This window comes from Mycobacterium sp. E2479, assembly GCF_001667925.1.
Lineage (GTDB): Bacteria > Actinomycetota > Actinomycetes > Mycobacteriales > Mycobacteriaceae > Mycobacterium.
The window spans coordinates 1-56,151 of the sequence record NZ_LZJR01000006.1; the positions used below are offsets into that span (position 1 = coordinate 1).

60 protein-coding genes, 4 tRNA genes and 2 pseudogenes (1 of these 66 only partly in view) are annotated in these 56,151 nt (G+C 65.8%); 32 read left to right on the forward strand and 34 right to left on the reverse strand.

Features of this window, described 5'->3' with window-relative positions:
• Positions 1-87, forward strand: an 87-nt coding sequence (locus A5686_RS27720) for a hypothetical protein (RefSeq protein WP_231986244.1), incomplete at its 5' end; no start/stop codon positions are given.
• A 224-nt stretch (positions 88-311) separates the two neighbouring features.
• Here the strand turns inward: A5686_RS27720 and meaB are convergent.
• Together meaB and A5686_RS00495 are read right to left on the reverse strand one after the other, a co-directional pair.
• Positions 312-1,199: a methylmalonyl Co-A mutase-associated GTPase MeaB gene (meaB, locus tag A5686_RS00490; protein WP_067929816.1), complete on the reverse strand. Its 888-nt coding sequence runs from the start codon at positions 1,197-1,199 to the stop codon at positions 312-314.
• Positions 1,200-1,206: 7 nt separating this feature from the next.
• Positions 1,207-2,346 (reverse strand): thiolase family protein, encoded by a 1,140-nt coding sequence (locus tag A5686_RS00495; protein ID WP_067929817.1) that lies wholly within the window; start codon positions 2,344-2,346, stop codon positions 1,207-1,209.
• A 167-nt stretch (positions 2,347-2,513) separates the two neighbouring features.
• On the opposite strand from A5686_RS00495, the gene A5686_RS00500 reads away from it, so the two are divergent.
• A complete protein-coding gene (locus A5686_RS00500; RefSeq protein ID WP_067929818.1) occupies positions 2,514-3,383 on the forward strand; it encodes a proline iminopeptidase-family hydrolase in 870 nt (289 codons plus the stop codon).
• 21 nt (positions 3,384-3,404) lie between these two features.
• On the opposite strand, the gene A5686_RS00505 is transcribed toward A5686_RS00500, so the two are convergent.
• Genes A5686_RS00505 through A5686_RS00520 form a run of 4 tightly spaced genes read right to left on the reverse strand, consistent with a single transcriptional unit; the run spans position 3,405 to position 7,538 of the window.
• A complete protein-coding gene (locus A5686_RS00505) occupies positions 3,405-4,175 on the reverse strand; it encodes an enoyl-CoA hydratase/isomerase family protein (RefSeq protein WP_067929819.1) in 771 nt (256 codons plus the stop codon).
• Position 4,176: 1 nt separating this feature from the next.
• Positions 4,177-5,265, reverse strand: a complete 1,089-nt coding sequence (locus A5686_RS00510) for an acyl-CoA dehydrogenase family protein (RefSeq protein WP_067929820.1) — start codon at positions 5,263-5,265, stop codon at positions 4,177-4,179.
• On the reverse strand, positions 5,252-6,157 hold the full coding sequence (locus tag A5686_RS00515; RefSeq protein ID WP_067929821.1) for an acyl-CoA dehydrogenase family protein: 906 nt from the start codon (positions 6,155-6,157) through the stop codon (positions 5,252-5,254). Before A5686_RS00515 ends, A5686_RS00510 begins: the two co-directional genes overlap by 14 nt.
• On the reverse strand, positions 6,135-7,538 hold the full coding sequence (locus tag A5686_RS00520; RefSeq protein ID WP_067929822.1) for a class I adenylate-forming enzyme family protein: 1,404 nt from the start codon (positions 7,536-7,538) through the stop codon (positions 6,135-6,137). Before A5686_RS00520 ends, A5686_RS00515 begins: the two co-directional genes overlap by 23 nt.
• Before the next feature lie 91 nt (positions 7,539-7,629).
• Between A5686_RS00520 and A5686_RS00525 the strand changes: the two genes are divergently transcribed.
• The 3 genes from A5686_RS00525 to A5686_RS00535 are packed head-to-tail and all read left to right on the forward strand — an operon-like array spanning position 7,630 to position 9,571.
• Complete coding sequence (locus tag A5686_RS00525; RefSeq protein ID WP_067929823.1) at positions 7,630-7,968, forward strand: 2Fe-2S iron-sulfur cluster-binding protein; 339 nt, start codon at positions 7,630-7,632, stop codon at positions 7,966-7,968.
• A gap of 19 nt (positions 7,969-7,987) precedes the next feature.
• Entirely contained in the window at positions 7,988-8,302 is a 315-nt protein-coding gene (locus tag A5686_RS00530) for a DUF4286 family protein (protein ID WP_067929824.1), read from the forward strand.
• Between the two features lie 3 nt (positions 8,303-8,305).
• Positions 8,306-9,571: an amidohydrolase family protein gene (locus tag A5686_RS00535; RefSeq protein WP_067929825.1), complete on the forward strand. Its 1,266-nt coding sequence runs from the start codon at positions 8,306-8,308 to the stop codon at positions 9,569-9,571.
• Positions 9,572-9,664: 93 nt separating this feature from the next.
• On the opposite strand, the gene A5686_RS00540 is transcribed toward A5686_RS00535, so the two are convergent.
• From A5686_RS00540 to A5686_RS00555, 4 genes are read right to left on the reverse strand one after another with little or no spacing between them, the layout of a single operon-like run.
• Positions 9,665-10,702 (reverse strand): CaiB/BaiF CoA-transferase family protein, encoded by a 1,038-nt coding sequence (locus A5686_RS00540; RefSeq protein ID WP_067929826.1) that lies wholly within the window; start codon positions 10,700-10,702, stop codon positions 9,665-9,667.
• On the reverse strand, positions 10,699-11,655 hold the full coding sequence (locus tag A5686_RS00545; protein WP_067929827.1) for an LLM class F420-dependent oxidoreductase: 957 nt from the start codon (positions 11,653-11,655) through the stop codon (positions 10,699-10,701). The genes A5686_RS00540 and A5686_RS00545 overlap by 4 nt, the downstream gene beginning before the upstream one ends.
• Positions 11,640-12,080, reverse strand: a complete 441-nt coding sequence (locus A5686_RS00550) for a cobalamin B12-binding domain-containing protein (RefSeq protein WP_067929828.1) — start codon at positions 12,078-12,080, stop codon at positions 11,640-11,642. Before A5686_RS00550 ends, A5686_RS00545 begins: the two co-directional genes overlap by 16 nt.
• The gene (locus tag A5686_RS00555) at positions 12,081-13,658 is read right to left on the reverse strand and encodes a methylmalonyl-CoA mutase family protein (RefSeq protein WP_067929829.1); all 1,578 of its coding nucleotides are present in this window, start codon (positions 13,656-13,658) and stop codon (positions 12,081-12,083) included.
• Positions 13,659-13,784: 126 nt separating this feature from the next.
• Here A5686_RS00555 and A5686_RS00560 point away from each other — a divergent pair.
• Positions 13,785-14,186: pseudogene (locus A5686_RS00560) on the forward strand (SDR family NAD(P)-dependent oxidoreductase); the annotation flags it as partial.
• On the opposite strand, the gene A5686_RS00565 reads toward A5686_RS00560, so the two are convergent.
• The 4 genes from A5686_RS00565 to A5686_RS00580 form a co-directional block, all read right to left on the reverse strand.
• The gene (locus tag A5686_RS00565) at positions 14,123-14,935 is read right to left on the reverse strand and encodes a methyltransferase domain-containing protein (protein WP_067929830.1); all 813 of its coding nucleotides are present in this window, start codon (positions 14,933-14,935) and stop codon (positions 14,123-14,125) included. The pseudogene A5686_RS00560 and the gene A5686_RS00565 overlap by 64 nt on opposite strands.
• An 84-nt stretch (positions 14,936-15,019) precedes the next feature.
• Positions 15,020-15,718 (reverse strand): M15 family metallopeptidase, encoded by a 699-nt coding sequence (locus A5686_RS00570; RefSeq protein WP_067929831.1) that lies wholly within the window; start codon positions 15,716-15,718, stop codon positions 15,020-15,022.
• Positions 15,719-15,847: 129 nt separating this feature from the next.
• On the reverse strand, positions 15,848-16,051 hold the full coding sequence (locus A5686_RS00575; RefSeq protein WP_067929832.1) for a cold-shock protein: 204 nt from the start codon (positions 16,049-16,051) through the stop codon (positions 15,848-15,850).
• 548 nt (positions 16,052-16,599) lie between these two features.
• The gene (locus tag A5686_RS00580; RefSeq protein ID WP_067929833.1) at positions 16,600-16,833 is read right to left on the reverse strand and encodes a hypothetical protein; all 234 of its coding nucleotides are present in this window, start codon (positions 16,831-16,833) and stop codon (positions 16,600-16,602) included.
• A gap of 469 nt (positions 16,834-17,302) precedes the next feature.
• Here A5686_RS00580 and A5686_RS00585 point away from each other — a divergent pair, with 469 nt between their 5' ends.
• Together A5686_RS00585 and A5686_RS00590 are read left to right on the forward strand one after the other, a co-directional pair.
• Positions 17,303-17,752, forward strand: a complete 450-nt coding sequence (locus A5686_RS00585; protein WP_067929834.1) for a DUF5994 family protein — start codon at positions 17,303-17,305, stop codon at positions 17,750-17,752.
• Between the two features lie 288 nt (positions 17,753-18,040).
• Complete coding sequence (locus A5686_RS00590) at positions 18,041-18,844, forward strand: transglutaminase family protein (RefSeq protein WP_067929835.1); 804 nt, start codon at positions 18,041-18,043, stop codon at positions 18,842-18,844.
• A gap of 293 nt (positions 18,845-19,137) precedes the next feature.
• Here the strand turns inward: A5686_RS00590 and A5686_RS00595 are convergent.
• The 3 genes from A5686_RS00595 to A5686_RS00605 all read right to left on the reverse strand — a co-directional run bounded on the left by A5686_RS00595 (position 19,138) and on the right by A5686_RS00605 (position 19,420).
• Positions 19,138-19,214, reverse strand: a tRNA-Phe gene (locus tag A5686_RS00595).
• 27 nt (positions 19,215-19,241) lie between these two features.
• Positions 19,242-19,318 (reverse strand) — tRNA-Asp (locus A5686_RS00600).
• 29 nt (positions 19,319-19,347) lie between these two features.
• A tRNA-Glu gene (locus tag A5686_RS00605) sits at positions 19,348-19,420 on the reverse strand.
• Between the two features lie 124 nt (positions 19,421-19,544).
• Between A5686_RS00605 and A5686_RS00610 the strand changes: the two genes are divergently transcribed.
• Positions 19,545-19,617, forward strand: a tRNA-Lys gene (locus tag A5686_RS00610).
• Positions 19,618-19,649: 32 nt separating this feature from the next.
• Here the strand turns inward: A5686_RS00610 and A5686_RS00615 are convergent.
• Complete coding sequence (locus A5686_RS00615; RefSeq protein WP_067929897.1) at positions 19,650-20,549, reverse strand: class I SAM-dependent methyltransferase; 900 nt, start codon at positions 20,547-20,549, stop codon at positions 19,650-19,652.
• A 119-nt stretch (positions 20,550-20,668) separates the two neighbouring features.
• Here A5686_RS00615 and A5686_RS00620 point away from each other — a divergent pair, with 119 nt between their 5' ends.
• Genes A5686_RS00620 through A5686_RS26250 form a run of 3 tightly spaced genes read left to right on the forward strand, consistent with a single transcriptional unit; the run spans position 20,669 to position 21,854 of the window.
• Positions 20,669-21,166, forward strand: coding sequence for a nucleoside deaminase (locus A5686_RS00620; protein ID WP_067929836.1), 498 nt, complete (start codon positions 20,669-20,671; stop codon positions 21,164-21,166).
• Positions 21,167-21,206: 40 nt separating this feature from the next.
• Complete coding sequence (locus A5686_RS00625) at positions 21,207-21,620, forward strand: metalloregulator ArsR/SmtB family transcription factor (protein ID WP_156749879.1); 414 nt, start codon at positions 21,207-21,209, stop codon at positions 21,618-21,620.
• Between the two features lie 30 nt (positions 21,621-21,650).
• The gene (locus tag A5686_RS26250) at positions 21,651-21,854 is read left to right on the forward strand and encodes a zinc transporter Slc39a7 (RefSeq protein WP_082947399.1); all 204 of its coding nucleotides are present in this window, start codon (positions 21,651-21,653) and stop codon (positions 21,852-21,854) included.
• 21 nt (positions 21,855-21,875) lie between these two features.
• On the opposite strand, the gene A5686_RS00635 is transcribed toward A5686_RS26250, so the two are convergent.
• A complete protein-coding gene (locus A5686_RS00635; protein ID WP_067929837.1) occupies positions 21,876-22,949 on the reverse strand; it encodes an oxygenase MpaB family protein in 1,074 nt (357 codons plus the stop codon).
• A gap of 68 nt (positions 22,950-23,017) precedes the next feature.
• Here A5686_RS00635 and A5686_RS00640 point away from each other — a divergent pair, with 68 nt between their 5' ends.
• The 5 genes from A5686_RS00640 to phoU all read left to right on the forward strand — a co-directional run bounded on the left by A5686_RS00640 (position 23,018) and on the right by phoU (position 28,942).
• Entirely contained in the window at positions 23,018-23,632 is a 615-nt protein-coding gene (locus A5686_RS00640) for a TetR/AcrR family transcriptional regulator (protein ID WP_156749880.1), read from the forward strand.
• A gap of 150 nt (positions 23,633-23,782) precedes the next feature.
• Positions 23,783-24,805 (forward strand): acyl-ACP desaturase, encoded by a 1,023-nt coding sequence (locus A5686_RS00645; RefSeq protein ID WP_067929838.1) that lies wholly within the window; start codon positions 23,783-23,785, stop codon positions 24,803-24,805.
• A gap of 7 nt (positions 24,806-24,812) precedes the next feature.
• On the forward strand, positions 24,813-25,946 hold the full coding sequence (gene dusB / locus A5686_RS00650; RefSeq protein WP_067929839.1) for a tRNA dihydrouridine synthase DusB: 1,134 nt from the start codon (positions 24,813-24,815) through the stop codon (positions 25,944-25,946).
• Positions 25,947-26,155: 209 nt separating this feature from the next.
• A complete protein-coding gene (locus tag A5686_RS00655; RefSeq protein WP_067929840.1) occupies positions 26,156-28,216 on the forward strand; it encodes an LCP family protein in 2,061 nt (686 codons plus the stop codon).
• 57 nt (positions 28,217-28,273) lie between these two features.
• Positions 28,274-28,942, forward strand: a complete 669-nt coding sequence (gene phoU, locus A5686_RS00660) for a phosphate signaling complex protein PhoU (protein ID WP_067929841.1) — start codon at positions 28,274-28,276, stop codon at positions 28,940-28,942.
• Between the two features lie 72 nt (positions 28,943-29,014).
• Here the strand turns inward: phoU and pstB are convergent, their stop codons facing one another.
• From pstB to A5686_RS00690, 6 genes are all read right to left on the reverse strand, one after another.
• Complete coding sequence (gene pstB, locus A5686_RS00665) at positions 29,015-29,791, reverse strand: phosphate ABC transporter ATP-binding protein PstB (RefSeq protein WP_067929842.1); 777 nt, start codon at positions 29,789-29,791, stop codon at positions 29,015-29,017.
• A gap of 13 nt (positions 29,792-29,804) precedes the next feature.
• A complete protein-coding gene (gene pstA, locus A5686_RS00670) occupies positions 29,805-30,719 on the reverse strand; it encodes a phosphate ABC transporter permease PstA (protein WP_067929843.1) in 915 nt (304 codons plus the stop codon).
• Positions 30,716-31,750: a phosphate ABC transporter permease subunit PstC gene (pstC, locus tag A5686_RS00675; protein ID WP_369829659.1), complete on the reverse strand. Its 1,035-nt coding sequence runs from the start codon at positions 31,748-31,750 to the stop codon at positions 30,716-30,718. The genes pstA and pstC overlap by 4 nt, the downstream gene beginning before the upstream one ends.
• Positions 31,751-31,801: 51 nt before the next feature.
• Positions 31,802-32,923, reverse strand: a complete 1,122-nt coding sequence (gene pstS / locus A5686_RS00680; protein WP_067929845.1) for a phosphate ABC transporter substrate-binding protein PstS — start codon at positions 32,921-32,923, stop codon at positions 31,802-31,804.
• 153 nt (positions 32,924-33,076) lie between these two features.
• Positions 33,077-34,024: a mycothiol synthase gene (mshD, locus tag A5686_RS00685; protein WP_067929846.1), complete on the reverse strand. Its 948-nt coding sequence runs from the start codon at positions 34,022-34,024 to the stop codon at positions 33,077-33,079.
• Complete coding sequence (locus A5686_RS00690) at positions 34,021-34,788, reverse strand: response regulator transcription factor (protein WP_067929847.1); 768 nt, start codon at positions 34,786-34,788, stop codon at positions 34,021-34,023. Before A5686_RS00690 ends, mshD begins: the two co-directional genes overlap by 4 nt.
• Before the next feature lie 178 nt (positions 34,789-34,966).
• Here A5686_RS00690 and lmeA point away from each other — a divergent pair, with 178 nt between their 5' ends.
• From lmeA to A5686_RS00720, 7 genes are all read left to right on the forward strand, one after another.
• Positions 34,967-35,779, forward strand: a complete 813-nt coding sequence (lmeA, locus tag A5686_RS00695) for a mannan chain length control protein LmeA (protein WP_067929848.1) — start codon at positions 34,967-34,969, stop codon at positions 35,777-35,779.
• A gap of 49 nt (positions 35,780-35,828) precedes the next feature.
• A complete protein-coding gene (locus A5686_RS00700) occupies positions 35,829-36,248 on the forward strand; it encodes a thioredoxin family protein (protein ID WP_082947402.1) in 420 nt (139 codons plus the stop codon).
• Between the two features lie 29 nt (positions 36,249-36,277).
• Positions 36,278-36,367 (forward strand): Ms5788A family Cys-rich leader peptide, encoded by a 90-nt coding sequence (locus A5686_RS28290; protein WP_369332967.1) that lies wholly within the window; start codon positions 36,278-36,280, stop codon positions 36,365-36,367.
• Positions 36,368-36,471: 104 nt separating this feature from the next.
• Positions 36,472-36,942, forward strand: coding sequence for a DUF4395 domain-containing protein (locus tag A5686_RS00705; protein WP_067929849.1), 471 nt, complete (start codon positions 36,472-36,474; stop codon positions 36,940-36,942).
• A 36-nt stretch (positions 36,943-36,978) separates the two neighbouring features.
• Positions 36,979-37,812 (forward strand): sulfurtransferase, encoded by an 834-nt coding sequence (locus tag A5686_RS00710; RefSeq protein ID WP_067929850.1) that lies wholly within the window; start codon positions 36,979-36,981, stop codon positions 37,810-37,812.
• Between the two features lies 1 nt (position 37,813).
• Entirely contained in the window at positions 37,814-38,116 is a 303-nt protein-coding gene (locus A5686_RS00715) for a DUF1416 domain-containing protein (RefSeq protein WP_007777644.1), read from the forward strand.
• Positions 38,117-38,262: 146 nt separating this feature from the next.
• The gene (locus A5686_RS00720) at positions 38,263-38,967 is read left to right on the forward strand and encodes an FABP family protein (RefSeq protein WP_369829660.1); all 705 of its coding nucleotides are present in this window, start codon (positions 38,263-38,265) and stop codon (positions 38,965-38,967) included.
• A gap of 247 nt (positions 38,968-39,214) precedes the next feature.
• On the opposite strand, the gene A5686_RS00725 is transcribed toward A5686_RS00720, so the two are convergent.
• The gene (locus tag A5686_RS00725; protein ID WP_156749883.1) at positions 39,215-40,084 is read right to left on the reverse strand and encodes an aminodeoxychorismate lyase; all 870 of its coding nucleotides are present in this window, start codon (positions 40,082-40,084) and stop codon (positions 39,215-39,217) included.
• 160 nt (positions 40,085-40,244) lie between these two features.
• Between A5686_RS00725 and A5686_RS00730 the strand changes: the two genes are divergently transcribed.
• On the forward strand, positions 40,245-41,339 hold the full coding sequence (locus A5686_RS00730; RefSeq protein WP_067929852.1) for a folate-binding protein YgfZ: 1,095 nt from the start codon (positions 40,245-40,247) through the stop codon (positions 41,337-41,339).
• A 146-nt stretch (positions 41,340-41,485) separates the two neighbouring features.
• A complete protein-coding gene (locus A5686_RS00735; protein ID WP_067929853.1) occupies positions 41,486-41,671 on the forward strand; it encodes a DUF3073 domain-containing protein in 186 nt (61 codons plus the stop codon).
• 45 nt (positions 41,672-41,716) lie between these two features.
• Here the strand turns inward: A5686_RS00735 and purM are convergent, their stop codons facing one another.
• The 6 genes from purM to A5686_RS00765 form a co-directional block, all read right to left on the reverse strand.
• Positions 41,717-42,811, reverse strand: coding sequence for a phosphoribosylformylglycinamidine cyclo-ligase (gene purM / locus A5686_RS00740; protein WP_067929854.1), 1,095 nt, complete (start codon positions 42,809-42,811; stop codon positions 41,717-41,719).
• Positions 42,812-42,882: 71 nt separating this feature from the next.
• Positions 42,883-44,409, reverse strand: coding sequence for an amidophosphoribosyltransferase (purF, locus tag A5686_RS00745; protein WP_067929855.1), 1,527 nt, complete (start codon positions 44,407-44,409; stop codon positions 42,883-42,885).
• A 137-nt stretch (positions 44,410-44,546) separates the two neighbouring features.
• Positions 44,547-44,936 carry a sterol carrier family protein gene (locus A5686_RS00750; protein WP_067929856.1) on the reverse strand — a complete coding sequence of 130 codons (390 nt, stop codon included), beginning with the start codon at positions 44,934-44,936 and terminating at the stop codon, positions 44,547-44,549.
• Positions 44,937-44,983: 47 nt separating this feature from the next.
• On the reverse strand, positions 44,984-45,607 hold the full coding sequence (locus A5686_RS00755; RefSeq protein ID WP_231986246.1) for a CPBP family intramembrane glutamic endopeptidase: 624 nt from the start codon (positions 45,605-45,607) through the stop codon (positions 44,984-44,986).
• 34 nt (positions 45,608-45,641) lie between these two features.
• Entirely contained in the window at positions 45,642-47,939 is a 2,298-nt protein-coding gene (gene purL / locus A5686_RS00760; RefSeq protein WP_067929858.1) for a phosphoribosylformylglycinamidine synthase subunit PurL, read from the reverse strand.
• Between the two features lie 50 nt (positions 47,940-47,989).
• Positions 47,990-48,337, reverse strand: a complete 348-nt coding sequence (locus tag A5686_RS00765; protein ID WP_067929859.1) for a VOC family protein — start codon at positions 48,335-48,337, stop codon at positions 47,990-47,992.
• Between the two features lie 352 nt (positions 48,338-48,689).
• Between A5686_RS00765 and A5686_RS00770 the strand changes: the two are divergent.
• Together A5686_RS00770 and A5686_RS00775 are read left to right on the forward strand one after the other, a co-directional pair.
• Positions 48,690-49,138, forward strand: a pseudogene (locus A5686_RS00770) (nitroreductase/quinone reductase family protein).
• A gap of 45 nt (positions 49,139-49,183) precedes the next feature.
• On the forward strand, positions 49,184-49,543 hold the full coding sequence (locus A5686_RS00775; protein ID WP_067929860.1) for a DoxX family protein: 360 nt from the start codon (positions 49,184-49,186) through the stop codon (positions 49,541-49,543).
• Positions 49,544-49,553: 10 nt separating this feature from the next.
• Here the strand turns inward: A5686_RS00775 and A5686_RS00780 are convergent, their stop codons facing one another.
• The gene (locus A5686_RS00780; RefSeq protein WP_067929903.1) at positions 49,554-50,816 is read right to left on the reverse strand and encodes a M18 family aminopeptidase; all 1,263 of its coding nucleotides are present in this window, start codon (positions 50,814-50,816) and stop codon (positions 49,554-49,556) included.
• A 145-nt stretch (positions 50,817-50,961) separates the two neighbouring features.
• Here A5686_RS00780 and A5686_RS00785 point away from each other — a divergent pair, with 145 nt between their 5' ends.
• From A5686_RS00785 to A5686_RS00795, 3 genes are all read left to right on the forward strand, one after another.
• Entirely contained in the window at positions 50,962-51,969 is a 1,008-nt protein-coding gene (locus A5686_RS00785; protein WP_067929861.1) for a Dyp-type peroxidase, read from the forward strand.
• On the forward strand, positions 51,969-52,766 hold the full coding sequence (locus A5686_RS00790) for a family 1 encapsulin nanocompartment shell protein (protein ID WP_067929862.1): 798 nt from the start codon (positions 51,969-51,971) through the stop codon (positions 52,764-52,766). The genes A5686_RS00785 and A5686_RS00790 overlap by 1 nt, the downstream gene beginning before the upstream one ends.
• 69 nt (positions 52,767-52,835) lie before the next feature.
• A complete protein-coding gene (locus tag A5686_RS00795; RefSeq protein WP_067929863.1) occupies positions 52,836-53,576 on the forward strand; it encodes an SDR family NAD(P)-dependent oxidoreductase in 741 nt (246 codons plus the stop codon).
• 3 nt (positions 53,577-53,579) lie between these two features.
• Here A5686_RS00795 and A5686_RS00800 read toward each other — a convergent pair whose 3' ends face one another.
• Positions 53,580-55,292 carry an MOSC and FAD-binding oxidoreductase domain-containing protein gene (locus A5686_RS00800; protein WP_067929904.1) on the reverse strand — a complete coding sequence of 571 codons (1,713 nt, stop codon included), beginning with the start codon at positions 55,290-55,292 and terminating at the stop codon, positions 53,580-53,582.
• A gap of 230 nt (positions 55,293-55,522) precedes the next feature.
• Between A5686_RS00800 and A5686_RS00805 the strand changes: the two genes are divergently transcribed.
• Positions 55,523-56,151 carry the 5' portion of an alpha/beta fold hydrolase gene (locus tag A5686_RS00805; RefSeq protein WP_067929864.1) on the forward strand. It continues 241 nt past the right edge of the window, so the window shows 629 of its 870 coding nt (coding positions 1-629); the start codon lies at positions 55,523-55,525; its stop codon lies off the right edge, out of view.

Here is a 56,151-nt window from a genome sequence, read left to right on the forward strand (position 1 = left end):
GTGGCGCCCTACCCCGCACCCACCGGCGAACGCGCCAACTGGTGGTGGTATGAACCCTTCCAACCCCAACCACCACCGACCAACTAGGGAATTCACCGCCGCCGGTAATCGTCAGCACCGGATCAAAGCCCAAATGAGTTGATGCGCTGAAAGATTCGAACACGACACGCATAGCAACACCGGCGCGCACGCTAACCCGAACCAAAGTGATCTGTTTGAACCTCAACTCAGGGCGATAGCACGCGACGCACGTCCGCCGATCGGCCGCAAAGATGATGAAGGCCGTCCCCCAATCGCGGACAAACGCGCCGTCAGTCCGTTAGCGGTGAAGAAGGTGAAATCAGCTGATCGGCTGCGGTGTATGGGTCCTGGTCGCCGTCGACCACCGCCTCGGCGAGCCGGTCCAGATCGGGTTGGCTACGCAGCCGGGTGTGCGCCAGCGAGAGAATCTGCGCTCGCGCGCGGGCGAGCCTGCGGGCGCGGCTGTCGGTGCGGCGGTGGTCCTCGATGGCCGCCATCAGGTCTTTGATGCCCTCACCGCGGTGGGCGATCAGCGAAACGATGGGCGCGCTGGTTTCGGCCCGGAGATCCCGAACCGTCTGTTCGGCTCCGTCCCGGTCCGCCTTGTTGACCGCCACGATGTCGGCGACTTCGAGCACGCCCGCCTTGGCGGCCTGAACCGCATCGCCCGCGCCGGGATTGAGGATGACGACGGTCGGGTCGGCGACGGCAGCAATCTCGATCTCGGACTGTCCCACCCCCACCGTCTCCAGCAGGACCACGTCGTATCCGATCGCCCCCAGCAACCGGATGGCCGCAGGAACCGCGGCCGCAAGGCCGCCCAGATGCCCACGGGTGGCCACCGAACGGATGAGTACGTCGGAGTCGTTGATATGCGCGGCCATTCGGATTCGATCGCCCAGCAGCGCGCCCCCACTGAACGGGGACGATGGGTCTACTGCCAACACCGCCACCCGGCAGCCCCGTTCTCGGTACGCGGCGACCAGAGCGGCGACCGTCGTCGACTTCCCCGCGCCCGGCGGGCCCGTGATGCCGACGACCGGCCCCATGCCCTGCGGCGCGGGGCCGATGGCCGCCAGGACCTCGTCGCGCTGCTCGCCCTCGACGAGGCTGAGAAGCCTACCGGCCGCGCGGGGAGATCCGTTGCGCGCGCGGGCAATCAGATCGGCAATGATCATGTACGCATTATGGAGCCGGCACCTCGATTACCGTCGCAGAACCCATTCCACCGCCCGCACACATCGCCGCGACGCCGATGCCACCCCCGCGGCGGCGCAACTCGTGCACCAGGGTGACCAGCATCCGGGCTCCGGTCGCCGCGACGGGGTGGCCCAACGAGCAGCCACTGCCGCTGACATTGACCTTGTCGGGGTCAAGCTCGAGCAGTTTGACGGTGGCCACGCACATCGCGGCGAAGGCTTCGTTGATCTCGAAAAGATCCACGTCCGAGGCCGAAAGTCCCGCTCGGTCAAGGGCTTTCGGTATCACCTCCACCGGTGCCAGCCCGGTGATCGCCGGGTCGACCCCGACCGATGCCCACGACCGGATGGTGGCCAGCGCGGGCAGCCCCAGCCGGTTGCTGGCGATCACCAGCGCGGCCGCACCGTCGTTGGCCCCGCACGCGTTGCCGGCGGTGATCGAAAATCCCTCGATTTCAGGGTGCAGCGGCTTGAGCGCGGCTAGCTTTGCCATGGTGGTGTCCCGCCGCGGATGCTCATCGACCGCGAACAGGCCGTGCGGCGTCTCGATCGGGACGATCTCCTGCTTGAAGCGGCCCTCGTCGATGGCGGCGATGGCATTGCGGTGTGACCGCAGCGCCCAGGCGTCCATCTCCTCCCGACTCACGCCGGCCTTGACCGCGGCGTTCCAGCCAACGGTGATCGACATGTCCATGTTCGGCGCGTCGAGCCGGTTCGGATGGGTCGGCGGGAACCAGTCGACCCACTCACCGTCCACCTGCAGGCGGCTGCGCGGAGACGTCGACGCCGCATTCACACCGCCAGCGATGATCAACTCGTCCATCCCGGCGCGCACGCTTGCCGCCGCGCTCTGCACCGCCGCCTGCCCGGCCGCGCAGTGCCGGTTGTTGGCCAGGCCGGGGACGTGGGACAGTCCGGCCGTGATAGCCGCGTGGCGGGCGATCACGCCGCCCCCGTAGAGCCCTTCGCCCAGGATCACATCGTCGACCTGCGCTGGGTCCAGATCTCTTGCCGTTTCGGTAACCACATGGTGCGCCAGATCGAAAGCGCTGGTATCACGCAAAGTCCCCTTGCGAGCGGTGCCGATGGGGGTGCGCAGTGCGGACACGATGACGGCTTCAGGCACGGGGCTTCTCCAGTCCAACGAGCAAGTGCGGAACTCCGAGAGAGATCCGCACATTCATGAGAACATTATTCTCTCAACTCGAGAGTATGAGTTGCAAGGAGGGCGCCCGGGCGCGCATGCCTACACTCCATAGGAGCATCGTCCGCAACGGTTTGCCAGGAGGGTGAATGACTCAACCGCAAGGGACGATCGCGGTCCCCGGCGGGAATGTGTGGTTCAAACGGGTTGGCGCCGGGCCGGGTCTTCCGCTTCTGGTTGTGCACGGCGGCCCCGGTCTACCCCACACTTACCTGAACTCCCTGCAACGGTTGGCTGACGAACGAGAGGTCGTCTTCTGGGATCAGCTCGGCTGTGGGAACTCCGAGCGCCCGTCGAACGCCGAACTCTGGACCATGGACCGGTCCATCGCCGAAATGGATGCTGTAGTACGGGAGTTGGGGCTGGAGCGCTTCCACGTCTTCGGCAATTCGTGGGGTGGGATGATGGCCCAGCAGTACATGCTCGATGCGACATCTGGAGCCGTCAGTCTCATCATCTCGAACAGCATCGCCTCCATCCCGCAGTTCGCGAAGATGGTGGCGCGCTTGAAGTCCGAGCTGGATCCGGCCACCCAGGCCGCCATCGACCGGCATGAGGCCGCGGGCAGCACGCACGCGCCCGAGTATCAGGCCGCCATCCGCACCTGGAACGAAACCTACCTATGCCGGGTACGCCCTTGGCCGCGCGAGCTCGAGGATGCGTTCCGGAACATGGGCGCCGAAATCTTCGAGACCATGTTCGGCCCCAGCGACTTTCACATCGTGGGGACGATCCGCAACTGGGATGTGGTCGAGAGGCTCCATGAAATCACCGTGCCGACAATCTTGCTCGCGGGTAGGTACGACGAATGCGTGCTCGAACACATGTGGGATATGCACCAGCGCATAGCTGGTTCCCGTTTCGAGCTGTTCGAAGCCAGCGCTCATATGCCGTTCATCGAGGAGCCGGAAAAGTTCGATGCGGTGGTGCGGGACTTCCTGCGCCGGCAGGACGACTAAGACTGTTGGAGTGCAGTAACCTCAGTTCCTCTTGGCTGCATTGAATTTCGCAACGTTTGCCCGGAAGTCCTCGGTCAAGAAGGATTGGCTCTCGGCCGACAGCGCGTAGTCCAAGCTGGCGAGCACGGCCCGTTCCAGATGAATGTTGAGCACCCGTTTGGTGCTCTCCACCGCCTGCTGCGGCAGCTCCAAAATCTTTTTGGCCGTGGCGATCGCCTCGGCAACGGGATCATCGGCAATGTGATTGGCCAATCCGAGTTCGACAGCCCGCTGCGCGGTGATGCGGGTGCCGGTGAGGGCGAATTCCTTGGCCAGCAACAGACTGATGTGCAGCGGCCAGGTCAGCGGTCCACCGTCGGCGGCCACCAGGCCCACCTGCACGTGCGGATCGGCCAGATAGGCGTCCTCGGCGATATAGACGATGTCGCTGAGTGCTACCAGGCTGCAGCCCAGTCCGACGGCGGGGCCGTTGACCGCCGCCACCACCGGAATTCGGCAACGTGCCATGCCGAGCACGATTTCGCGTCCGTCGCGAATGGTCTTGGCGCGCAACTCAGCATCGTTGGCCAGCTCTTCGAGGTACGTGAAATCACCGCCGGCCGAAAACGCCCTGCCGGCGCCGGTGATCACCGCGGCGCGGGCCGTGGGGTCGTCGGTGAGTCGCTGCCACAATCGGGCGAGCCCCACGTGCAGGTTGTCGTTGACCGAGTTGAGCGAATCCGGCCGGTTGAGCGTGATGATGCGCAGTGCGCCGTCGGCCTGAACGTCGATTTCGGTAGGCATGTCGTACACGTCAGACTCCCAATCCCAAGATTCGTGAAGCGATGATGTTCTTTTGTATCTGTGATGTTCCACCCATGACGCTCTGCGCCCGGCTGTACAGGTAGGCGCTCAGCAGATCGGGATCGCGTGTTCCCGCGACGGCCAGGGCCGCATGCCCGACGGATTGTTCGACCCAGGTCATCAGCAGCTTGTCCAGCGAGCCTCCCGATCCGTGCGATACCCCATCGAGCTGTTCGGACAACCGACGCCGAACGTGGTGGGTCAGCATCTGCGACTGAACCGCGGCCCACGCCAGCTCTTCGGGCGCTTCGCCCTCGTTGCGCGACAACAGCTCTCGGACGAGCTTGCCGTAGCGCGCAGCATAGCCGAGCGTGGAGGGCTCGCGTTCGTGCCCCACGACGGTCATGGCGACGGCCCAGCCATCGCCGGGAGCACCGACCATCCGGTCCGTCGGCACCATCGCATCGTCGAAGAACACCTGGCCGAATTCGTTGGTAACCCCGTTGATCATTTGCAGCGGGCGCTGTTGCACGCCAGGCTGTTTCATGTCCAAGACGAACGCGGACAGGCCGCGGTGGCGCTTGGCCCCGGGGTCGGTGCGCGCGAGCAACAGACACCGGTCCGCGACGTCGGAGTAGCTGGTCCAGATCTTGTGCCCGTTCACCACATAGTTGTCGCCTTCGAGGCGAGCGGTGGTGGTCAACGACGCTAGATCCGAGCCGGCACCCGGTTCGCTGAAGCCCTGGCACCAGCGCTCGGTGCCGTTGATGATGCCGGGCAGAAAGCGCTTCCGAAGCTCGTCGCTGGCGTGTGCACCGATGCCGTAGACCAGGTAACCGACGCTGGGGCGCGGCGGCGCACCGGCGCGAACCAGCTCCTCATCGACGATGACGTCATAGACCGGCGCCAAGTCCTGGCCACCCCAGTCTTGTGGCCAGGACAGGCCGAAAAAGCCGTTCTCGTAAAGGGCGCGATGCCAGTCCGCCATGCGCACCCAATACTCGTCGCCCGAGCCGGAAAACTCCTTGGCGTGCGCGGCAAGCCACGTGCGCAGCCGTTCCCGGAAGGCGGCTTCATCGGGTGAGTCACGAAAGTCCAAGATCGATCTCCTTCAACGCGACCGGCCACAGCTCGGTCGATGTGAGCGCCCGGCGCAAGTAGACATGTGCCACGCATTCCCAGGTGTTGCCGATACCGCCGTGCACCTGGATGGCGGTCTCGCAGACGGTGCGGGTGGCGCGCGCGCAGTAGACCTTGGCGATTTGGGCGGCCCGAATGGCTTCGACCGGAGCGAGCTCATCGGCCGCCCACGCGGCATGGCGCAACACGCTCACCGAACCCTCGATCAGCGCCAGGCTTTCGGCCAGCAGGTGGGCGATGGCTTGATAGGAGCCGATCTGCCGACCGTACTGTTCACGGATTTTGGCGTAGTCGCAGGCGACGGCGTGCGCGCCCCTGGCGACACCGACCAAGTCCGCCGTCGTGGTGACCAGCGCGAGGGCCCGCCATTGCTCGGCGATCTCGGAAGACACGTCCCCCAACGTCTCCGGGGATCCTGCGATCGTGGCGTCAGCCCGGGTGAGGTCGACGCTCTGCGGCGAAGCCTGCACACCGACGGCAAGGACTGCGCCGCCCGAAAGCGACAGGGCGCGCTTGGCGCCGCGGGCATCGATCACTCGATTGTCGACGGCTACCGTTGCCGCCGATACGTCCGCGCCGACGTGGCGGCCCAGATCGTCGGCGAGGACAGGCCCGAGGAAGGGCGTGTCAACCAGGCGGCGGCCGAATTCCTCGGCCACGATCGCTACCTCCACGCCGGAGGCCCCGTCGGAACGCAACGACCGCCAGCCGGTGTTCTCGATCTGCTTGTCCAGACGCGTAATTCGGGTCTGGTCATCGAGATCCCGCACCGCTGCGGGCCCCAGATCGTCGGCGAGCTTGGCGGCGGCATCACGTAATTGCCGTTGTTCAGCTGTCAGACGTACATCCATAACGCTCCTTCAGCGCTCGGCGCAGCACCTTGCCGGAGGGCAGGCGGGGAATGTCTGGCACGAACACCACCCGGCTCAGACGTTTGTAGGACGCCAGTCTTTCGTCCACCATGGCGGTGAGTTGGGCCGCATCGACGGGCTCGGACGTCGCGACCGCGGCGACGACGGCTTCGCCGTTGCGTTCGTCGGGAATGCCGAACACCGCGCAGTCTTTGACGGCGGGATGACCGTGTAACACCGCCTCGATTTCGGCTGGAGCGACCTGGAATCCGCGCACTTTGATCATCTCTTTGAGCCGGTCGGTGATTCGCAGCCAACCGCCGGTGTCGAGCCAGCCCACATCCCCGGTGCGGTACCAACTGTCATCGATAGCCTCGGAAGTCGCTTCGGCCGGCAGGTATCCGGCCATCAGCGACGCAGACCGGGCCTGGATTTCGCCGACCTCGCCCGGACCGACCGGCTCGCCGGTCTCGAGTGAAACGACGCGTAGGTCCACCCCGGGGACGGCTCGTCCCACGGTGTCCAGCCGCGAACCTGCGACCGGATTGCACGCTACGACAGGCAATTCCGTGGTTCCGTAGGCCGGAAGCCAACGCACTCCGGTGCGCCGCGTCACCGTCTGCGCGACGTGGGTGTTGACCGGCGTGGCCCCCCACATGATGTAGCGCAGCGACGACAGGTCATAGGACTCGAGGCCGGGATGCGAGGCGATGGCCTGTGCGATCGGAGCGACCGCCATTTCCACTGTGATGCGGTCACTTTCGATGTGGTGGAGCACCCGGTCGATGTCGAACCGGCGATGCAGCCGCACCCAGGCGCCGGTCTCCCACGCGGTCAGCAGGTTCAACAGCCCGAGAATGTGTGACGGCGGTGTCGCCACCTGGATCCGGTCGTGATGCGTCAGTTGCAACGCTTGGCGCCAGTGCCGTACCGCCTCACCCAGCGAGGCGTGGGTGTGCCGGACGGCCTTCGGCAGGCCAGTGGTGCCGGAACTGAACACCAGCGCCGCATCGTTGGTGGGCGGCGGTGCGCCAGCTGTCGGCTCCGCGGCCGGGGCGGGCTCGTCCAAGTGCAGCATCGGCATCAAAGCGGCCAGCACCGGGTGGTCCCCGACGGCGTGCTCGGGGTTGGTCAGCGCGAGCGCATGGTCGACCTCGTCGCGCTTCCACGCGGGGCTGACGAGCACCGCGGTGGCAGCCAGTCGCCAGATTGCGAGGACGACGGCAAGGAACTCGGGCCGATTGGAGGCCATGACAGCGACCCGCTTACCCGCGGTGACACCGTCTTTTGCCAGGTTGGCGGCCCATCCGTCGGCCAACGCGTCGAGTTCAGACACGCTGAATCGCCGTTCCTCGAAGACGAGCGCTGCCGGCTCGGTCACGTCCCATCCCGTCTTGAGAAGATGCTATCGCTTCGTGAGAATAGTATTCTCTATACTGAAGAATGCAAATACGTGACAGGGGGCGGTCTCAGTGACGGTCACCCGGATCATCGAGGGGACCCCGCGGGTGACAGATCCGGCAACAAACGGCTGCAGTGCCGGAACGGTGACGATTCATCTCGACCGCAAGAAGGTGTCGGTGCCCATAGTCCCGGGCGAGACTCTTTTGGAGACCGCGCGGCGGGCCGGGCTGGAACCGCCGTTCAGTTGCGAGGCCGGCAACTGTGGCACGTGCATGGCCAGGCTGGAAGAGGGCCATGCCACCATGCGGGTCAACGACGCTCTCGAATCCGACGAGGTCGCCGAGGGTTACATTCTGACGTGCCAGGGCGTTCCGGATACGGATTCGGTCACGGTGCGCTACGAGTAGCCACGGAGAGGCGGCGGCAATGGCCAAGGGAATCATGTACGTCGAGAGTCTGCCCAGCTCGCCGGATCGCGAGCAGGAGTACAACACCTGGTACGACGAAGTTCACATACCCGAACTGCTGACGCTCGACGGAATCGTCGGCGCACGCCGGCTGCGTCCCGTTGATGGGCAGGGCCCGTATGTCGCCATCTACGAACTCGAAGGTGACGATCTTCAGTCCATCTTGGACAACATGATGGCCAACGCCGGCCGACTGCACATGTCCGACGCCCTGCAGTTGGATCCTGCGCCGATCCCGCGACTGCTCGAGACGACCACCGAATGCGTCGCCTAGACCATGAATGTCGATGACCTGATCCTGGTGAGCATTGACGACCACGTGGTCGAACCGCCAGACATGTTCGTGCGGCACGTGCCCACCAAGTACCGGGACGAGGCACCCGTCGTCGTCACCGACGACAAGGGCGTCGACCAGTGGATGTACCAGGGCAGGCCACAGGGCGTGAGCGGACTCAACGCCGTGGTGTCTTGGCCGGCCGAGGAGTGGGGCCGCGATCCCGCCGGGTTCGCCGAGATGCGTCCCGGTGTCTACGACGTCCACGAACGCGTCCGGGACATGAACCGCAACGGCATCCTCGCGTCGATGTGCTTCCCGACGTTCACCGGCTTTTCGGCCCGGCACCTCAACATGACGCGCGAAGACGTCACCCTGGTGATGGTGTCGGCCTACAACGACTGGCACATCGACGAATGGGCCGGGTCCTACCCGGACCGCTTCATCCCGATCGCGATCCTGCCTACCTGGACTCCCGAGGGCATGTGCGCCGAGATCCGCCGCGTCGCCGCGAAGGGCTGCCGAGCCGTCACCATGCCGGAATTGCCCCACCTCGAAGGACTTCCGAGCTACCACGACGAGGACTACTGGGGTCCGGTATTCGGCACGCTGTCCGAGGAGAACGTGGTGATGTGCCTGCACATCGGCACTGGCTTCGGGGCGATCAGCATGGCGCCCAACGCGCCGATCGACAACCTGATCATTCTGGCCACCCAGGTTTCGGCAATCTGCGCGCAGGATCTGCTGTGGGGTCCCGCCATGCGCAACTACCCGGATCTGAAATTCGCCTTCTCCGAGGGCGGTATCGGCTGGATTCCGTTCTACCTGGATCGCAGCGACCGCCACTACACCAACCAGAAGTGGCTACGCCGTGACTTCGGCGACAAGTTGCCCAGTGACGTCTTTCGCGAACACTCGCTGGCCTGCTACGTCACCGACAAGACATCGCTGAAGCTGCGTCACGAGATCGGCATCGACATCATCGCCTGGGAGTGCGACTACCCGCACTCGGACTGCTTCTGGCCGGATGCGCCCGAGCAGGTGCTTCTCGAACTCAACGCCGCCGCGGCCGACGATTCCGACATCAACAAGATCACCTGGGGCAACGCCTGCCGGTTCTTTGGTTGGGACCCCTTCGCGCGGATCCCGCGCGAGCAGGCGAACGTCAAGACACTGCGCGCCAAGGGAAGTGATGTCGACGTGTCGATCCGGTCACGGGCCGAGTGGGCGCGTCGCTACCAGGAAAAGCAAGCCGCCGTCGCGCGCTAGCTCAAGCCGCTTAATCCCCACGAACGTGCGGCTAGCTTCACGCTCGGGCCCGAACGTGCAACTGGCTTCACATTCGAAGCCGGGCACAGGTGCCTACGGGTTCAGCTCCGGCGGTGGCCGGTACTCGGGCTCGTACCCCGAGATGTGGATCGGGCTTCCTACCAACCTAAATTCGCCAGCTGTCACAACAACTTCCGGCGTGGCCTCGAGCGCCTCGGCGAGGCTACGAACGGCGGCGGCCGGAACTCCGAGCGGGCGCAGTCGCCGCTCCCACCCGACGGCGCTGTCGGTGGCCAGCATCGCCGTGACGACCGCCAGCACTTCGTCGCGGCGGGCGACCCGCTCGGCCATCGTTTCGAAACCCCCGATGCCCGCTTCGGCGGCGAATGACTTCCAGAAGCCGTCGTGCGTGATGAACAGCGCCAGATATCCATCGGCGGTTGGAAACAGCTGAGCGGGAACGTAATAGGAATGTGCCCCGTAGGGGCGGCGCTCCGGCTCGACGCCATCGTTGAGATAGGCGGACGCATGATAGTTCAGCTGGGACAGCATGACGTCGCGCAGCGACACATCCACCTGGCCGCCGGTTCCGGAGATGATCTTCGCCAACAGCCCCAACGCCGCGGTCATTCCGGTGGAGTTGTCGGCCGAGGAATAGCCGGGCAGCGTCGGCGGCCCGTCGGGGTCGCCGGTCAGGGCGGCGGTGCCGACGCCCGCCTGTACCACGTAGTCGAAGGCCGGATCGTCGCCGCCATAGAGGCCGAAACCGGTGATCGCCACACAGACGATCTTCTCGTTGTGCCGGCGCAGCTCGTCGTAGGTCAGGCCCAGCCGGCGGATGGCCGATGGCTTCAGGTTCACCAGCAGGGCATGCGACTCGGCGACGAGTCCGCCCAATCGCTGCTGTCCCGCTTCGGAATTGAGGTCGAGCGTGATGCTGGATTTGTTGCGGTTGAGGCTGGCGAAGTAGGTGGCGCCGACGCTGCGGGAGATCTCACCGCCCGCCGGTTCGACCTTGGTGACCTCGGCACCGAGATCGGCGAGCAGCATGGTCGCGTACGGACCCGCCAGCATGGTGCCGACCTCGAGGACGCGTATGCCGGCCAGCGGCCCGGAGTTTCTTGCCGTCAACGCAATTCCGCGGCGAGTGAGGCGATCATCTCTCGGGTCCGCCGCTTGGAAGCGACCAGCTCATCGCGGTTGTCTCCGATGGGCAGCAGCCGCACCGACAGATCGGTCACACCGGCGTCGGCGAAGCGGCGCATCCGGGAAAGGATCGCCTCCTCGTCACCGGCCGCACACAGATCACCGACATCTCGGGCGTCGCCGCGGTCGAGCAGACGCTGATAGTTGGGCGACACCTCGGCCTCGCCCAGGATGCGGTTGGCTCGCTCCTTGGCTTCCCCGACTTGCCCGGGCGCACAAAGGCATACCGGGATCCCCGCGACTATCCGCGGCGAGGGACGTCCGGCGTCCGCCGCGGCCTTGGTGATCTTCGGCGCGATGTGATCGCCGATCGCGCGTTCGTCGGCCATCCACAGCACGGTGCCGTCGGCGAGCTCACCGGCAATCTGCAACATCACCGGTCCTAAAGCGGCGACGAGCACCGGCATCGGGGTATCGGCCCCGATCGCCAACGGATTGTGCACCCTGAACGAATCGTTCTCGACATCAACCGATCCCGGCCCGGCGACGGCGGCGTTGAGCACTTCCAGGTAGTCGCGGGTGTAGGCGGCCGGCTTGTCGTACGGCAGGCCGAGCATGTCTCGAACGATCCAGTGGTGTGACGGCCCAACGCCGAGCGCCAACCGTCCCCCGGCCACCGCATGCGTCGAGAGCGCTTGGCGGGCAAGAGCAATCGGATGTTGGGCCTGCAGCGGCACCACGGCGGTACCCAGTTCGATACGCGAACTGTGGGCGGCCATCAGCGTCACCATGGTCAGGCAGTCGAAGTCGTTGGGCACCTGCGGCATCCACGCGGTGTCCAGGCCAGCGGATTCGGCCCATTCGATGTCGGAGGCCAGTTTGTCCACCTTGCGGGCCATGTCGCCCCGCTCGGCACCGATCATCACTCCGACGCGCATGGTTCCTCCGTGACGGGTTCCTTCGATTCGGTTTCCACCGTGCCTGTCAGTGCGCGGAGGTCGCGCACGAGGTCGTCCAGCGGTGTTCCGGTGGGGAATACCGCGGCGGCGCCGGCGGAGAGCAGCTTGGGGACGTCGGCCTGCGGGATGGTGCCCCCGACGACGACGGCGATGTCGGAGGCATCGGCGGCGCGCAGCGCCTCCACGGTGCGCGCGGTGAGCGCCAGGTGCGCACCCGACAAAATGCTCAACCCCACCACGGCCACGTCTTCCTGAACCGCGATCGAGGCGATGTCCTCGATGCGCTGGCGGATCCCGGTGTAGATGACCTCGAACCCGGCGTCACGCAGGGTGCGTGCAACGATCTTGGCGCCGCGGTCATGCCCATCCAAACCGGGTTTGGCAACGAGAACGCGCACGGCCATCTAGAACACCACCGGTTGCTGGAATTCGCCCCACACTGCTTTGAGGGCAGAGACCATCTCCCCGACCGTGCAGTACGCGTTGGCGCAGTCGATCAGCTTGTGCATCAGATTGTCGTTTCCTTCGGCGGCGCTCGACAGCGCCGCAAGGGTGGCTTTTACTGCGGTCGAATCCCTTTCAGCCTTGACCTTGGACAGCCGCTTGAGCTGTAGATCGCGTCCTTCGGCGTCGAGTTCATAGGTGACGACGTCGTGTGCCGGTTCCTCCGTCACGAACCGGTTGACCCCGACGACGGGGCGAGTGCCGGCTTCGATGTCTTGATGCATCTTGAAGGCCTCGTCGGCGATCAGGCCCTGCAGGTAACCATCTTCGATGGCCTGGACCATTCCGCCGTGGCGCTCGAGGTCGGACATGATCTCGATGATGCGCTCCTCGGTCGCATCGGTCAGCGCCTCCACGAAATACGAGCCGCCCAGCGGGTCGGCGACGCTGGCCACACCGGTTTCGTGCGCCAGGATCTGCTGAGTGCGCAGCGCCAATGTCGTGGTTTGCTCGGTGGGCAGGGCGAAGGGCTCGTCCCACGCAGCGGTGAACATCGACTGAACGCCGCCCAAAACCGCGGCCATCGCCTCGTAGGCCACCCGCACGATGTTGTTGTGGGCCTGCGGGGCATACAGCGACGCGCCACCGCAGACGCAGCCGAAGCGGAACATCGACGCCTTCGCGGTCGTCGCCCCGTAGCGCTCCTGCACGATGGTCGCCCAACGTCGGCGCCCCGCACGGTATTTGGCGATCTCCTCGAAGAAGTCCCCGTGGGTGTAGAAGAAGAACGAGATCTGCGGCGCGAATTCGTCGATCGTCATGCGGCCGCGCTCGACCACGGTGTCGCAATAGGTCACCCCGTCGGCCAGGGTGAACGCCATCTCCTGCACCGCGTTGGCGCCCGCATCGCGGAAGTGCGCCCCGGCCACCGAGATCGCGTTGAACCGGGGAACTTCGGCCGCGCAGAATTCGATGGTGTCGGCGATCAGTCGCAGCGACGGCTCCGGCGGCCAGATCCACGTCCCGCGCGAGGCGTACTCCTTGAGGATGTCGTTCTGAATGGTCCCGGTGAGCTTTTGCCGCGGGATGCCCTTTTTCTCCGCCGTGGCGACGTAGAACGCCAGCAGGATCGCCGCCGTTCCGTTGATCGTCATGCTCGTGCTGAGCTTGTCCAACGGGATGCCGTCGAACAAGATCTCAAAGTCAACCAGGGTATCCACCGCGACCCCGACCCGGCCGACCTCCTCGCCGAACTCGGGATCGTCGGAGTCGTATCCGCACTGGGTGGGCAGGTCGAGCGCCACCGACAACCCCGTCCCGCCCTGATCCAGCAAGTAGCGGTAGCGGCGGTTAGATTCCTCGGCGGTGCCGAATCCCGAGTACTGCCGGAAGGTCCAGAGCTTGCCGCGGTAGCCGGACGCGAAATTACCCCGGGTGAAGGGGAACTCCCCCGGTTGCGGGGGCTGCGCGTTTACATCCGCCGGCCCGTAGACGGGTTGCAGCGGGATGCCAGACGGAGTGTGGGCCGTATTATCCATCGGTGAATAACGTACTTGCAAAAAAAGAGAATGCCAATACCACATGTTTGACCAGGTAAAAGGAGGCTCCATGCCCACCGGTTCCTCGTCTTTCGCACCGTCGTCGTCTCCGGTGGCAGCCGCGGAATCGGCCTCGCGCTCGGAATCGGTGCGGCCCGGCGGGGCGCCAACGTGGTGTTGCTAGCCAAGACCGCCACCCCCACCCGCGTCTGCCCGGGACGGTGCACACCGCCACCGCCGAAATCGAGGCCGCCGGCGGCAAGGCGCTCGCGGTCGTCGGTGACGTCCACCGCGAAGAGGACGTAGCGGGCAGTCGACGCGGCGGTGCAGCGGTTCGGCGGAGTCGACGTCTGCGTCAACAACGCCAGCGCCATCGCGGTGGAACCGACCGCGACGTTGTCGGCCAGGAAGTACGACCCGATGCAGGAGATCAACCGATCGCGGACCTGTTCCTCGACTGAAGGTCATGCGCGACAGATGATTTCGCCGTGCGGGATGGCAATCCAGCCGTCCGGGGACGCGGCCCATTCACGCCACGCGGCAGAAATCTCCTCGAGCTGCGCGGTGGTCGCCAGGTCGAGGCTCACCAGGTCACGCGCCACGGTCGAGTGCAGAATTCGGTCGGCCCACATTCCGCCCCACCAGTCGCGTGTCGCGGGCGTGGCATAACACCACAGGCTGCCTGTGGGCGTGATGTCGCCGAACCCCGCCTGCCGTGCCCACGCCAGCAGTCGCCGGCCCGCATCCGGTTCGCCGCGGTTGGCGCGCGCGACTAGACGGTAAAGGTCTCGCCACAGGTCGAGCGGCGGTAACTCGGGGTACCAGATGAACCCGGAGTAGTCGGCGTCGCGGACGGCCACGAGGCCGCCCGGCGCGCACACCCGCCGCATCTCGCGCAGGGCAGCAACCGGATCGGCGACATGCTGTAACACCTGATGGGCGTGGACGACATCGAAGGCGCCGTCGGGATAGTCGAGATTCTGCACGTCCGCCGTCGCCAACGACACGTTGGATAGGTTCCGTCGCCCCACTTCGCCGCGGGCGACACTGAGTACGTCGGTGGCCTGGTCGATGGCGGTGACGGATCCGGGTGCGACCCGCGCGGCCAAGTCGGCGGTGATGGTGCCGGGTCCGCACCCTACGTCCAGCACGGACAACCCCGGTTTCAGGTGCGGTAACAGGTACGCGGCGGAGTCCTGGGCGGTGCGTCGCTGGTGCGACCGCAACACCGACTCGTGGTGGCCGTGCGTATAGGTCGCTCGATAGTGGTCGTTCACTGTGGCCCCTTGGTCGCCGGTTCTGGATCGCAGCTTACGCGAGGTGCCCACTTTGTGATATGACCGTCTCGTATTTTGAGACGCCTAGTCGACGGGTACGTTGAGGATCGGTTGGTTGGCACCGGCTCCCGGGCCATCGAAATGCCACCACTCGCCCGAATACACCTTCAACCCGCCATAGGTCATGGCCGACCGCAGCGCCGTCCGGTTCGTCACGGCGTCAGCGCTGAGGCCCTGGGTGTTGAAAGCGGTTGCCCGAGGCGTGAAGTCGTCGAAGTCGGTACCCATGTCGGCAAGGCAAAGTCCGCTCGCGTATAGCCCGGACGCGCACGGCTGCTGCGTCGTCGTGAACGTCACGTCAACGGAACGCCCCGACTCGTGGCTGTGCGCATACGGCCCCGGGCGTGCCACCCAGGCGGGGTCGGGGACCAGATTGAACATCTTGACCTGAACGTCGTGCGGGCGATAGCAGTCCCAGAAGACCAGGAGGTGTCCCTGCGGACGCAACGCGCCGGCCGCAGCGGCGAGACCGGGCGCCATCGATTGGTGCACAAGGCATCTGGCGTCGGACGGATACAGCTGCGTGTGAGTGAAATTGTTCGTCGTCGCGTAGCGCAGATCCAGTATCGCGTCGGGGATGACAGTGCGGACGTCGACGAAGCCTGCCGCGCGTGCAGCGTCACTGACCGGCGGCACGTCGGGGCTGGCTTGCGCGGTGGATGCGCAGCCCACCGGGGCGAGCCACACAGCCATGGTCAATCGCAGCACCCACGCGAGACGCATGCGGTCATTATCCCGTTCCGTCGGTCCGAATCGGGTTAGGTGCCAGCGGCAAGGTGGGTTCCAGAGAGCCAAAAACCAGTGGGCTGGTCCGAAGAACCGAACCAGCCCACCGTGACGTATGTCGATTTCCTAGACGGTACTGACTCCTACTGCCTGGGGTCCCTTGGCGCCTTGCTCAACATCGAACTGGACACGCTGATTTTCATCCAGCGAGCGATAGCCGTTTCCCTGGATCTCGGAGTAGTGGACGAAGAGGTCCTTCGTGCCGTCGTCAGGGGTGATGAAGCCGAAGCCCTTTTCACCGTTGAACCATTTCACAGTTCCCTGTGCCATTTACTTACTTCTCTCATTCAATGCGGATGTACCAAACACATCCATGCCGGCTCAGGGTAGCACGAGGCCGAACATATTTTGAAAACAGTTGCCCGGCTTGCTAATTCACTTGGCAGCGAATCTGCACACGTGGCCACGGCTGCAACCGGCGGAACCGGTGCGCCCAGCCTGTGCCGGGGCGGCCGTCTCGGATGCAAAAAGCGCGCTAAGGCAGCATCTCACCTGAGTACGGCAGGCACGGCGTTGGCTGCATGTAGGGTGGAGAGCAGCCGCGCTCTAGCGGTCCCCGCGAATCGCGAACGAAACACCAATGAGCCAGCCGTGCGACTCTCGTCCGCAGCCAACAACGCACATCGGCCGACTCTTCATTTCGGAAGGACTACCCGATGGACCAATCGAACCTGTTTTCCCATCCCGAGGCACCGAAGTATCTCGCTTCGGGCGAAACCTCTGCGAAGCCGGTTGAGCACCCGGCGTTCTCCGATCGGCCCGACACCGGGGCCGTCGGTTCTACCAATCAACGTCGCCGATAGGCATTGACGTGGACGTCAAGAAGCTTTGGCGTACCTGCGGACCAATTCGCCTTCTCCGAACGTACTGGTTCGCTGCTGACCGTTATCGTCTCGACTGAAAAATGTCCACTGCCCCGGACCGCTCTGCGGACCACTGATCATCTTGACCGTCAGACGCAGTTCTGTGGGATGCCGCGTGCCGATGATGTCACCGACCCGGATCTGCGATGGGTGGGTCTCGATCGCGTCGCACCAGTTCATTATTGCCATGTAATCCGTCCTCGCGGTTGCCCACCACCCTACCCGTCATCTTGCTCTCTGGCGCAGATGGCAACCGTCGTCTCTCATCCCTTGCACTACAAGGGATTTGTTGCGCTTGGCAATGACAATGCTCATCTGTTGGGCGAATTCTCCAGGACGCGATCGAGCAAGCCGCACCGAGCTTGCGCGCTTCGCTGGCAACCTGCCCGCACGGGTGGGCCGGTGGTGGCGTAGCGTCGAAGGTGAGCCGTTCGTTGTCAGCGGTGGTCGACCGCGCGACCGGCGCGGACGACACCCACGGGCAATGTGATTCCTCCGTTGGTCCCGCGTCCGCGGGCCCCACGACGCCGAGCGCGAAGGAAGCGCCCATGGGTTATGCAACCCCGGCCACTACACGACACCAAAAGATTTCGATGGCGTTTGCGAACGGCTGCGCCGCCGCGATCAGGCGCGCGGACCACGGGCTGGGGGATCTGCGATGAGCTTCGCGGTCAGGACCCGACGCCAATCCACTCCCATCCGCGTATCGGTGGCTCGCGAACTCGGCCGGGATATCGACGGCGCCTGGTGGCCGCGCGCAGATCGCATCACCAATGAATTGCCCGAGCTTGTTGCGGTCCTGACTCCTCTGCTCGGAGACGTCACATCCATCAACGTCAATTGGTCGTCGCTGCAACGACCACCCGATCTCAACTGGCCGGGATGGGAAGGCAAACGCCAGCACCTGATGACGGTCAGCGGCGCACAGGCTCGCGCTAACCTGCTCGTCGTCTCGTACGCGACCCACAGCGCGTTGGCCCTCATGGTGCTGCGCTGCGCTGCAAACCTGCCCATCGAGAGCGCCGACCGCGCCAAACCCGCATTCATACTCGCGGAGTCGATCCTGCGCGCCGCACAACAACAATGTGAACGTGCCTCCCGCTGCTAGCTGACGAAGATCGGCGCGCCTCATGAGGGGCCCAAGCCGCCGGTGGATCCCTCACGGCCAGTTGGGGCCTTGATATCGAGGCGTCCGGTGACCCGACATTGGCGACGCGACACGTGAATCGCCGGACGGCGCCGTTCCAACATCGTCTCTTCCTGCGGTGCACTCGCGCACGTGAGACGCTAGTGGTGCGGTACGGACTGGCGATGTGCTGCCTCGGCGTCGGAAATGCCGCTGAGCGAGCCGCTGGCCGCGATCGAGGCCTGATTACCTGGCGATCGGGAGGGGCAGATGAGACGAGAGGTCGCCGCTGAACTCGAGGTCGACATCACCGCGGCGACGACCTTGGAGTTCCAGATCGCGGTCGCACCGCATCCCAATGCCGAGGTATCCGAGTCGTTGTCATTCGTGTTAGACGGAATGCCACTGCAGCCGTTGGAGATCAGTGGTGTGCACGGTAACCGGATCCACAAGTTGGACGTTCCGGTAGGCAACCTCAGGGTCGACTACGCCGCGACGATCGTGGGCCAAACCGATCCCGCACCGGTGACCGAGTATGACCTGTCGATGTACCTTCGTCCGAGCCGCTACGCCGAGTCTGACAAGTTCTTCGGCTTCGCCGCAACCGAATTCGGGAACTACCTCGATTCGACGGCTCTGCTGGAGAGGGTTTCGCTTTGGGTCGGCAGCCGGCTGAACTATGTACCAGGCTCCAGTGATCCCATCGATGGAGCGGTGGATACATTGCTCGCCGGTGCCGGCGTCTGTCGAGACTTCGCGCATCTTGTGGTGGCGCTGTTACGGGCCGTCAATGTGCCCGCCCGTGTTGTTTCGGTGTATGCACCCGGCTTGTACCCAATGGACTTTCATGCGGTAGCCGAGGCGTTCGTCGAGGGGAACTGGCGAGTGGTCGACGGCACGCTGCTGGCGCCGAGACAAACCCTGGTGCGCATCGCCACCGGACGCGACGCCGCAGACACCGCTTTCCTCGACAACCACAACGGCGCGATCACACTGGACAAATTGGTGGTGACGGCGGTGGTCGACGGCGACCTGCCCAGGGACTCGATCGACCAGCTGGCATCGATCAGGTGAAGCCGGCCGGGCCCAACGGGTTTGACCTGACGGCCAAATCCGACCCATAGCCATAGGCAAAAAAGACCCAAAATCATTGGAATCATGGCGCCCTTGACAATTCGCGACCTACGACACGGCTGCGCAGCCGGGCCGAGGCTTCCGGCGCTGACCCCCGCTACGTTCCCAAAGCCACGCACTCCACGCCGGCTACGCCGCGAATCTTACAGCGATCTTTACTCCGGTGGGCTCGACTACGTCGCAACCGACCTTGACCGGCTCAACAGTGCTGTCACCGCGGCCGTGCGGATCCTTGGTGGCCAGGGGCGGGATCGAACCGCCGACCTTCCGCTTTTCAGGCGGACGCTCGTACCGACTGAGCTACCTGGCCGGAGGGCAGCGAGTGCCTCGCCGCGCTTGGCGACCCTGACGGGACTCGAACCCGCGACCTCCGCCGTGACAGGGCGGCGCGCTAACCAACTGCGCCACAGGGCCTTGCTGCTGCTCCGCGTCACCGCGTCGCGTACCCCCAACGGGATTCGAACCCGTGCTACCGCCGTGAAAGGGCGGCGTCCTAGGCCACTAGACGATGGGGGCCAGAACCGAATCACTCCGGGGTACTCGCAACGTGGTTTCGTTGGGAGCCACGTCAGCTTAGGTCACCGTGTGCCCAATCCTCAAACGAGCCTCGTTTTGGGTCCAAGTATCCTGAATCTTCGCAGCCCCTATAGCTCAGTTGGTAGAGCTACGGACTTTTAATCCGCAGGTCCCAGGTTCGAGCCCTGGTGGGGGCACCGCAACGCGCCAGCCCCGCTCGGCGCACGGCTCATCGCCCGAGCACCGCCCTGCTGTAAGTGATGTCGGCGAAGGCCGCGGCGACGTCGTCGTCGGCGTAAACGAATCCATTGGCCGCGTGCAACTCCGCAACGGTGGTGGACGTAGTCTGCCAGCCACGCTGGCCCAGGTGGTCGACGATGTGGCTGCGCTGGCCGTGGTAGACGAGGTCGTTGAAGTCGATCTCGAACCCGAGTTCGCTCATCCGGTCGTGATGGGCGCGCCATCGCGGGTCGCCGAAAACGGCAGTGTCGGGCACGAATTCGAAGGCAAGGCGGCTGCCGGAGACACTCAACGTCGTGATGTTGTCGAACAGCGCGTCTTGAGCCTCGTCGGGCAGGTAGACCACCAGGCCCTCGGCGCTCCATGCCGAAGGGGCCTGTCGATCGAATCCGGCCGCCTGCAGCGCCGAGGCCCAATCGTCGCGCAGGTCGATGGCGACGGTGCGCCGCTCGGCGGTGGGCTCGGCTCCCAGGTCGCCCAACGTCAGGGTCTTGAAGTCGATCACCTCTGGCATGTCGACCTCGTAGACGACCGTCCCCGCCGGCCAGGGCAGCCGATAGGCGCGGGAATCGAGGCCCGACGCGAGGATCACCACCTGGCCGATGCCACTATGGGTCGCGTCCAGAAAGAACCGGTCGTAGAACCGGGTTCGGCAGGCCATCCCCCGCGCCATGCGCTGCGGATCGAATTCGGTGTTCGCGCCGGCCGCGATTTCGCCGTTCACCAGCCGGACGTAGACGTCGATCCCGACTGCCCGCACCAGCGGAGCGGCATACGGGTCGTCGATCAACTTCGCGTCGGAAGACAGTGCCCGCTGGGCGGCCACCATTGTCGCCGTCGCGCCGACGCTCGTCGCAAGGTCCCAACGATCACGTTCGGTGCGCGCCACGGTGCCCCCTTGAAGCGGGTCAAAAAACATAGACAATCTAGTTAGTATCGCAAGGTCGCATCCCAACGGCGGGACTAGTCTCCGACTTGTCTGCTTTCTGTTCTACGCCGGAGGGCCCGATGACCGATTTCGCGCAGCGGACGATCGACCTGGCTCGCCGCAACGTGACCGAGGGCGGCCGCCCCTTCGCGACAGTGATCGTCCAAGCTGGCGCGGTGCTGGCCGAGAGCGCCAACAAGGTGGCCCAGACGAACGATCCCACCGCGCACGCGGAGATCCTGGCGATCCGCGAGGCCTGCATGAAGCTGGGGACCGAGCACCTTGTCGACGCCACCGTCTACGTGCTGGCGCACCCGTGCCCGATGTGCCTGGGCTCGCTGTACTACTGCTCACCCAAGGAAGTCGTCTTCCTGACCACCCGGGACAGCTACGAGCGGTACTACCTGGATGACCGCAAGTACTTCGAGTTGTCCACGTTCTATGACGAATTCGCGAAGGGATGGGACCTGCGACGCCTGCCCATGCGCTACGCCCCTAGGGAGGACGCCGTGGAGGTCTATCGGCTATGGAACGAGCGCAACGGCGGCCGCAGGTCGACGGTCGTTCCGTCTGCCTGAGTGTTTTGCGACGGGGACCGGCTTTCGCTAGTATTTGCGTATGCATGCAGATAACAGCGAAGGCCGGCTGCCCGACGACCAGGCCAGTCTGGTGGTCGAGGTGTTCCGGATGCTGGCCGATGCCACGCGCGTGCAGGTGCTCTGGTCGTTGACGGACCGCGAGATGGCGGTCAACGAACTCGCCGAGCACGTGGGCAAACCGGCCCCGTCGGTTTCCCAGCACCTCGCGAAGTTGCGGATGGCGCGGCTGGTTCGCACCCGCCGGGAGGGCACGACGATCTTCTACAGCCTGGAGAACGATCACGTCCGCCAACTCGTCATCGACGCGGTCTTCAACGCCGAGCACGCCGGGCCCGGTGTGCCCGGTCACCATCGCGGGGACAGCGGGCTCAAGGCCGTCGGCCAGTCATCCGGCCCGCCGAAGCGGCAGCGCGACGCGCTGAGCGAGCAATAGCCACAAGGCATTTCAAAGGAGAAAACAGCAATGAGCGAAGAGCACACCCACGACGCGCCACACGCGCACGAACACCAGCACGGCGACGTGACGCATGCCCACGCGCACACGACCCACGAGCACGACCATGTTGAGCACGAGCACTCCCATGCCCACGAGGACGGAACCGAACACAACCATCAGCACGTGCACCAGGCGGGCCTGGAAGAAGTTCACGGTCACCCGCACGCATAGCGCGAGCGGACCCTCGAGGGCTTAGGAGACCATCGGGCAGTAGTGCTTGGGGTTGCCGCGCTCCTCTTCGGGCGGAAGGTTGCGCGCCGGGGTTTGCACCAGTGGCGTATCGAGTGGGATCCGCCCGCTGGCGCGGTCCAAGCCGGCCCGGGCCCGAGGGTGCTTACGGAATCTGGGGGGCAGCAGGGCAAAGACACCACGGACGAGGTCGCCGAAGCGCCGGTGCAGCCACTCGTCGCGGCGTGACCAGCGGTAGCCCATCAGCTCCCGCACCGGTGGGTCGTACAGGCCTACCGTCACCCAGACAAAGAACGGTGCCAACAGTTTGCGTTGCGCGGCCCACAACCAGTCCGGAATCCACTGCGCGAATGGAGGTTTCGGCAGCTCGGTCAGATCGAGCACGGCGCGGGCCGCCCAGTTGTTCTCCAGCACGTTGCGGCACATGTGGTCCCAGTAGGCCTGGAATTCCTCCCAGGATCCCGGCACCGGGCGCATGCTCATGCCGTACATCCGGTACCACTCGACGTGTTCGTCGAACAACTGCCGCTTCTGCTCCTCGGTGATCCCGCCGCAGAATCGTTCGGCCACGTGAATGGTGCCCATGAAGAAGGTGGAATGCGCCCAGTAGAAGACGTCGGGGTTCAAGGCGTGGTAGCGCCGGCCCTGTTCGTCGACCCCCTTGATGTCGGTGTGGTAATCGCGGACCTCGGCACCGGTGCTCGGGGCGCGATCCCCGTCGAACACGACCCCCCCGATGGGGTACAACGAGCGCAGCAGACGCGGCCAGCGCTCGCGGAAGAACGTGGAGTGATCGATGACCGCCGCGCCCAGCTGAGGGTGCATGTTCTGCATCGAACCCGCCCAGGGACCCTGCAGCATGCCCCGCCAATCCCCGAAGTACCGCCAGGTCAGCGAATCGGGCCCCAACGGTGCGGGCGGTGCGTCGTATCCCGTCGCCGAGACCGGACAGCCACCGGCGAGACCGTCGGATGCGTCGGCCGACGCGGCCGAAACCGACTGCTCAGCGGCGCAGGCGACATCGCTACCTGCGACGTCGCTGGTCACGGAGGGCGATGCGGACGTATCTTGAGTCACTATCAGGTCCCTGCAGGTATCGTGGAATTTTGACTACAACCGTTGTCAATCTAGAGCTTAGGAGCGATGTGCAGACGGGTCAACGACGGGGGCGCTGGACCGGCGTCCCCTTGGAGAGTCGACTCGCGCTCCGCCGGGACAACCTCATCAGCGCCGGCGTGCAGTTGCTCGGCAGTGCCGGGGGGCCCGCGCTGACCGTGCGCGCGGTCTGCCGTGAGGCCGCGCTGACCGAACGCTACTTCTACGAAAGCTTCGCCGACCGTGACGAATTCGTGCGCGCGGTCTACGACGATGTCTGCACGCGCGCCATGAACGCGCTGACGTCGGCGACGACGCCGCGCGAGGCGGTCGAGCGATTCGTCGAGCTGATGGTCGACGACCCGGTCCGCGGAAGGGTGCTGTTGCTGGCGCCGGCGGTGGAGCCCGTTCTGATCCGCTCGGGCGTGGAGTGGATGCCCAATTTCATCGATCTGCTGCAACACAAGCTGTCCCGGATCGGCGATGCGGTACTGCAGAAGATGATCGCCACCAGCCTGATCGGCGGGTTGTCGAGCCTATTCACCGCCTACCTGCACGGGCAGCTCGGCGCGACTCGCAAACAATTCATCGATTACTGCATCAACATGCTGCACATCACGGCCGCGCCGTACGTGCCGGCCGGCGAGCTCGGCAAGTCGCAGTAACGCGCGTTTTCAATCGCGCTTCATCCGCAAGCCGTGCAGGTGGACAACCGGTGCAAAAACGTCACCTGGCGCGCCGACGAGGAACTTGATGCTACCCGGGTACACAGATATATTGACTGCTACCCATCGACACAGATAACTGGAGGACCGATGTCAGCTGAGCTGACTAACCTACAGCTGCTGCACGAGCTCGAGCCGTCAGTCGAGAAGTACCTGAATCGGCACGAGAGCATGCACAAGAACTGGAACCCGCACGACTACATCCCCTGGTCGGACGGCAAGAACTTCTACGCGCTCGGTGGGCAGGATTGGGAGCCCGGTCAGTCCCAGCTCTCGGACGTCGCCCAGGTGGCGATGGTGCAGAACCTGATGACCGAGGACAACCTGCCGTCCTATCACCGCGAGATCGCGATGAACTTCGGCCTGGATGACGCGTGGGGGCAGTGGGTCAACCGCTGGACCGCTGAGGAGAACCGGCACGGTATCGCGCTGCGCGATTACCTGGTGGTGACCCGCGCGGTCGACCCCGTCGAATTGGAGAAACTGCGCATCGAGGTGGTGAACCGCGGCTTCAGCCCGGGCCAGAACCGTCAGGTTCGAGCCGATCTGTTCGCCGAGAGCCTGTTCGACTCGGTCATCTATGTGACGTTCCAGGAACTGGCGACCCGGATTTCGCACCGCAACACCGGCAAGGCCTGCAACGAGACGATCGCCGACCAGTTACTGGCCAAGATCTCGGCCGACGAGAACCTGCACATGATTTTCTACCGGGATGTCAGCGATGCCGGGTTCGCGATCGCGCCCAACCAGGCGATGAAGTCGCTGCACAAGGTCCTGCGCAACTTCCAGATGCCGGGCTACCAGGTGCCCGAGTTCCGCCGGAAGGCCGTCGTCATCGCCGTGGGCGGCGTGTACGACCCGCGCATCCACCTCGACGATGTGGTCATGCCGGTGCTGAAGAAATGGCGCATCTTCGAGCGTGAGGACTTCACCGGTGAGGCGGCTGCCATGCGCGACGACCTCGCGCTGCTGATCAAGGAACTCGAGCAGACTTGCGAGAAGTTCGAGATTTCCAAGCAGCGTCAGCTCGAGCGGGAAGCCCGCACGGGCAAAAGGACCACCGCGCTCGAGCTACACCAGACCGCGGGCACGCTGACCATGAGCCGGCGGTAGCCAAGCGGTGCGCATCGGTTCCATCGCGCTCGCCAGCCCGGTGGTCCTGGCACCGATGGCGGGTGTGACAAACGTCGCATTCCGGACGCTGTGCCGCGAGCTTGAGCAAGCCAGGGTAGGCACCGTCAGCGGGCTCTATGTCTGCGAAATGGTCACGGCGCGTGCGCTTGTCGAGCGTCATCCGGCCACTCTGCACATGACGACGTTCGCCTCCGACGAGTCACCCCGCTCGCTGCAGCTCTACACCGTCGACCCCGCGACCACGTACGAGGCCGCCAAGATGATCGCCGACGAGGGGTTGGCCGATCACATCGACATGAATTTCGGCTGCCCGGTGCCCAAGGTGACCAAGCGCGGCGGCGGTTCGGCGCTGCCGTACAAACGGCGACTGTTCGGTCAGATCGTCGCCGCGGCGGTGCGGGGCACCGAGGGCACTCAGATCCCGGTGACCGTTAAGTTCCGGGTCGGGATCGACGACGAGCACCACACTCACCTCGACGCCGGCCGCATCGCCGAAGCCGAAGGGGCCGCTGCCGTCGCGCTGCATGCCCGGACGGCCGCGCAGCGCTACTCCGGCACCGCCGACTGGGACCAGATCGCTCGGCTCAAACAGCAGGTGCAGACGATCCCGGTGCTGGGCAACGGCGACATCTATGACGCCAGCGACGCGCTGACGATGATGGCCAGCACCGGATGCGACGGCGTCGTCATCGGCCGCGGCTGCCTGGGCCGGCCCTGGTTGTTCGCCGAGCTGTCGGCCGCCTTCACCGGCACCCCGCCGCCCACGCCCCCGACGCTCGGCGAGGTCGCCGACGTCGTCCGGCGCCACGGGCAGCTGCTGGCCGCGCACTTCGGCGAGGACAAGGGCATGCGCGACATCCGCAAACACATCGGCTGGTACCTGCACGGCTTTCCGGCCGGCTCCGAGCTGCGCCGCGCGCTGGCGATGGTCAAGACGCTCGATGAGCTGGACTTTCTGCTCGACCGGTTGGACGGCTCCGTGCCGTTCCCCGACGAGGCGACGGGCCCGCGCGGCAGGCAGGGTTCACCGGCCCGGGTGATCCTGCCGGAAGGCTGGCTGATCGACCCGGACGATTGCACCGTGCCTGCAGGCGCCGACGTCATGCACTCCGGGGGATGAGCCGACCGCGAGGAATCGCGTCCGGGCCGATAACTCAGTACGATGTGGGCTTTGTTGCATGCGCCTGGGTGGCGGATCGGTTCCGTGGCCCCCAGGCCAGGGTGACGAAACTGGTTGGCACCAGCCGTAGCGGCCGCAACGCGGCACTGCGCTGACATTACGCACGGACACGCTGACGTCTGCATCAGAGCTTCGGAGGCCGGTACGACATGAGTGACGCCGAGAACGACGCCACTCGCAACGGTCGGCATGGACCGGGCTGGGCGCATACCTATCCACTCACCGCGCACCAGGCGCCGTCGGGCGCGGCTCCCTGGGAGCGATTCTTCCGACCCCCGGCCGACGACAACCTGCACCGCTGGCAGCCGGAGGCCACGATCGAACCCGTCGAGTCGCGCGAGGACGACGTCGAACGGGGCGGATCCCACGCCGGCGGCGGCGTCAGCGTCGCCGATCTGATCGCCAAGATCGGTGTCCCCAGCCGGCCGGTCCATCATCGTGCCGTTCCGGAGGACCCGGAGATCGAGCCGACCCGCGCCGAGCCGGCCCTGCCGATCGAGCTGCAGAAAACGCAGGTGATCGACGACCTCGCCTACTCATCGGACGCCGCCGCCGAGCTTCGGGCCCTCGAGGCCGCCGATTACCCGAACGACGACGACCTGGAAGACCCAGCTCCGCAGGTCAGCGCCGAGGAACCCAAACGCCGGCGCCGACCATTGCTGGTGGCCGCGCGTTCGACAGCGGCCCTGGCCGCCGTACTGGCCCTGGCCATGACCGGCGGGGCCTGGCAATGGAGCACGTCGAAAAACGCCCGGCTGAATACGATCAGCGCGCTCGATCAGAATTCCAGCGACATCCGCGACCCGGGTGGACAGTACGGCGACGAGGACTTCCTGATCGTCGGCCTCGATTCGCGCCTGGGCGACAACGCCAACATGGGTGCCGGAACCACCGACGACGCCGACGGAGAGCGCTCGGACACGGTCATGCTGGTCAACATTCCGGCCAACCGTAAGCGCGTAGTGGCGGTGTCGTTCCCCCGCGACCTGGCGATCACCCCGATGCAATGCGAAGCGTGGAACCCGGAAACGGGTAAGTACGGGCCCCTCTACGACCCGAAGACCAAGACCTATGGCCCGAAGATGATCTACACCGAGACCAAACTGAACTCGGCGTTCGCCTTCGGCGGTCCGAAGTGTCTGGTGAAGGAAATCCAGAAGCTGTCCGGCTTGAGCATCAACCGCTTCATCGCCGTCGACTTCTCCGGCTTCGCGAAAATGGTCGACGCCCTCGGCGGCGTTGAGGTCTGCTCGAGCACGCCGCTGCACGACTACGAGTTAGGCACCGTCCTCGAACACGGTGGGCGACAGGTCCTCGACGGCTCCACCGCCCTGAACTACGTGCGGGCACGCCAGGTCACCACCGAGGTCAACGGCGATTACGGCAGGATCAAGCGCCAGCAACTGTTCTTGTCGTCGCTGCTGCGCTCGTTGATCTCCGCAGACACACTCCTGGACCTCAACAAGCTCAACAACGTCGTCAACATGTTCATCAGCGACACGGTCGTCGACAACGTGCGGTCCAAAGACCTGGTCCAACTCGGTCAGTCGTTGCAGGGCATGGTGGCCGGACACGTCACATTCGTCACCGTGCCGACCGGCGTGACCGATCAGAACGGCGACGAGCCGCCACGGATGGACGACATGCGGGCGCTGTTCGACGCCGTGATCAACGACGATCCGCTGCCCGAGGAAAACGACCACAACGCGCAGAATTTGAGTACTTCTGGAACGAAGGGCCCGTCCAAGGCGCCCACCACCAAGAAATCACCGGCACCGGCGCCGGAGGCGCAACCCGAGCAGATCACCACGACCTCGCCAAGCGGTGTGACGGTGCGGGTTTCCAACGCGACCACGCAAAGCGGTCTGGCGGCCACCGCGAGCACCCAGCTCAAGCACGACGGCTTCAACGTGATGTCACCCGACGATTATCCGAGCTCGGTCAACGCGACGACGGTGCTGTTCTCGCCGGGCAACGAAGAGGCCGCCGCCACCGTCGCATCCTCGTTCGCCAACGCGAAAGTCCAGCGGGTTTCCGGCTACGGACAGGTCGTTCAGGTTGTTTTGGGTCCCGACTTCAAGTCGGTATCCGCACCCTCGCCGAGCGGCTCTTCGATGAGCCTGCAAATCGAACGCGGCTCGAGCAACGCGCCGGCCAAGCTCCCCGAAGACCTATCCGTCACCAACGCGGCCGACACCACCTGCGAGTGAGCGCTTTTGACGGCGCTCCGCCGCCCGTTTCGGGCGGCGAGACCGTACCCTGGTGATATGCGGACCGCCTACCACGAGCAACTCTCGGAGTTGTCCGAGCGCCTCGGCGAGATGTGCGGCTTGGCAGGAATCGCTATGGAGCGGGCCACCCAGGCTCTGTTGCAAGCCGACTTGGTGCTAGCCGAACAAGTCATCTCCGATCACGAAGCCATCGCCGTGCTGAGCGCGCGCGCCGAGGAAAGCGCCTTCGTACTACTGGCTTTACAGGCCCCGGTGGCCGGCGATCTGAGGGCGATTGTGAGCGCGATCCAGATGGTGGCGGACATCGACCGGATGGGTGCGTTGGCACTGCACGTCGCCAAGATCGCCCGTCGACGGCATCCCCAGCACGCCTTACCCGAAGAGGTCAATGGCTATTTCGCCGAAATGGGCAGCATCGCGGTCGAATTGGGCAACAGCGCCCAGGAGGTGGTGCTGTCGCGAGACCCGGAGAAGGCCGCCCGGATTCGCGAAGAAGATGACGCGATGGACGATCTGCACCGGCATTTGTTCTCGGTGCTGATGGACCGTGAATGGAAGCACGGCGTCGCGGCGGCCGTCGACGTGACGTTGCTGGGCCGGTTCTACGAGCGTTTTGCCGACCACGCCGTCGAAGTGGCCCGGCGAGTCATCTTCCAGGCGACCGGCAGACTTCCCGAGGAAGAGGCGAAACCCCCGTCGCGGTAAGCGAAACGGCGTCGGACTAGTTCAATTGCCCGACTCCTCACACCTCGGTACACGAGCTGCTTCGTCGTCGGGCTAGCCGAATCGGCCGGAGATGTAGTCTTCGGTCGCCTTCTGGTTCGGGTTGGAAAAGATCTTCTCGGTGTCGTCGACTTCGATCAGCCGCCCCGGTTTTCCGACGGCTTCCAGGTTGAAGAACGCCGTGTAGTCGCTGACCCGCGCCGCCTGCTGCATGTTGTGGGTGACGATGACGATGGTGTAGTCCTGCTTCAATTCGCTGATCAGCTCCTCGATCGCCATCGTCGAGATCGGGTCGAGCGCCGAACACGGTTCGTCCATCAGCAGCACATCGGGTTGCACCGCGATGGCGCGCGCGATGCACAGGCGCTGCTGCTGGCCGCCGGACAATCCGCCGCCGGGCCGGTCCAACCGGTTCTTGACCTCATCCCACAGGTTCGCCCCGCGCAGCGAATACTCGGCCGTCTCATCGAGCACTTTGCGGTTGCGCACCCCCTGCAGTCTCAGGCCGGCCACCACGTTGTCGCGAATCGACATGGCGGGGAACGGGTTCGGCCGCTGGAACACCATCCCGATGGCCCGGCGGACGCCGACCGGGTCGACTCCGGGGCCATAGATGTCTTCGTCGTCGAGGAGCACGCTGCCCTCGACTCGTCCGCCCGGCACCACCTCGTGCATCCGGTTGAGCGTGCGCAGCACCGTCGTTTTGCCGCAGCCCGACGGCCCGATGAACGCTGTCACGCTGCGGGGCAGAACCGACAGCGTCACATCCGAGACCGCGTGAAACGATCCGTAGTAGATGTTGACGCTCTTGAGGTCCAACCGTTTGGCCACTTAGTGCTCCTGCCTATGACTTCCTGGTGCCCAGAAACCTTGCCATCGCTCGGGCCGCGATGTTGATGATGGCGATCACCAGGATGAGGGTCAACGCGGCACCCCACAGCCGATCCGTGGGGATGGGGTTGAGGCTCGCGCCGGCTGTCGTCTGGTTGAACATCATGCCGGGCAACGTCCCCATGAACCCGCTGAAGATATCGAAGTTTATCGATTGTTCGTAACCGACCAGGATCAGCAGCGGCGCCGTCTCGCCCATCACTCTGGCCATCGCCAGCAGTATCCCGGTGACGATGCCGGACAGTCCGGTTGGAATGACCACCCGGGCAATGGTTTTCCACTTGGTGATGCCCAGCGCGTAACTGGCCTCGCGAAGGTCCACCGGGACGATTCGCAGCATCTCCTCGGTGGCGCGCACGATCACCGGAAGCATCAGCAAGACCAGCGCCAGCGACACCGCGAACTGCGAGCGGGGAAGTCCCAGCATGGCAACGCACAACGCGTAGATGAACAGTGCCGCAACGATCGACGGCACACCGGTCAGGATGTCCACCATGAACGACGCCAATCTCCCCAGCGCGGTGCCGCCGCCGTACTCGACCAGATAGATCGCGACCATCAGCCCCAGTGGGACGGAGATGAGGGCACACACCAATCCCTGCAGCACGGTGCCGATCAACGCGTGGTAGGCGCCGCCCCCGGTCACGAACGCCGTCATTCCCGCTTGCGAGTGCGTCCACCACACTGTTGACGCGACCGCCTTGAAACCCTTGACGGCCACCGACCACAAAACCATCACCAGTGGGGTCACCGCGACCAGTAGCGACAGTGAAACCAGCAGGGCCGCAATGAAGTTCGAGGTACGACGGCGCCAACTAACCGGCGAGAACGTCCGCGGCTTGAGCGGCCGGTCCAACATCGAGGTCATCGGGCCCCCTTTCGCGCCGCCCCGGCGACGGTGCCCCGTGCCAGAGCGTCGACCAGGAACGTGAGCACGAAGAGCGTCAGGCCCGCGGCGATGTACGCGCCGGCCTTGTATCGGTCATCGAATTCGGCCGCGGCGCCGGCGATCTTGGTCGCAAAGGTGGAGCCGCCATCGAACAGTGACCACCCGAACGCTGCCTGGGTGCCCCGCAGAATGATCAACAGCGCCACCGTCTCGCCCAGGGCGCGGCCCAGCCCCAACATCGATCCGCTGATATAACCGGACCGCCCGAACGGCAGCGTGACCGTCTTGACCACTTCCCACCGCGTGGCACCGAGCGCCAGCAAGGCCTCGATCTGGTCTTGCGGTGTCTGGACGAACACTTCGCGCGTTACTGCGGTGATGATCGGCAGGATCATCACCGCCAAGACGACCCCACCGGTGAAGATGGTTCCCCCGCCCGCCGGTGAGGCATTGCCGTTGGCGAACAGAAAACACCAGCCCAGTGAGCGATTGAGCCATGTGGCGACCGGGCGCAGTTGCGGCGCCAACACGTACAGACCCCACGCTCCATAGATGATCGAGGGCACCGCGGCCAGCAGGTCGACCGAGTACGCCAGCGGCGTGGCGACCCGTCGCGGCGCGTATTGAGTGATGAAGATGGCCACCCCCAGCGCGACCGGCATGGCCAAGACGAGCGCGAACAGCGATACGAACAGGGTGACCGGCACCAGGCTGGCGATACCGAAGTGCATCGCCGAGGTGTCCGTGGTGACCCAAACACCGCCGTAGCTGAAAAAGTTCTCCCGATTCCGGTGCAGCGCCGGTATCGCGCGTCCGAGCAGGAACGCCGCGATCGCGGCGATGACCACGATGATGAGCACGCCCGAGGACTGTGCGAGCCAGCGGAAAATTCGGTCCGCCACGTGGGGACGCCCCTGTCCCCAAGGGCTGATGGGTGCGGCCTGCCTCTCCGGAAACGGCGCGGCGACAACCGCGCCCGAACCCGCGTCGATGGGATTCGGCGTTGTCACTGTGATCCCGTCACAGGTCTGCTGTCACTCCTTGACACCCGGCGCACTTGATTACTGCAGCGCATTGATGGCCGTAATCAGTCGTTCCCTGACCTTATCGGGCAGCGGTACGTACCCGGCCTTTCCAAGTTCGCCCTGCGCGCTGCTGGCGGAGACGGCGAGGAACGATTTGACGGCCGCGGAGGTCTGGGGGTCGTACCCCTTTGAGCACACGATCTCATAGGTGACCAGCAACAACGGGTAAACGTGCGCTTCCTCGGAGCCGTACATGGCGTTGAGGTCGAGCACCAGGTCATTGCCTTCGCCCAAAAATTTGGCCGCGTTGACGGCGTTCCCGGCCGTTTCGCTGGTCAGCGGGATGACGCCACCGCGGGTCGCGATCTTCGCGTACGGCATGCGGGCCTGGTCGGCGAAGCCCTTCTCGACGTATCCGATGGAGCCCGGGGTGGCGCGCACCGCCTGGATGACGCCGGCCGACTTCGCGGCTCCCTCACCGACACCGCCCTGGAACTCGGTGCCGACTCCTTTGGACCAGCTCTGGGGCGCGGCCGCGGTGAGGTATTTCTGGACGTTATCGGTGGTTCCCGACGAGTCGGTCCGGTAGATCGGCGCGATCTTGGAGTCGGGCAGCGGCGTACCCGGGTTCAGCGCCGCCAGGATCGGGTCGTTCCAGGTGGTGATCCTGCCGGTGAAAATCTTGGCCAGCGCGTCACTGTTGATCACCAGGGACGGGTTTCCGGGCAGGTTGTAGACGATCCCGATGGGGCCGAAGACCAGGGGCAGGTCCCACGCCGGGTTCCCGTCACAGCGTTTGGCGGCGGGCCCGATCTGGTCGGCGACCAGAGGAGAGTCCGCACCCGCGAAATCGACGTGCCCGGCGATGAACTGCTCACGGCCGGCGCCGGATCCGGTCGGGTTGTAAGCCAGGCCCTTTCCCGGGCAGTACTGGCCCCACACCTGGTTGAACACCGTGATCGCGTTCTCTTGCGCGGTCGAGCCCTCCGCCGTCAGCTTGTCCTTGCCCCCGCACCCGGCAGTTCCGGCGACGCCGGAGCTGGGCCCTGCGGTCCCGCGGCCGTTCTCATCGCTTCCGCAGGCGGTCAGTGCTCCGGCAACGAGCGCCGTAACCAGCGCCGCGGCGGCCAGCGCCCTGCCCTGCCTATCGAGCCTCACCGATCTCGCTTTCCTGACACGTTCCGGACGCATGTGGTAGCCGCTGCCATCCCTCGTGAGGTTGCCAAGTGCCGGCGAAAATATGCGCCGCGGCAACGTCTCGGTGGCCAGGACCAGATTAACGATCTGGATAGGTGCCCCTCGTACCCGCGGTCAGTTGGCCCCGGGAACGACCGCGTATGCGGTGTCGACGCTGTAAGTGGTGAACCCGAGGCGCTGGTAGGTGCGCACCGCGGCGACGTTGTCCGATTCCACGTAGAGCATCACGGTGGGTTCGGGGGCGTCGGCCAGGCGACGCCCCAACCAGTCGATGCCGACGGAGGTCAGCGCCTGCCCGAGGCCGCGGCCCTGCGCCGAAGGATCGACACCCAGCACGTACACCTCGCCCAGGCCTGGCCGATCCAGATGCACCTTGGTCCAGTGGAACCCCAGCAGGGTGCCGGCCTGGTCGCTGCCCGAGTCGCCGAAAGCCAGGAACAGCCCCGCCGGGTCGAACCACGGTTCGTTGCGGCGCTCCCCCAGCTCGACGTCCGTCCAGCCGCCCTGTTCGGGGTGGTAGGCGAACGCGGCATTGTTGACCCGCAGCAGCTCGGCGTCGTCGTCGGCACCCGAGTAGGTGCGGATCTGCACCCCGGGCACCTCCGGCACGGTGTCGGGCAGATCGCGCAGCGAGCGTCGCATCTGCATCAGTTCCCGCACTGGGGTCAGGCCCAGCGCGGACGCGGTCGCACGGGCCGGTTCAAGCGTGCCATGCGCCCAAAACCGATTGCCCGCACCGGTTTTCATCAACGCGGCCCGTGCCAGTGTCGACCCGATGCCGCGCCGCCGCGCCTGCGGATGCACCACGAGCTCGGCCATCGAAGTCTCGCCGTCGCGCGGCGGACTCAGATTGAGGTAACCGACGATCGCGCCACCGGCCGTCGTGGCCCCCGACGCGGCACTCGTGATCAGCAGATGCTCGGTGCGGTCGTGCCCGAGCTCCCGCAGCACCTGCTCTCCAACTGGGGCGACCCCGTCGGATTCGGTTGCCGCACTGACAAGTTCGCGTACGCCCCGCTGCTCCTCGACGGTCAGGCTGCGGCGCCAGTCAGGCGACGTCACTGCGTGTGCAACGGATCGACCAACGGATCTTGGACGTCCTGCGATTCGGATCCGGCGCCGTCGGCGTCATCGGTCTCGGCGGTCGGCGTACGGCCGCGCGCGGGACGGACGGCCTTATAACCCACGTTGCGTACGGTACCGATCAGCGCCTCGTACTCGGGACCGAGTTTGGCCCGCAGCCGACGCACGTGCACGTCGACGGTGCGGGTGCCGCCGAAGAAGTCATAACCCCATACCTCGTGCAGCAGCTGCGCGCGCGTGAATACCCGCCCGGCGTGCTGGGCCAGATATTTGAGCAACTCGAATTCCTTGTAGGTGAGGTCCAGGGGGCGGCCCCGCAGCCGGGCGGTGTAGGTGCCTTCATCGATCACCAACTCGCCCAGGCTGACCTTGCCGGCGCTCTCCTGGTCCGCGAGTCCGCCGCGGCGGCCGATCACCAACCGCAGCCGCGCGTCGACCTCGGCGGGCCCCGTCGTGGGCAACAAAATCTCGTCCAGACCCCAGTCCGAGCTGACGGCCACCAGCCCACCCTCGCTCACCACGGCGAGCACGGGGCCCGACCGGCCCGCGGTGCTCAACAGGCGGCATAGTCCGCGGGCCGACGACAAATCGGTCCGCGCGTCAACGATCACCGCATCCGCGGTCCCGGCCTCGAGCAACGAAGCGGGTTCTGGCGGCGCCGTCCGGACCGTATGCGGAAGCAGGGACAACGACGGCAAGACCGGGTCGGGATGAAGCTCCGAGGTCAGCAGCAGTAGTTCCAACTAGCCCCTCCAGCTCGGGGGAACGGCTTCTCCCAAATTGACAACGCCGTTAAGCGTTAGTTACCAGGTCATCTAACGATAACGTGTCACCTGGTTTTTTCGCGTGGCAGGACGAGGCACTGTGATCCCCACCACCAGTGATCCGGCGGCGAGGGATTCTGAGGCGTTGCGCCACAATATGCGGGTGCGCAAGGTGCTGATTGCTGTGACCGCGACCGCGATCCTGGTTGCGGTGGTAGCCCTGGGCGCCATCAGCTTCGATTACGGGACCAGCATTTATGCCGAATACCGACTGTCGTCCAGCGTTCGTAAAGCGACCAAGCTGGGCACCGACCCCTTCGTGGCCATCGTGGCGTTTCCCTTCCTCCCGCAAGCGATGCGCGGTAACTACAGCCAGGTGGAGATCAAGGCCAACGCCGTCGACCACGCGATGACCGGCAAGGCCACCCTGGAAGCCACGATGTACTCGGTGGACCTGGCCCAGGCGTCGTGGCTGATCAGCCCGGACGCGAAGCTCGGGGTGGGCAAACTGGAGAGCCGGATCATTGTCGATTCGACGCATCTGGGCCGGTTCCTGGGCATCAGCGACCTGATGGTCGAGGCGCCGCCCAAGGAAACGAACACCTCGACCGGCGGTGTCACCGCATCGGGTATCTCGGATAACCACGGGCTGGTGTTCACCGGGACCCCCAAATCGGCGGGCTTCGATCGAAGAGTCAGCGTCTCGGTCGACCTGTCCATCGCCCCGGATGACCCAGCGACGTTGGTGTTCACCCCGACCGGCGTGCTCACCGGGTCCGACACCGCCGACCAGACGGTGCCGGCGGACAAATACGACGCGGTGCTGCACGCCTTCAGCGGAAGGCTGCCCAACCAGCGCCTGCCCTTCGGTGTCGCGCCAACCACCGAGGGAGCCCGGGGATCCGACGTCATCATCGAGGGCATCACCCATGGACTAACCGTGACCCTCGAGGGGTTTAAGCAATCATGACTCGCGCCGACAACAATGCAGAGCGAAGCGATGGGGAGCAGTGGCGCTGATGACCGTAGTCGTCGTGACCGTTGCGGTGCTCGCCGTGGCAACCCTCGCCGGGTGGTTGTTGACGCGGCGATCCGGACGAATCCGGGAAATCTCATCCGCGCCGCAGGAGGACGCCGGCGCCGACATCGCGGCCCTGGGGCTTTCCCGGACCGGACCGACGGTGGTGCATTTCAGCGCGCCGTGGTGTGGGCCTTGCGATCGGGTCCGCCGGGTCGTCGAGCAGGTCTGCGACGACCTGAGGGAGGTGGCTCACGTCGAGGTCGATCTGGACGCAAATCCGCAGACCGCACGCCGGTATTCGGTGCTGTCCCTGCCCACCACGTTGATCTTCGACGTCGACGGCCGGCAGCGATACCGCGCCTCCGGGGTGCCCAACGTGGCCGACCTGCGCTCCGCACTGAAACCGCTGTTGGCTTGACCGCGGTGTCATTGGGTAAGCTGACCGTCGTGTCAGCCCGCCTCGAGCCCATGCTCACCCAGCGTCGCGCAGTTGAACTGTGCCGCACCGCGGGCTGTTGTTGTTGCTGTTGCTGCTGAGTAGCCGCGCTTTCGCGTAGCACTCGGAGCGGCCCGGGATCCAGACCGTGGCACGTCTCCATTCGTCGTTTCCGCCGGCAACACAGGTATCCAGGAGCAGTTCCTTGCCAAGCAACACCACCACCACGCAGCCCGACCTGGTCGACGTGCGCGGACCGCGATTCGCTGCCTGGGTCACCACCGCAGTCTTGGTACTGGCGCTGGTCGTGTCCGCGACCAGTCCCCTGATTGCCGCGGTGATCCTGGCCGCCCAGGCCGTCATCTTCGCGATCGGCGCGGTCGGCGGACCGCGTAATCATCCGTACGGCCGGATCTTCGCCACGCTCGTCGCACCGCGGCTGGGCCCGGTGCAGGATCGCGAGCCGACCGCACCGCTGAAGTTCGCTCAACTCGTCGGCCTGATCTTCGCGGCGCTGGGAACCGTCGGATTCGCGACCGGCGCGGTCGTGGTCGGCGTCGTCGCCACCGCGGCGGCCCTGGCGGCCGCGTTTCTCAACGCAGCCTTCGCCATCTGCCTGGGCTGCCAGCTCTATCCGCTGGTGGCCCGTTTCCGACGCCGCACGCGTCCGACCTGACCTGCTGTAACAAAAGCGATTGAAAGGATCCACTCCATGGCACGCTCCGACGTCCTGGTCTCCACCGACTGGGCTGAGAGCAATCTCGACGCCTCTGGCGTCGTCTTCGTCGAAGTAGACGAAGACACCAGCGCTTACGACGCCGGCCACATCCCCGGCGCGATCAGGCTGGACTGGCGCTCCGATTTGCAGGACCCGGTCAAACGCGACTTCGTCGACGCCCAGCAGTTCTCCAAACTGCTCAGCGAGCGGGGCATTTCCAACGACGACACCGTGATCCTCTACGGCGGGAACAACAACTGGTTCGCCGCGTACGCCTACTGGTACTTCAAGCTGTACGGCCATGACGACGTCAAGCTGCTCGACGGCGGCCGCAAGAAATGGGAGCTGGACGGGCGCGCGCTGTCCAGCGAGACCGTCACCAGACCGGCGACGTCGTACACCGCCGCCGCGCCGGACAACAGCATCCGGGCATTTCGCGACGAAGTCATTTCGGCCATCAACGTCAAGAACCTGGTTGACGTGCGCTCCCCCGATGAGTTCTCGGGCAAGATCCTGGCGCCCGCGCACCTCCCGCAGGAGCAAAGCCAGCGGCCCGGTCACATCCCCGGCGCCATCAACGTGCCGTGGAGCAAGGCCGCGAACGAGGACGGCACCTTCAAGTCCGACGAAGAGCTGGCCAAGCTCTACGCCGGTGCCGGCCTGGACGGCAGTAAGGAAACGATCGCGTACTGCCGCATCGGTGAGCGGTCGTCGCACACCTGGTTCGTTCTTTATGAATTACTCGGGCATCGGAATGTGAAGAACTACGACGGCAGTTGGACGGAATACGGCTCCCTGGTGGGTGCCCCGATCGAGTTGGGAAGCTGATATGTGCTCTGCACCGAAACAAGGACTGACGTTGCCCGCCAGCGTCGACCTGGAGAAGGAAACGGTGATCACCGGTCGGGTGGTGGACGGCGAGGGCCAGGCGGTGGGCGGCGCATTCGTCCGCTTGCTGGACTCCTCCGACGAATTCACCGCCGAGGTGGTGGCGTCGGCCACCGGTGACTTCCGGTTCTTCGCCGCGCCGGGCTCCTGGACGCTGCGCGCCCTGTCGAAGGCCGGCAACGGCGATGCTGTGGTGGCGCCGTCCGGTGCGGGCATCCACGAGGTCGACGTCAAGATCGCCTGACCCGCCAGCCGTGCCCCACGGGGATACCGCGGGACGAATAGACTTGTCCCCGTGGTGCTGTTCTTCGAGATCATGCTGGTTGTGGCGGTCGTGGTGATTTCATGGTTCGCCCTGTACACCCTCTATCGGCTCATTACCGACGAGTCGTGACCCGCGCCGGCGACGATCCAGAGCGCAGCGATGGGGAGGAGCACGTGACCCCCGACGAACCGATTAGTTCTGCTGGGTCCGGCGACCGGGCGGTGGCCGCCGCGGCTGAGCGCGCGAAGCTGACCGCCGGACGCAACATCCCGTCGTACGATGACCTGCCTCTGCCCGCCGACACCGCGAACCTGCGCGAGGGCGCCAACCTGAGCGATGCGTTGCTGGCGCTGCTGCCGCTGGTCGGCGTGTGGCGCGGCGAAGGCGAAGGCCGTGGACACGACGGCGACTACCGGTTCGGCCAGCAGATCGTGGTGTCGCACGACGGCGGCGACTATCTGAACTGGGAAGCCCGCTCCTGGCGCCTCAGCGAGACGGGGGGCTACCAAGAACGCGGCCTGCGCGAGACCGGGTTCTGGCGCTTTGTCGCCGATCCGGACGATCCGGGCGAATCCAACGCGATCGAACTGCTGTTGGCCCATTCGGTTGGCTACGTCGAGCTGTTCTACGGCCGCCCGCTGACCCAGTCGTCGTGGGAGCTGGTCACCGACGCGCTGGCCCGCAGCAGGTCGGGAGTGCTGGTCGGCGGCGCGAAACGCCTCTACGGCATCATCGAAGGCGGCGACCTGGCCTACGTCGAAGAGCGGGTGGACGCCGACGGCGGTCTGGTGCCGCATCTCTCGGCACGGCTGTCCCGGTTCGTCGGTTAGTAACGGCCTTTAGATATGGAGCGGCCCCCGAGCCGTATTCCTGGTCGGACAAAAACCGGAAGCTCGGGGGCCGGGTGACTGCGGGGAATTCGCTAGCGCGAGTGTGGCGCCAGTTCTTCCAAGCCACAGCTGCTAGCTCGCAGCCACCTCACATGTCCATGAAGCTATCAATTTCGCGGACCACCTCCCTTCTTGTGTACGACCGACCGTACCGGCGAATCGGCCAGCCGACAACAGAATTCAGCGTTCAGCGATCGCTGACGATTGCGGCGTCAACCAGTTCGGCGAACTCCGTCGCCATCGGTGAGGGCCGCAGCGGGCGGCCATCGAGGGTATGCACGCGGGCGGCCAAGGTCATGCTCGAGATCAGCCAAACGCCTTGGGCGGCATCCAGATCCGCGACGCGCAACGCCCGGTAGTCGCAGTCGTAGCCCTTGTCCCTGGCCACCTCGAACAGGGCCTGTTGGGTGGTGCCACGCAGGATCGGGTACCACGGCGGCGGGGTCAGCAAGCACGGATCACCGTCCGGGCTCTCAGAGGCGGCGGCGATGACCACCGTCGAGCGTGGGCCTTCCAGGATGTAGCCGTCCGTGCTGACGAAGATCACATCACCGGCGTCCTGACGGGCGGCATGGCGCAGGGCCGCCATATTGATCGCGTAGGACAGGGTCTTGGCGCCGGCCAGCAACCACGGCATCGCGTCGACCCCGCTGGCCGGCAGCCCGCGGTCGAGCGTGATCGCCGCAAGTCCGCCACGCCGGACCGCCGTCACGCGTTCGGGAACGGCGTTGACCATGACGTAGGCCGTCGGCACCGAACCGCCCTCTCGACCGCGGCTGTAGATCAACCGCATCGCCGCGTCGTCGGCGTTCGCCGAGCACCAGTGCCGGGTGGCTACCTCGATTGCGCTTCGCCACCGCGGCAGATCAGGCTGGGGCAGGTCGGTCAACGCAGCCGACTGGGTCAGCCGCTGCAGATGCGGCTCGATCAAACAGGCCCTGGCGTCGCGGACCAATAGCGTCTCGAAGACACCGTCACCGCGGACCGCCGCCAGGTCGTCGGCGTACAGCAGGGGCGCCTCCGGCGAATGAATTTCGCCGTCCAGCGTGACAATCACACCCGTCTGACCGGCCATGGTCGAGAAGCCTATCCAATGCGATCCGCGAGCGCGGCGCACGACGGTCCCTGCGAATGTGAAGCTGGCCGCACATTCGGCGGCCAATGTGAAGCCAGCTTCACACTCGTGAGGAGCGTCTGGCGGTCCGTAGAGTTGAGTCGTGACCCATGCTGTTCCCGCACCCGAGACCGGACCCGACGCCGGTGCCGTCTGGCATTACGGCGATCCGTTGGGCGAGCAGCGCGCGGCCGGCACCGACGCGATATTCGTCGACCGCTCGCACCGCGGAGTGCTCACCCTGACCGGCAACGACCGGCAGACCTGGTTGCACAGCATTTCGACGCAATTCGTCAGCGATCTTCCCGACGGCGCGAGCACACACAATCTCAGCCTCGACGGCCAGGGCCGCGTCGAGGATCACTGGGTCCAGACCGAGCTGGCCGGCACCACCTATCTCGACACCGAACCGTGGCGGGCGGAGCCGCTGCTCGGTTACCTGCGCAAGATGGTGTTCTGGTCCGAGGTCACCCCGGCCGCAGCCGATCTGGCCGTGCTGTCGTTGCTGGGCCCGAAGCTGGCTGACCAGGCGGTTCTGGACGCGCTCGGGGTGGACGCGCTGCCCGCCGAGCTGACCGCGATTCGTGCGGGCGACGGCTTCGTGCGGCGAATGCCCGGCGTCCCGGACGGTCAGATCGAGCTGGACCTGCTGGTTGCGCGTGCCTCAGTGGACGACTGGCGAAATCGCCTGATGCAGGCCGGGGTCCGGCCCAGCGGTGTGTGGGCCTACGAAGCCCACCGGGTCGCGGCCGTGCGGCCCCGCCTCGGCGTCGATACCGACGAGCGCACGATTCCCCACGAGGTGGGATGGATCGGTGGTCCCGGCGCCGGAGCCGTCCATCTGGACAAGGGTTGTTACCGCGGCCAGGAGACCGTCGCGCGGGTGCACAACCTGGGCAGGCCGCCCCGGATGCTGGTGCTGCTGCACCTCGACGGGTCGGTGGACCGGCCGTCGACGGGTGATCCGGTGCTGGCCGGCGGCCGCACGGTCGGCCGCCTTGGCACGGTCGTCGACCATGTGGATCTCGGACCCATCGCGCTGGCGCTGGTCAAGCGCGGGCTGCGCGGCGACACCGAATTGGCGACTGGACCAGACGCCTCGGTGGCCGCGGTGATCGATGTCGATTCCCTGCCCGAAGCCGAACAGATCGGCGCCGGACGGTTAGCTGTTGAACGCTTGCGGGGCGGTGCGGGATAATGAACGGTAACGTCCGCCACAGCGAGAAGGGCGCACCAACGCCCGGTGGCGGGGCACGGTAAAGTGTTGGCAGGACAATACGACACCAGGAGATCGGAGCCGCCTACTCGTTAGGCCGCTCCGTTATTGCGCGAGGGGGTTCCCCCATGGGCCGCGGCCGGGCTAAGGCAAAGCAGACCAAGGTTGCTCGAGAACTCAAATACAGTTCTCCGCAGACCGACTTTCAGCGGCTTCAGCGCGAGCTGTCAGGGACGGATTCGGATGAGTCCGACGAACTGGACAGCGAAGGATCCGACGAATCCTGGGACGACCAGGACAGCTGGCGGCGATAGCTCCAACGCCCCGCGCAGCGCCAGTCGGGCCGGGGGTCGAGCTTCCTAGAATCTCGGGTGTTGACCGACCATCTTGGCCCGCGGACCCTCTTTGCCCCCTTTGCCGATGGTGCCCAGCACCCAGCAGTCCAAATGCCGTGCGGTCAGGATGGCCAAGGCGCGGTCGGTGTCTTCTGGAGCCACCACGGCGATCATGCCGACGCCCATGTTGAACGTCTTCTCCATCTCCTCGCGTGTCACCCGGCCGCGCTGGGCGATCATGGCGAACACCGGCGCGGGGGTCCAGGTGCCGCGGTCCATCTCGGCGACCAGCCCATGGGGGATGACGCGCTGCAGATTGCCGGCCAGCCCACCGCCGGTGACGTGGCAGAAGGTGCGGACGTGGGTTTCGGCCGTGAGCGCCAGGCAGTCCTTGGCGTAGATACGCGTGGGTTCGAGCAGTTCCTCGCCCAGGGTGCGGCCGAACTCCTCCACATAGCCCTCGAGGTTCATCCGATCGATCTCGAGAAGCACCGAGCGCGCGAGCGAATACCCGTTGGAGTGCAGACCGGATGAACCCATCGCGATGATGACGTCACCGGGTTTGACCCGGTCGGGGCCCAGCACGTCGTCGGCCTCGACGACACCGATTCCGGTGGCCGAGATGTCGTAGTGGTCCGGTTCCATCAGACCGGGGTGTTCGGCCGTCTCGCCGCCCAGCAGCGCGCAGCCGGCCCGCACACACCCCTCGGCGATGCCACTGACGATGGCGCTCAATCGTTGCGGGACCGTGCGGCCGACCGCGATGTAGTCCTGCAGGAACAGCGGCTCGGCGCCGCACACCACCAGGTCGTCGACGACCATCGCGACCAGGTCCAGCCCGACGGTGTCGTGCTTGTCCATCGCCTGGGCTACCGCCAGCTTGGTGCCGACGCCATCGGTGGACGCCGCGAGCAGCGGCTCGCGGTAATCGCCGCGGAGCGCGAACAGGCCGGCGAATCCGCCCAGGCCGCCAAGAACCTCGGGACGGGTGGCTTTTGTCGCCAGCGGCTTGAACAGTTCGACGGCACGATCGCCGGCTTCAATGTCCACCCCGGCCGACGCGTACGTGATGCCTTGACTGCCTTGGTGGCGTCCGGGGCTCTTTCCGGGATCCGTCATCGCGATAAAGGCTACCGGGCGGCGCTGACGGCCGGGATCAAACGTCGGCGATGGGGCGCCACCGAGTTCCCTCAGTGCACCACCGGCACTTCATCGGCCGCGAGATCGTCGAGGCCGGCGCCGCGGGCGGCATTGGCCAGCATGTGCTCGATGACGTTCTTGCCCAACGCGGATTCCCCGGGCAGTTCGATCGGATACTGGCCGTCGAAGCAGGCGGTGCACAGCCGCGAAGCCGGCTGCTCGGAGGCCGCGACGAGGCCGCGCAGCGAGATGTAGCCCAGTGAGTCGGCGCCGATGGCATGGCGCACCGCCTCGAGCATCTCCTTCTGGTCTTCGACCGCATTGGCGATCAGTTCCGCCGGTGACGGGAAGTCGATGCCGTAGAAGCAGGGCCATTTGACCGGGGGTGAGGCGATCCGCACGTGCACTTCGACGGCGCCGGCCTCGCGCAGCATCCGCAGCAGTGCGCGCTGCGTGTTCCCGCGCACGATCGAGTCGTCGACGACGATGAGCCGCTTACCCCGGATCACCTCGCGAAGTGGGTTGAGCTTCAGCCGGATACCGAGCTGGCGGATGGTCTGCGACGGCTGGATGAAGGTGCGCCCGACGTAGGCGTTCTTCATCAGCCCCTGACCGTAGGGAATGCCGGACTCCTGCGCGTATCCGACGGCGGCGGGCGTGCCCGACTCGGGCACGCCGATGACCAGGTCGGCCTCGACGGGACGCTCACGCGCCAGCCGGCGACCGATCTCCACCCGGGTGGCGTGGACCGACCGGCCGGCGATCGTGCTGTCCGGGCGTGCCAGATAGACGTACTCGAAAACACAGCCTTTGGGGGTGGGATTGGCGAACCGGGTGGAGCGGACGCCGTCGGCGTCGATCGCCAGCAATTCGCCCGGTTCGATGTCGCGCACGAACGACGCGCCGACGATGTCGAGGGCCGCCGTTTCGGACGCCACCACCCAGCCGCGGTCCAGCCGTCCGAGCGAAAGTGGCCGCACGCCATGCGGATCCCGGCACGCGTACAGGGTGTTCTCGTCCATGAAGGTCAGGCAGAACGCGCCGCGCACGGTCGGCAGCAGATCCAGCGCCGCCTGCTCCAGGGTGGCGTCCGCCGCCCCGTGCGCCAGCAGTGCGCCCAAGATGTCGGAGTCCGTCGTCGCCGGTGCCGGTGCGCGCTTGGCGATCAGCCCCTCGTCGCGGGCGCGGGCGGCAAGCTCGGCCGTGTTGACCAGGTTGCCGTTGTGCCCCAACGCAACCCCGGTGCCGGCCGCGGTGTTGCGGAAGACCGGCTGCGCGTTTTCCCACGTCGTGTCGCCGGTGGTCGAGTAGCGGCAGTGGCCGATGGCGACGTGGCCCGGCATGGCACCCAGCGTCTGCTCGTCGAACACCTGGCTGACCAGGCCGAGGTCCTTGAAGACCAGCACCTGGGATCCGTCGGCGACCGCCATGCCGGCGGCCTCCTGGCCGCGATGCTGCAGCGCGTACAAGCCGTAATAGGTGAGTTTGGCGACGTCCTCGCCCGGGGCCCAAACCCCGAATACACCGCATTCTTCACGGGGTGCGCTGAAATCCTCTTCGGGCTCGTGGACGGTCACGATTAGGCAGCTCCCCGGGGAACGGTTGGTGACTTAACGGAGTCTACGGGCACCGTCGTCGCGCCGACGAACCCGCCGGGCGTGTCGAGCGACGAATTCCCACCATAAATACCTAAACCTGCAGTTCAGGGTTATGTTCAGCCCACATCGAACAGGGGCAGGAAGTGTTCAATCTCACCGGCCCGTGAGCCGGAAAGGCGCAGCGCACCGGTGGACCGCGCCTCGCCGAAAGACAACTTTCCGGTGGCCAGCAGCAGCCAGGTCCGCGGGTCGGTCTCCGCTACGTTGGGCGGCGTGCCCCGGGTGTGCGTGGGTCCGGCGATGCACTGAATCGCAACGAACGGCGGGATGCGCAGCTCCACGCTTCGCCCGGGTGCCACCGCGGCCAGCGTGCGCGCGGTCAGCCGCACGGCCATCGCCAATTCCTGTCGGTCGGGCGCCGGACGGGATTCGTCGCGAAGCCAGTCCGCGACGCCCAACAATGCCCGCCGGGTCGTCGCCGGATCGGCTTTGTCGCGGGTGGCCATACCCTAGGGTCTCAAAATCCTGGAGCCCGCGGTCGCCGGCGCGGTGACTACACCGTCTGACGACTGGACGACCGCACGGCCAGCACGGCAATCGCCCCGGCTTCGTTGAGGGCCAGGTGCGCCAGCATGGGTGCGGCCAGGCTTCCGGAACGGTCGGCCAGCCAACCGAAGAGCCAGCCCGCGATTCCGGTGACCAGGACGGTGGCGGCGACCGGCTCACCCGTTGCGCGCGCATCGGCGATGTGCGAGAGGCCAAATGCGCTGGCCTGCAACAAACGTCCACCGCATGCACCGAAAGCAGCGGAGCCCGCGGTGGTCAGCGCCCCCCGAAACGCGGATTCCTCCGACCACACGGTGCCCACCGGTATCCGCAGCAGCAGCCAATCCGGCAGCCTCGCCGGTGGCTGGCGCTCGGCCATGGATCGGCGCACGGGAGCCAGCTGGGTGGTCGCGGCGACCGTACCCGCCACCAAGAACGCGACCGCTGATCCCAACCGCAAGCCGGCCCAGAGCCGGGGCGGGCCCAAACCCAAGGGCGCACGCGTTGCACACACCAGCAGGCCGCCCACGCCGGCCTGCAGCACCGTCCGCCACGAGGGCGGCAGCCGCGGACTGACTAAACTCCAGCCGACGAGCGCGGCGGCCAAAGACAACGCCCCGGTTCGGCGCAAAATCCTGTCGGACATCAGGATTCGCTGCGGACACTCATCCGAAGAGTCGCGGCAGCACCGCCTCGGAAGTCTCGCGCAGTTCGGACAACGCAACCGTGAACAATCCCTGGACCTCGACCGCGTCGGAGGCCTGGTCGACGACGCCGATGCGCACCGCCGGCAGCCCGCGCGCCTCACACATCGAACGGAACCGGCTTTCCTCGGTGCGCGGCACCGCCACCAGCACGCGTCCCGCCGACTCGGAGAACAACGTCACGAATGGATCGGCATCCTCGGGAAGCACGATGCGACAACCGGTTTCACCGGCCAGGGCGGCTTCGACGACGGCCTGCGCGAGGCCACCTTCGGACAGGTCGTGGGCCGCGGATACCAGGCCGTCGCGCGATGCCGACCGCAGCACCTCGCCCAGCAACTTCTCACGGGCCAGGTCGACCTCGGGTGGTAGCCCACCCAAATGGTCGGCGGTAACCTGCGCCCAGATCGAACCGTCGAACTCGTCGCGCGTATCGCCAAGCAGCATCAGGGTTTCCCCCGGTTCGGTGCCCAGGCCGGTGGGGATGCGCCGGCAGACGTCATCGATGACACCCAGCACCCCTACCACCGGGGTCGGCAGGATCGCCGTCGAACCCGTCTGATTGTAGAAGCTGACGTTGCCGCCCGTCACCGGAATCCCAAGGGCCACACAGCCATCGGCCAGGCCCCGCACCGCCTCCGCGAACTGCCACATCACCCCGGGGTCTTCGGGCGAGCCGAAATTGAGGCAGTTGGTCACCGCGACCGGGGCGGCTCCGGTGACGGCGACGTTGCGGTAGGCCTCGGCCAGGGCGAGCTGGGCGCCGGCGTACGGATCCAGCTTCGTATAACGGCCGGACGCATCGGTGGACAAGGCGATACCCCGACCGGTTGATTCGTCAACGCGCAGCACACCGCCGTCGGCGTGCTCGGCCAGCACCGTATTGCCGCGCACGTACCGGTCGTACTGCTCGGTGATGTAGGCGCGGCTGCACAGGTGCGGACTACCCAGCAGCGCAAGCAAAGTGGCGCGCAGTTCGTCCCCGGTGGCCGGTCGTGGCAGGCGCGCCGAGCTATCGGCATTCAGCGCGTCCTGCGTGTCGGGACGGGCGACCGGGCGGTGGTAGACCGGGCCCTCGTGGGCGACGGTGCGCGGCGGCACATCGACGACCGTCTGGCCGTGCCAGGTGATCCGCAACCGGTCACCGTCGGTGACCTCGCCGATCACCGTGGCCAGCACGTCCCACTTGCGGCACACCGCAAGGAAGGCGTCGACGTTTTCCGGGGTGACCACGGCGCACATCCGCTCCTGTGACTCGCTGCAGAGGATCTCCGCGGGCGTCATCTGGGTGGTGCGCAGCGGCACGGTCTCGAGCTGGATCGCCATCCCGCCGTCGCCGGCCGAGGCCAGTTCCGAAGTGGCGCAGGATAATCCGGCGCCACCCAGGTCCTGGATGCCGACCACCAGATGACCGGCGTACAGCTCCAAGCAGCACTCGATGAGCACCTTCTCCATGAATGGGTCGCCCACCTGAACCGAGGGCAGCTTCTTGCGCGAGTTCTCGGCGTCGAAGGTGTCCGACGCCAGCACCGACACTCCGCCGATGCCGTCCAGGCCGGTGCGGGCCCCGAACAGGATGATTTTGTTGCCGGCGCCCGAGGCGAAGGCCAGATGCAGGTCCTCCTGGCGCAAGACGCCGACGCACATGGCGTTTACCAACGGGTTGCCCGCGTAGCAGTCATCGAAGACCGTCTCGCCGCCGATGTTGGGCAGGCCCAAGGAGTTGCCGTAGCCGCCGATACCGCGCACCACGCCGTCGACCACGCGGCGGGTGTCCGGCGCGTCGACCGCACCGAACCGCAGCTGGTCCATCACCGCGACCGGTCGTGCGCCCATCGCCATGATGTCGCGGACGATGCCGCCGACGCCGGTGGCCGCGCCCTGGTATGGCTCGACGTAGGACGGGTGGTTGTGCGATTCGACCTTGAAGGTGACCGCCCAGCCGTCGCCGATGTCGACGACGCCGGCGTTCTCGCCGATGCCGGCGAGCATGCCGGTGCGCATCTCGTCGGTGGTGGTCTCGCCGAAGTACCGCAGGTGCACCTTGGACGACTTGTAGGAGCAGTGCTCGCTCCACATCACCGAGTACATCGCCAATTCGGTGTCGGTGGGACGGCGGCCCAAGATGTCGCGAATGCGCTGATATTCGTCGTCTTTGAGGCCGAGCTCGGCATATGGTTGCGGCTCGTCGGGAGTGGTGGCGGCGTGCTCGACGGTGTCGATGACCTCGGTGCGGGCGCTCGTCCCGGAGACTGTCACGCCAGACAGTCTAGGGCGGTGCCGCCGCTACCGTCGGGCCGCCGTGGCGACTATTGCCCGACGACGCAGAACACGTTTCCCTCGGGGTCGGCCAGCACCACCCAGCGAAAATTGTCACCGAACGTGTGCCGACCGACCTCGGTGGCCCCGGCGGCCGTCAGCCGAGACGCCTCGGCGTCGACGTCGGCGGCACCGAAGTCGAGGTGGAGGCGGTTTTTCCCAGGGGTGGGATCGGGCACCTTCTGGAATCCGAGCCGCGGTCCCTCCGGCAAACTCACCGCGGTGAACTCGTCGGCCAGCAACTCCTGCGCCGTGCCACCGAACTGCTCGGCCCACCAGCCGTCCAGCCGGGCGGGATCGCTGCAGTCGAAGGTGATCATCTCCACGTTGAGCGCCATACCGCCAGACCTTAGGCCTGATGGGGTCGGGGCGGAAGGAACTCCGCCATCGCCGCCAGTGGGTGCCCGATGTCGGCGACGGGACACCAGGTCAGAGTCGAGGCGAGCCTGCGCCCTCGTCGGGGTGGCTAATCCGCGCTACGAGCTATCGCTGTCATCAAACCTTCTCGTCGTCGGGATTCCATATTCAAGGAATGAGGACGAGACGGCACGGCGAGAAGCGCGCGGGTAACTTTTCGCGCCGCCGATCCGTCCTTGGAGATATGAGTTGCCGGTGGCGGCCGGTTACTCCGGCGGAACCGGGTCACCCGATTCCGGGCCCACCGCAACGGGATACGCAAAAGGAGAAGTGATGTCGCGCCCGAGTCCCCCTCGCTGGCTAAAGCCGATGAACAAGTTGATGATCGCGATGCAAAGGCTCGGCATCCCGACGGGACCACCTATGGTTCTGACCGTGCCGGGCCGGACCACGGGCCGGCCGCGCAGCACGCCGATGACACCTTTCACACTGGATGGACAGCTCTATGCCGTGGCGGGATTCCCGGGCGCCGATTGGCACGCAATGCGCGCGCTGCCGGCGCGGGTCAGCTGCGGAAGGGCCGAAAGCTGCGGCGAGTCAGGATAACTGAGTTGACCGCCGAGCAGGCCCGCCCGGTACTGCGGCAATACCCGATCAAAGTGCCGGTCGGTGTTGGCTTTCTGAAGCGCTCGGGCCTGGTGCGTGCGGGCAGCCCCGACGAGGTCGAGGCGCTGGCCGGCCGGATCGCGGTGTTCCGATTAGATCCAATCCCGGCGAGCTGACACCAGACGACTCCCCTCGTTCGACCATCCACGGAAGACCCCAACATGCGCACCGCATACCTCGTCGTGACGACAATCGCCATAGCCTTCGACGGCTTCTCGGGCGTGAGCGCACTGCTCCACTTCGCGCCCATCATTGCGCCCATGCGCCGGGCCGGGGTGCCGCTGTCCTGGCTGAGATTCCCCATCGGTACCCTGAAAACCCTAGGCGCCCTTGGGCTTATCGTAGGCCTGTGGATTCCGGCAATCGGCATCGCCGCGGCAGCCGGGCTGACTATCTTCTTCATCTGCGCGATGTACACCCACGTACTCGCCAACGATATTTCCGGTCAGTTCGCTCTCGCCGGGTTCCTGCTCGCCCTCAACGCCGCGACCTTCGCACTCACCCTGGTCGTTTTCGGCTAGCTTCAAAGGCTCAGCGCGACTCGGGTGAAAAGAACGCCTGCATCGCAGACGAGTACGCGGCCACGTCGTGCGCGCCCATCAGCTCGCGCGCGGAGTGCATCGCCAGTTGCGCGGCGCCGACGTCGACGGTCGGGATGCCGGTCCGGGCGGAGGCGAGTGGTCCTATCGTCGACCCGCAGGGCAGGTCGGCGCGGTGCTCGTAGCGCTGCAGGCCGACCCCGGCCTGCCGGCAGGCCAGCGCGAAGGCCGCGGCCGTGCGTCCGTCGGTGGCATAACGCAGGTTGGGATGCACCTTCAGCACCGGTCCGGCGTTGGCCTCTATCGGGTGGCCGGGCTCGTGCCGATCCGGATAGTTGGGATGGGTGGCGTGCGCCATGTCGGCAGAGGCCAGCAGTGAGTCGGGCAGGCGGCGCAGGAAGTCCTCTCGGGTGCCGCCGGCCGCGAGCACGATTCGCTCCAGGACGGTGCCCAGCAGGTCGGACTGGGCACCGTGGTCGGAGGACGAACCGACCTCCTCGTGGTCGAAGAGCACCAGCACGGGCACGAACGCGCGGGGTGTGGTCGCCAACAAAGCCTCCATGCCCGCATAGCAACTGGCCTGGTTGTCCAGCCGGGGAGCGCTGAGCAGGTCGGCGTCGGCTCCGATCACGGTTGCGGGGGTCAGGTCGTGGGTCATCAGATCGGCGGCCAGCACGCGGGTCGGCGCGACCTCCGCGCGTTCGGCGACGAAGTCGATGAATGACCTCGCTTCTGCGCCGACACCCCAGACGGCGTTGACGTGGCGCTGCGGGTCCAGTGTCAGCGATTTGCGGTCCTCGGCCAGGTGAATGGCCAGCTGCGGCACCCGCAGGATCGGGTCGTCGATCCGGACCAGCCGGTGCCCGATCCCGCTGCCGTCATGCACCGACAACCGTCCGCTGATGCCCAGATCGCGGTCCAGCCAGGAGTTGAGCCACGCGCCGCCGTAGGGCTCCAGGGCGAGCACCCGCCAACCGGCGACCACCCGGTCGGGATGTTGCTTGACCCGCAGGTTCGGGCTGTCGGTGTGTGCGCCGACGATCCGGAACGGGCCGTCGGTGCCGCCGGAATCCCAGGCGACCAACGAGCCGGCCCGCACCACGAAGTAGCGGCCCGGTTCTTGCGGCCACCGTTGAGCCTCGTTCAGTTCGGTGAACCCGGCGGCGGTCAGCCGCGCGCCGACCGTGGCGCATACGTGAAATGGCGAGGGAGAAGCGTCGATGAAATCGCAGAGGCCTGCGGCGCTGGCCGACATGTTGATCATCATGACTTCCTGCGCTCGCCGTCGCCACGCTAGGTCCGATTGCGCGGCTCGGCCCCCGCAAGCCGGGGACCCCCGGCCGCGCACTTCCTGCGCTCGCCGTCGCCACGCTAGGGTCAGCCACGCTAGGGTCAGCAGAGTGCCCCCCGTCCAGCCGCAACCGATCCTCGCGCCGTTGACGCCGGCGGCCATCTTCCTGGTGGTGAGCATCGATGAGGGCGGAGAGGCGACGGTGCACGACGCGCTGCCCGACATTCCCGGCCTGGTGCGCGCGATCGGCTTCCGCGAACCGCAGAAGCGGCTGTCGGCAATCGCCTCGATCGGCTCCGACGCCTGGGATCGCTTGTTCTCCGGACCGCGCCCCGCCGAACTGCATCGGTTCACCGAGCTCAACGGACCGCGCCACGCCGCCCCCGCCACGCCCGGGGACATGCTGTTCCACATCAGGGCCGAGAGCCTGGATGTCTGCTTCGAGCTGGCCGACCGGATCCTCAAAGCGATGGCCGGCGCGGTCACCGTGGTCGACGAGGTGCATGGCTTCCGCTACTTCGACAACCGCGACTTGCTCGGATTCGTTGATGGCACCGAGAATCCGGACGGTGCGCTGGCCGTCAGCGCCACCGCCATCGGCGACGAGGACCCCGACTTCGCCGGCTCCTGCTATGTGCACGTGCAGAAGTATGTGCACGACATGTCGTCGTGGAATTCGATTCCGGTAACCGAGCAGGAACGGGTGATCGGCCGCACCAAACTGGACGACATCGAACTCGACGACGACGCCAAGCCCGGCAACGCCCACATCGCGCTCAACGTGATCACCGACGACGACGGCACGGAACTGAAAATCGTCCGGCACAACATGCCGTTCGGCGAGCTCGGCAAGGGCGAATACGGCACGTATTTCATCGGCTATTCGCGGACACCGCAAGTGACCGAACGAATGCTGCGCAACATGTTTCTCGGCGATCCCCCCGGCAACACCGACCGCATCCTCGACTTCTCCACGGCGGTCACCGGCGGATTGTTCTTCTCCCCCACCCTCGACTTTCTCGATGACCCGCCGCCGCTGCCAGCAGCGCCGGCAGCGGAAACGCTTGTGGCACAGAACGGCTCACTTTCGATCGGCAGCCTGAAAGGAACCTCTTGATGAACAACCTCTACCGCGACCTGGCACCGGTCACCGACGCCGCCTGGGACGAGATCGAAACGGAGGCGACCCGCACCTTCAAACGCCACATCGCCGGGCGCCGGGTCGTCGACGTCAGCGAGCCGGGCGGACCGGTCACCGCCGCCGTCAGCACCGGTCGGCTCGCCAACGTGGCGTCGCCGACCGACGGCGTGGAGGCCCACCTCCGGGAGAGCAAACCGCTTATCCGACTGCGGGTTCCATTCACCCTATCGCGTTACGAGATCGACAACGTCGAGCGCGGCGCCTACGACTCCGACTGGGACCCGGTCAAAGAGGCGGCCAAGAAGCTGGCGTTCGTGGAAGACCGGGCCATCTTCGAGGGCTACGCCGCGGCATCGATCGAAGGCATCCGCTCGGCCAGCTCGAACAAGTCGCTGACCCTGCCGGCCGATCCCCGCGAGATTCCCGACGTCATCACCCAGGCGATCTCCGAACTCCGGCTGGCCGGCGTCGACGGCCCGTACTCGGTGCTGCTGTCCGCCGACGTCTACACGAGGGTCAGCGAGACCACCGAACACGGATATCCGATCCTCGAACACATCGACCGGTTGGTTCCCGGAGACATCATCTGGGCACCGGCGATCGACGGCGCCTTCGTGCTGACCACCCGCGGCGGCGATTTCGACTTGCAGCTGGGCACTGACGTGTCGATCGGATACACCAGCCATGACGCGGACACCGTGCAGCTGTATCTGCAGGAGACGCTGACCTTCCTGTGCTACACCGCCGAGGCGTCCGTGCCGCTGAGCCCCTAGGAATAAACGCCGACCAACCGCTGCTTATCCGGAGAGCATTTGAACTTCTCTCCTGGAGGCAGGGTTTCGATGGCAATGACATTGGCCGGCTCGACCGCTTTGGTGACCGGTGCTACATCGGGTATCGGTCGGGAAATCGCATTGCAGCTTGCAAGCCGCGGCGCCGAGGTCGTGGTGCAGGGCCGCGACGCCGAACGCGGCGCCAAAGCCGTCCGCGATATTGAAAATAATGGCGGCAGAGCGCGTTTTGTCGCCGCAGATCTCAACGATGCCGACGATGTGCGGCGATTGGCCGCCGAGGCGGGACCGGTGGACATCCTGATCAACAACGCCGGCATCTATGAGTTCGGCCCCACTGCGGACACCGACAACGCGACCTTCGATCAACACGTGAACGTCAACTTGCGTGCGCCATACCTACTCGTTCAGCAATTGGTGCCGGCCATGGCCGCTCGGGGCAACGGCGCCGTGGTCAACGTGAGCACTCTTGCCGCGTCGGTGGCAACGCGCGGGGCGGGGATCTACGGGGCCACCAAAGCGGGCTTGGAACAGCTGACGCGTGTGTGGGCCGATGAATTCGGCGAGTCGGGCGTGCGGGTGAACGCGGTGGCCGCGGGGCCTACGGACACACCCGGGGCCGCGGCTCTTCCCGGTGTCCTCGACACCATCGCGGCGATCACCGCCCTGAAGCGGGTGGCCGATGCGAGTGAAATCGCCAGTGCGGTGGTCTTTCTCGCCTCCCCAGAGGCCAGCTATGTCAGCGGTGCTATCTTGCACGCCACAGGAGGCCAGCAGGCAATCGTCGCCTGAGGACTACAGATCGAGCACCACGTCGGTTTCCGGGGCCGCCGAGCAGATGAGGACTGACCCGGCACCGGGCGGCTCCAACGGCTGCTGGACGTAACTCGTGGTACCGGCGACGATTCCGGTGACGCACAGGTGACACACACCGCTTCGGCAGGAGAAGCGTGTTGGAACGTCGCAGGCTTCGGCGAGATCGAGGATGCTTCGGTACGCGGGTGACCAGTTGACCGTCAATCCGCTGCGGGTAAAGGTGATCTCGGGACCGGTCCCCGGCGTTCCGGCCGGTTGGTGGGGCGGTTTTCGCGCGCCAGTCTCGACGACGCCCGGGTTGATCGCGGGAAGCGCGCCGAACAACTCGCTGTGAATGCGGGACGGGTCGAATCCCACGGCAGTCAAGGCTTCGCGCATATCCGTCATGAATTGCGTTGGACCGCAGAGGTAAACGGTCGCGTCGGTGGGCAGGCCCAATTTCACGATGGATTCCCGGCGCAGCCGACCCTGCGTTTGGGTGTAAAAAACCTGTTGTCTTGCATGCGGTAATGATTTGATGAGTGTCTCGACTTCGGCTGCGAACACTTGGGTTTCGCGGTTACGGGTGGTGTGTAACCACCAGATGTCGCGCCGACTACCGGCCGCGGACAGTGCATGCAGCATCGCCAGGACCGGCGTCGCGCCGATTCCGGCGGATAACAGGATGACCGGACGGCTGTCTTCGGTCAAGCAGAAGTCGCCGCGGGGCGCGGCCGCCGCGATCACCGATCCCGGCTGGATGTGGCTGTGCAGCCACCGGCTCACCACACCGTGGTCCTCGCGCTTGACACTGATGCGGTAATAGCCGGCGGAGGAATCATCGGATAGGGAGTAGCTGCGCAGCGGGGCGGGGTCGCCGGCGCCGGCGATCCTGACCGTCAAATACTGGCCCGGCAGCGCCGGTGGCAGCGAGCCGTGATCGTCGGCCTCGAGTTTGATCGACAGCACCTGCGAACTCTCCCTACGGGTTTCGGTGACCCGCAGACAACGGAAGCCCTTCCACCCGGGTGCCACTGCGATCGGTGGTGCCAGCGCGGTCGTCGCGTCTTCGTGCGCGGCCAGCAACTCATGAAACGACTGCTGCCAGCCTGGGCTCAGCGCCGGAATGTCGATGGCCTTGCGCAGCGTCTCGACGTTGCGGTCGGGCAAGTACAGCAGCGCGTCCACGTCGGCGACGCTCAGTTCGTGCCGGCCCCGACGCGTCCGCACAATGTCGTCGCCCGCTTGCACGCGACCCTCGGTGATAACGCGGAAGTAAAAGCCCGGGCGATGCTGGGAGACCAGAAGATTGGGCATGTCCGGTTCGCCGAGGCGAAGGCCGACCCGAAAACAGGTGACGCGTGGCTGGGTGACCTCGAACTCGGCGTCGCCGATGCGATAGCGGTCGCCGATGCAGACGTCGTCATCAGCGAGCCCGGTGACGGTGAAGTTTTCACCGAAGTGGCCGGCTCGCAGATCGTCGCGCCCCAGGTGGCTTTTCCAGAACTCGTAAGACTCGCTCTGGTACACCATCACCGCACGCTGTTCGCCGCCGTGACCGGCGAGGTCACCCTGACCGTCACCATCGATGTTCAGTCGGCGCACCATCACCGGCCCCTCGATCGGGGCCTTCCATATGCCGGTGTACACGGTTTTGTCACGCCATTCGACGTTCTTGGGCATGCCCACGTTCACCGAAACAAGCCTGCCCACCATGTCACCTCGAACCAGCTCGCATCGCACCGAGCCCAACTGGGATGGTTCGCCCAGAATATGGCAGCCCGGTCCGCACGGCAACACGTCGGCTGCACGGGGTGTTGCACGCCGCCGGCATGGTGCATAATGGGTCGCATAACCCATAACGTTGAGTGGGTTTCGCCGATTCTCCCTCGGACGCCGCCGCGACGCTCGCTGGTGAATCACGTTGATTCGAAAGGGATGTCATGCCTGCTGTCCATCATCGCTACACCACCGTCGGCAGCCATCGACTCTTTTACCGTGAAGCCGGCGACCCGACCGCTCCGGTGGTGGTGCTCCTGCACGGGTTTCCCACCAGCTCGTACATGTTTCGCCACCTGATCCCGGCCCTGGCCGACCGCTACCGCGTCATCGCTCCCGACCATCTGGGCTTCGGGCTGTCCGATGCCCCACCGGTCGATGAGTTCGACTACACCTTCGACGCGCTGACCGACCTCACCGCGGACCTGCTGCGAACCCTCGGCGTAGACCGGTACGCCATCTACGTCCAGGACTATGGCGCACCGATCGGCTGGCGACTTGCGCTGCGAAACCCGGTGGCGATTACCGCGATCATCAGCCAGAACGGCAATGGATACGACGCGGGATTCGTCGAGAGCTTCTGGAAGGTCGTGCAGGCTTACCAACAGGAGCAGACGGCAGACACCGAGGCGACGGTGCGGCGGTTCCTCACGCTGGACGCCACCCGTTGGCAGTACGTGACCGGCGTGGCCGACGAGACACTGGTCGATCCCGAATCCTGGCATCATGACTACGCGCTGATCTCCCGTCCCGGCAATGACCTGGTGCAGCTCAAGCTGTTTCGCGACTACGC

What these genes read in the sequence shown, in the direction of transcription:
- A5686_RS00590 (WP_067929835.1), top strand. Translation starts at nt 18,041, where the DNA reads ATGAGACGAGAGGTCGCCGCTGAACTCGAGGTCGACATCACCGCGGCG.
- A5686_RS00550 (WP_067929828.1), bottom strand. Translation starts at nt 12,080, where the DNA reads ATGGCCGTGCGCGTTCTCGTTGCCAAACCCGGTTTGGATGGGCATGAC.
- A5686_RS00530 (WP_067929824.1), top strand. Translation starts at nt 7,988, where the DNA reads ATGGCCAAGGGAATCATGTACGTCGAGAGTCTGCCCAGCTCGCCGGAT.
- A5686_RS00655 (WP_067929840.1), top strand. Translation starts at nt 26,156, where the DNA reads ATGAGTGACGCCGAGAACGACGCCACTCGCAACGGTCGGCATGGACCG.
- A5686_RS00515 (WP_067929821.1), bottom strand. Translation starts at nt 6,157, where the DNA reads ATGGATGTACGTCTGACAGCTGAACAACGGCAATTACGTGATGCCGCC.
- A5686_RS00775 (WP_067929860.1), top strand. Translation starts at nt 49,184, where the DNA reads ATGCGCACCGCATACCTCGTCGTGACGACAATCGCCATAGCCTTCGAC.
- A5686_RS00715 (WP_007777644.1), top strand. Translation starts at nt 37,814, where the DNA reads ATGTGCTCTGCACCGAAACAAGGACTGACGTTGCCCGCCAGCGTCGAC.
- A5686_RS00570 (WP_067929831.1), bottom strand. Translation starts at nt 15,718, where the DNA reads ATGCGTCTCGCGTGGGTGCTGCGATTGACCATGGCTGTGTGGCTCGCC.
- A5686_RS00620 (WP_067929836.1), top strand. Translation starts at nt 20,669, where the DNA reads ATGACCGATTTCGCGCAGCGGACGATCGACCTGGCTCGCCGCAACGTG.
- A5686_RS00645 (WP_067929838.1), top strand. Translation starts at nt 23,783, where the DNA reads ATGTCAGCTGAGCTGACTAACCTACAGCTGCTGCACGAGCTCGAGCCG.
- A5686_RS00735 (WP_067929853.1), top strand. Translation starts at nt 41,486, where the DNA reads ATGGGCCGCGGCCGGGCTAAGGCAAAGCAGACCAAGGTTGCTCGAGAA.
- A5686_RS00625 (WP_156749879.1), top strand. Translation starts at nt 21,207, where the DNA reads ATGCATGCAGATAACAGCGAAGGCCGGCTGCCCGACGACCAGGCCAGT.
- A5686_RS00710 (WP_067929850.1), top strand. Translation starts at nt 36,979, where the DNA reads ATGGCACGCTCCGACGTCCTGGTCTCCACCGACTGGGCTGAGAGCAAT.
- A5686_RS00545 (WP_067929827.1), bottom strand. Translation starts at nt 11,655, where the DNA reads ATGCGCGTCGGAGTGATGATCGGTGCCGAGCGGGGCGACATGGCCCGC.
- A5686_RS26250 (WP_082947399.1), top strand. Translation starts at nt 21,651, where the DNA reads ATGAGCGAAGAGCACACCCACGACGCGCCACACGCGCACGAACACCAG.
- pstA (WP_067929843.1), bottom strand. Translation starts at nt 30,719, where the DNA reads ATGACCTCGATGTTGGACCGGCCGCTCAAGCCGCGGACGTTCTCGCCG.
- A5686_RS00780 (WP_067929903.1), bottom strand. Translation starts at nt 50,816, where the DNA reads ATGTCGGCCAGCGCCGCAGGCCTCTGCGATTTCATCGACGCTTCTCCC.
- A5686_RS00585 (WP_067929834.1), top strand. Translation starts at nt 17,303, where the DNA reads ATGAGCTTCGCGGTCAGGACCCGACGCCAATCCACTCCCATCCGCGTA.
- purM (WP_067929854.1), bottom strand. Translation starts at nt 42,811, where the DNA reads ATGACGGATCCCGGAAAGAGCCCCGGACGCCACCAAGGCAGTCAAGGC.
- A5686_RS00580 (WP_067929833.1), bottom strand. Translation starts at nt 16,833, where the DNA reads ATGGCAATAATGAACTGGTGCGACGCGATCGAGACCCACCCATCGCAG.
- A5686_RS00790 (WP_067929862.1), top strand. Translation starts at nt 51,969, where the DNA reads ATGAACAACCTCTACCGCGACCTGGCACCGGTCACCGACGCCGCCTGG.
- meaB (WP_067929816.1), bottom strand. Translation starts at nt 1,199, where the DNA reads ATGATCATTGCCGATCTGATTGCCCGCGCGCGCAACGGATCTCCCCGC.
- A5686_RS00575 (WP_067929832.1), bottom strand. Translation starts at nt 16,051, where the DNA reads ATGGCACAGGGAACTGTGAAATGGTTCAACGGTGAAAAGGGCTTCGGC.
- A5686_RS00700 (WP_082947402.1), top strand. Translation starts at nt 35,829, where the DNA reads ATGACCGTAGTCGTCGTGACCGTTGCGGTGCTCGCCGTGGCAACCCTC.
- A5686_RS00500 (WP_067929818.1), top strand. Translation starts at nt 2,514, where the DNA reads ATGACTCAACCGCAAGGGACGATCGCGGTCCCCGGCGGGAATGTGTGG.
- A5686_RS00750 (WP_067929856.1), bottom strand. Translation starts at nt 44,936, where the DNA reads ATGGCCACCCGCGACAAAGCCGATCCGGCGACGACCCGGCGGGCATTG.
- phoU (WP_067929841.1), top strand. Translation starts at nt 28,274, where the DNA reads ATGCGGACCGCCTACCACGAGCAACTCTCGGAGTTGTCCGAGCGCCTC.
- A5686_RS00535 (WP_067929825.1), top strand. Translation starts at nt 8,306, where the DNA reads ATGAATGTCGATGACCTGATCCTGGTGAGCATTGACGACCACGTGGTC.
- lmeA (WP_067929848.1), top strand. Translation starts at nt 34,967, where the DNA reads ATGCGGGTGCGCAAGGTGCTGATTGCTGTGACCGCGACCGCGATCCTG.
- A5686_RS00795 (WP_067929863.1), top strand. Translation starts at nt 52,836, where the DNA reads ATGGCAATGACATTGGCCGGCTCGACCGCTTTGGTGACCGGTGCTACA.
- A5686_RS00765 (WP_067929859.1), bottom strand. Translation starts at nt 48,337, where the DNA reads ATGGCGCTCAACGTGGAGATGATCACCTTCGACTGCAGCGATCCCGCC.
- A5686_RS00555 (WP_067929829.1), bottom strand. Translation starts at nt 13,658, where the DNA reads ATGGATAATACGGCCCACACTCCGTCTGGCATCCCGCTGCAACCCGTC.